This window comes from Thermicanus aegyptius DSM 12793 (genome assembly GCF_000510645.1).
Lineage (GTDB): Bacteria > Bacillota > Bacilli > Thermicanales > Thermicanaceae > Thermicanus > Thermicanus aegyptius.
Window position 1 is genome coordinate 609790 of record NZ_KI783301.1, and the last position, 57671, is coordinate 667460.

Consider the following 57671-nt stretch of genomic DNA (forward strand, 5'->3'; position numbering starts at 1 on the left):
TGGTCAGTCTCATCACCTTGTTTACCATTATTTTAGCCGGAGGGATCGTGGCGAGTGAATTTACCTGGGGAACGATTAAGCTGCTTCTCATTCGTCCGGTAAGCCGGGCCAAGATTCTCCTCTCCAAATACCTCTCAACCCTTCTTTTTTCCCTTTTCCTTCTTTTCCTCCTCTTTCTTTCCTCTTTTTTGGTGGGAATCCTCTTTTTTGGGACGGGAGGCTTATCGGTTCCCTACCTGGCTTATTGGAATGGTAAAGTGGTGGAGGTAAACATGGCCCTTCATGTCTTGAGCCTATACGGATTGAGCAGTGTGGACCTTCTCATGATGAGCACCTTTGCGTTCATGATCTCCACCATCTTCCGGAACAATTCGTTAGCCATCGGCCTATCCATCTTCCTCATGTTTACCGGTTCAACCATCGTCGCCGCATTAAGCCGATACGGCTGGGTGAAATATATACTCTTTGCCAATACCGATCTACGCCAATATTTTGACGGGACTCCCCTTGTCGAGGGGATGACGCTCTCTTTTTCCATCACGGTCCTCCTCGCCTATTTCCTGATCTTTCATCTCCTTTCCTGGATTCTCTTTATGAAGAGGGATGTGGCCGCATAGTTTGTGGTGGATTTCATGAATCAATACCATCAAAAGACTGCCATGAGGATGGTGGTCTTTTTTCAATTTGATAAGAGATTTATAAAACTTTACCTGTTGAGAAGGTCTTTTTCCGTAAACGTTGAATACTCTTTTTAGAAAGCCTTTTTTGGAGGTTGTGAATGGAACCGGATTTTAGCGTTTATTCCCTGGATGAGGCCATGCAGGAGATGGATGATTTAAGCTGGGATTTTCCACGGTGTCTCAGGATCGAAGAGATTGGCCACTCTGTAAAGGGTTATCCCATCTTTTGCATCATTTTGGGCAGGGGAAGGGATCATATCCAGATCAGCGGAACCCATCATGCGAGGGAGTGGATCACCACCTGGCTTATCCTCCGCATGATTCGGGAGTATGCATCGGCCTTGGAGGAGAAGAAGGCATTGATGGGATATGATCTCTCCTCCCTCCTAACCGCATTCTCCTTCCACTTTATCCCGGTGGTCAATCCCGATGGCTACCTCCTTGCGACCGAGGGGTGGGAAAAAGCGGGGTTATCGTACGAAGCTTACCGACGCATGGCGGATGTGAGTGGAATTGATGACCGATATTGGCTATGGAAAGCCAATCTACGCGGGGTAGACCTTAACCGGCAATACGATATGAACTGGGAGAGGATTCGCAATAGTCCAAATTACCCGGCGGCAATGAATTACAAAGGGCGTGAACCATACTCGGAGCCGGAAGTGGAGGCGATGTTGCGGCGAACCACGGAGGTGCTGCCGCTGGCGGTGTTGGCCTACCATACCGCAGGGGAGGAGATTTACTGGTACCATGGCCAAAGCGGGAAGGCGAAGGAGAGGGATGGAATCTTGGCCAAAGAATTGGCAAAGAAATTAGGCTACCGCCTCGTCGGCGAGGAAAAAGAGGTGGCGGGAGGATATGCCGATTGGTTTGTTGACCTCTATAAACGTCCGGGATTTACCATTGAAGTGGGACGTGAGCCTCATCCCGTCGATCTTACCCAGGGGGAGAGGATCTGGGAGGAGAATAAAGAAGGCCCTCTCTATCTCCTCTCCCAATGGGTGAATCTATCCTCTTAAAAGACGAAGTCCATTTAAGATCACAAGAATGGTGCTCCCTTCGTGTCCGATCACTCCCAGTGGGAGGGGAAGGGAAGCTCCGAAATTGGCCGAGATGAGAAGAAGAATGACCGAGATGGAAAAAAAGATGTTTTCTTTTAGGATACGTCCTGCCCTCTGCCCTAATTTCATCGCGTAAGGGAGGCGGGAGAGTTGATCATTCATCAGCACGATGTCTGCCGTCTCCAGGGCAACGTCGCTTCCCACCGCCCCCATGGCGATGCCGACATTGGCCGTGGCAAGAGCGGGGGCATCGTTTACCCCATCCCCGACCATGGTCACATGGCCGTATCTCTTTTTTAAGTCCTTAATGATTTCCGCTTTATTCTGAGGGAGGAGTTCCGCATAGACGAGGTCGACGCCCGCCTCTTTGGCGATGCTTTCTGCGGTGGTGCGATGATCCCCGGTCAGCATGGCCACTTTGACCCCCAATTTCTTCAGGCGCTCAATGCTCTCTCCGGCTTCGGGCCGGAGGGTATCTCTTAAGGCGACAACTCCCATCACCTTTCCCGAGATCTCCAGCAGGATGACGGTCTTCCCTTCAAGCTCCAAACGCTCCAAGGCGGGCAACCAAACATTTCCCTCCTCCGGTTCAATAAATTTTCGATTCCCCACCCGCCAAACTTCATCTCCAAAAATCGCCTCCACTCCGCGGCCGGTAACGGCCTTTAATTCTTTGGGACGCTCCAGCGGCAGGTGAAGTTTTTGGGCTTTTGCCACCACCGCCTTCGCGATGGGGTGTTCGGAAAGGGTTTCTACGGAAGCGGTGAGGCGAAGAAGTTCCATCTCCGTGATGCCATCCGCAGGAATCAGGTCGGTAATTTCCGGTTTTCCATGGGTGATGGTTCCGGTCTTATCAAAGGCGATCACTTTTGTGGCGGAGAGGTTTTCCAGATGGGCGCCTCCTTTAAACAGGATCCCTTTTCTCGCTCCGTTAGAGATGGCGGAGAGCATGGCGGGTGTTACAGAGGCGACCAATGCGCACGGGGAAGCCACCACCATGAAAACCATCGCTTTATACAGGGACTCGTTCCATGACCACCCGAAGAAATAAGGAGGGAGGAAGAGGAGAAACAGGGTGATTCCCAAAACGGAATAGACGTAAAAGGATTCAAACCGCTCAATAAATCGTTGGGAAGGAGGCATTTCATTTTCCGCCGCTTTAACCAGCTGGATAATGCGGGAGAAGAGGGTGCTCTCACTTCGCGCCGTCACTTCCAAAAGAATCGCCCCCTCTCCGTTTAAAGTCCCTCCAAAGACCTCGTCCCCCACGCTCCGCTCTACGGGGATGGACTCTCCGGTAATGGATGACTGGTCGATGCTCGTATTTCCCTTCACAATTTTCCCATCGATGGGCACTCTCTCTCCAGGGCGGACGAGGATGGTGTCTCCAAGCTTTAATTCTTCAATTCTTACGGTACGTTCCTCACCATTCATATAAAGAGTGGCCACTTCCGGTGCGAGACTCATCAAGGAGGTTAGGTCCTTACGGCTTTTTGCCAACGTATAAGTTTCCAAGGCACCGCTTACGGCGAAAATGAAGATCAGAACGGCCCCTTCCATCCAATACCCAATGACGGCGGCTCCGATGGCAGCCAGAATCATGAGCAGGTTCACATCCAGTTTTTTCTCTTGGACAAGGCTTAGGATTCCCTCTCTTCCCTTCATAAATCCTCCGCATAGGAAAGCGATCAAGTAGATGAAATGATCCAGGGGGGATATCCCTGCTCTTTCTAAAAAATAAGCGATCAGAATCAGTGCTCCGCTCAGGAGAGCGGCGACCATTTCCCCGTGGTAGAGGAGCTTTGGCAAAGGTTTCTCCCGCAGTAAGCGCCCTTTTTTCTCAGGACAATGGGGACCGTTTTTCTCTGCAATGCTTACATCAGGGTTTGAGTCCATCATGATCTCTCCTTTCTGGATTTTTTATTGAGAATGAGTCTCATCATTTCTCCCCTTTACAAGCGAATGGCTGCCTGCAATTCCAGGCAGCGCAAGGTTTTCAACTAATATGATAATGAATATCATTTAGTTTACCTCTTCTAATCAATTTTTATTGTACCAACTTATTTAAAATTATATTAAATAAGTATCGGTTTGTAAAGCCCGTATTTCTTGTATCGATTGGAAGGATGAGAGTCTCTTTTTTTGAGGATGAAATGAACAACGGTCACTAGTGCCATTATGGAGGGAAGCAAAAAAAAACAGGCCGTTGCCGACCTGTCCATGATCTATGATCTATGCGTATAAAGGGGGTGATGAAAAGCGTAATCGATAAGGATGGATGAACGGGAGATTTATCGGATCGTTTTTTCCGTTTCGGCATCAAAGAAATGAATCTTCTCAGGATCCAGGTAAAGGGTTACTTTATCTCCCAGATTGGGTGAGAAGTGGGGTTCGACCCGGGCGATCACTTCCGTCTTTTCATCGCCGGACATGTAGAGGTACTTCTCCGATCCCATGTTTTCAACCACCTGTACGGTGGCGGTAAAGGCGGTGTCGGGAGCCCCTTCGCTTAAAATATCCTGGGGACGGATTCCCAAAACAACGTTTTTGCCGATATAGTTCTGATTTCGGAGGACGGATACTTTTTTCTCCGGTACTGCGATTTTGATAAATTCATCCTTAAAAAAGAGCTTTTCCCCTTCTTCAACCACCACGCCGCGGATGAAGTTCATGGAAGGAGATCCGATAAATCCGGCGACGAACATATTATCCGGATGATGATAGATCTCATCAGGGGAACCATTTTGCTGGATTACACCGTCCTTCATGACGACGATCCGGTCCCCCATGGTCATGGCTTCCGTTTGATCATGGGTAACGTAGATGGTGGTGGCGTGAAGACGCTCGTGAAGTTTGCTGATCTCTGCCCTCATCTGCACCCGAAGCTTGGCGTCCAAGTTGGAGAGGGGTTCGTCCATGAGGAAGACTTGAGGCTCTCGGACGATGGCTCGTCCTAAGGCGACCCGCTGGCGCTGACCACCGGAGAGTGCCTTGGGTTTCCTATCGAGGAGGTGCTCGATATCCAGGATTTTGGCCGCTTCGTGAACCCGTTTCTTAATATCTTCTTTCTTAAATTTGCGCAGTTTTAAACCGAAAGCCATGTTATCGTAAACCGTCATATGGGGATAAAGGGCATAGTTCTGGAAAACCATAGCGATGTCCCGGTCTTTCGGGGCTACATTATTTACCAACCGATCCCCGATATATAATTCACCTTCGCTAATCTCTTCCAAGCCTGCGATCATTCGCAACGTGGTCGATTTTCCGCAACCGGAGGGACCGACCAAAACCACAAACTCCCGGTTTTTAATCTCCAGGTTTATATTCTTGACCGCTTCAAACCCGTTCGGATAGCGCTTAGTAACATTTTTTAGGGTGACGCCTGCCATTTTCCTTCCTCCTTTTTTCAAGAAAGCGATCCATTTATCTTCAGTATATAAGAGGAAGGTCGGTTCATCTATAGCCATCTTGTACAAATCTTATCCTTTTCATTTGGGCAGTTTGCTACTCCTCAGCTTTGGGGTGAAGGAGGAGGTAAAGCTTTAACAGGAATGCTTCCTCAAAGTTCCGGGGATCGAGTCCCGTCTCCGATCGGATCCGCTCCAAACGGTAATTTAACGTGTTTCGGTGTACATATAGTTCTTTGGCGGCCTGGGAGAGGTTAAGATGTGAGCGGAAGAAGACTCGAAGGACCTCTTCCCATTCATGTTCCTGCAACAGTTGAAAGTTCCCTTTCATCGAAAAAAGTTTTTCTAATTGATCTTTTTGCTGTGGGGTGAGGGAATAGGCAAGGAATTCGGCGATCAGGTCCCATGGAGCGAGGGGCTCCTGTCTGCCTTTGAGAAGAGGGAAAAGTTGGATGGCATGGAATAAATCCCTTGTCTCCTTATGCAATTTCTCGGGCGTATAGAAAAGATCATGGTAGATGAGCTGGATCGGGCTGCCTAATTCATTCTGGAATAGATCGTAAAGCCCCATCATCCAGTCTTTCCGGTCCCCTTTTTCTGTGAGAAAAGAATCAACCGGGATGAGAGCGAGAATTTTCCCGGCATCTAGGGAGATGACCAAACTTTCCCGGGAGGCGTAGGAGAAGAAGAGTTCCTTTATTTCTTTCATCTCTTTTTTTTCGTTTTTCGCTTCCGGAAGAAGGAGAAGAATGGGGAAATGTCCCAGATTCCAATCGAGCAACGATGAGACGGAAAGCGGGAGAGGGTCCGGTGTTGCATGGGATAAGGAAGAAATCAACCACTCTTTGAGCAAATCTTCTACGTTTTTTTTCCGTTGAGGCATCTCATCACGGCTCCATGCTTCCGACAGGAGGTGAAGGAGTCCACGCTCCCTGTCGCTGAGGGGTCCGCTACAATAAGCGATGACCGGTTTTCCTTCGCTGATTCCCAGGATGAGCTTCTCTCCTCCTGAAATCTCTTCCCCTGAAGAGGATCGAGCCTCTCGATCATCCACAATCTTCCATTCACAGGAGTGGTCAAACCATGTTTGTAATTTTTCCAGCCTTTCTTTGATGTGTTTTTCCATAAAAACCCCCAACCGATCTGGATTGAATCTATTTTACCATAATTGTCCTAATCGGGTATGTTTGCATAAGTTGCACGGGCAACGAAGTACGGGTATATCCTCACCTCCGGAAAAAGATGATAAAATAAGCAAAGAAGTGAACGATTGGGATGGATCATAGATGACCGAAGGCAGAGCGCTCTTCCTTGTTTTTCTTATGACAGCAGCAGGTTTTGCAGTTTCAACCTTTTTTCATGTCCCCCTCTATGTCGGGTTTTTCGTTGGGTTGATTACTTTAACGGTGGTTCTCAGAACAATGGGGATGGGTAAAGAATCCCTTTTTCGCGCGGCCTTGTCGGGGGTAAAGAGAACACAAGAGGTTCTCATCATCATGCTTTTGATCGGTGCCTTAATTCCCGCTTGGATGCTTAGCGGAACAATCCCGATTCTTCTCATCGGTGCTTTTCAACTGATTTCACCCCATTTTTTTTTGGTAAGCTCTTTTCTGATCGCCGGTGTCGTTTCTATGATATTGGGCACCGCCCTTGGGACCTTATCTACAGTGGGAATTCCTTTAATGGGCATGGCTCACGGACTAGGAGTTTCGGAGGGAATGGTGGCGGGAGCCCTTCTTTCCGGCGCGTTGATCGGTGATCGAACTTCTCCTTTTTCCAGTGCCTTCCATCTTTTGGCCAATGCAACGGAACTTAATCCATGGGAGCAATGGAGAACCCTTCTTCCTACGCTTCTAAGCGCAGGGTTCGTAAGCTTTTTTCTTTTTTTTCTCCTCGATCTTTGGTACGGAGGTCAATTTTCTCCCACCGGGGTGAGTTGGATGGCAGCACTGCAACCTCTGGTACGGCATCCTTTCTTTTCTCTTCTACCGGTTTTCCTCTTTGTTCCGGCTATTTTACTCCGCTTACCCATCAAGTGGGCTTTTCTCCTCACCATTTTTAGCAGTTTCCCGATTTCTCTTGTGAATCGACCTCTTGAGATGGAAGAATGGTTCTCTCGGTTATGGGAAGGGGCAAGTCTGATCCCGGCGATCCCTGGAGGGGGGATGAAGGGGATGATCAACCTGCTGATCTTCATCGCTTTGACCGGAGTTTTCAGCGGGATGCTCGAGGCGAGTCAACTTTTACACAAACCGTTGGAGAAAGCCTTTACAGAAGCGGATTCATTGATCCGTTATACGGGAAAGACCTTATTTTTTTCGATTTTCCTTACCCTCTTTGCTGGGAACCAAGCCCTTCCGGTTTTATTGCTCGGTAGACATTTAACCCCCGTCTGGAGGCGCAGTTTCTCAGTGCGACAGCTTGCGAGAGTCATTGCGGATAGCGCCATCCCGCTCTCCGCCCTCGTTCCGTGGAATATCTTTGCCATCCTTTCTGCCGGCATCTTAGGGGTAAAAACGGTGCAGTACCTTCCCTTTGCCTTTTTTCTCTGGGTGATTCCCCTCATGACCCTCTTTTATTCTCGATTAGAGAGCGATCGGGCAGGCAAGGAACGAAAGGTGATCTTTCGATGAAACGAATCGGACGATTTTTGCTGTGGGTGGGGACGATGCTTTTTTTCTTCACGGGTTGTACTCCCTTTTATGAACTAAGGATGGAGAAAAATGAGCCGTTAACAGTAGGGCTTCTTTTGGAAGGAAATCGATTTGATCAAGGGTGGGATAGTCAAGGGTATGAAGGGCTCGTCCAGATCGAGCGGCAGCTTCACGCGAAGGTGACCTATTATGAGTTTAATAATCATGCAACCGATGAGGAGATTGTGGCACGAGCGGAGGGGATGATCCGCCAGGGATATCGGCTTCTTTTTGGGCACGGGAAGGTCTTCGAAAATGGTTTTAACCGCTTGGGGAGAAAGTATCCCGATGTCCAGTTTATCTTGATCAATGGGCAATCCTTCGCCCCCAATGTTTATTCCGTTTGCTTTTCGGGTAAATCAATGGGCTACTTTGCAGGAATTGTAGCCGGTCTGATGACCAAAACGAACCAGGTCGGCATCGTCGCGGCTTATAGGGAGATGCCGGAAGTGGAAGGGTATATGGCCGGGGTTTCAAGGGTAAACCCAAAAGCCCATGTCCTTATAGGCGAGGTAGGCAGTTGGGGAGATCGGGCCAAGGGGAGGGAGGAGGCGGTGAAGCTCTTGCAACAGGGCGCAGATGTTCTCTTTCCGGCCGGTGATGCGTTTGCCATCGAGGTGATTAATGCAGCGAGGGAAAAGCAGGCGTATGCCGTTGGATTTATTATTGATCAATCCTTTATTGCTCGACAGACGGTTTTGGTCAGCGTCACTCAAAATGTGAAAGAGATTTACCTGGAGTTGGCAAAAGCGGCTTTACGGGGAGAGTTGAACCAGTATCAGGGAAAGGTATACGATTTCTATAATGGAGGCCACCATTTAACGGAATTTGGGTCGATGGTCCCCGCTTCAGTGGTAGAGCGGGTAGAAGAGTATTTAAAGGAATACCGGAAAGAATCCGGATTTAACTGAGAATAAGGCCTCGGTTTGATCGAGTTTTACGAATTGCTAAAATGAGAGAGGAGGGAGAAAAGGGAATCCAATTTAGAAGGAAATGATCCCAGGCGAAGGAAGGGTATTGAATAAGGATGAAGTGGCAGGCGTTTTTTAAGCATTGGCAAAATCTATCCATTGCGAAGAAGATCATCCTAACGGTAAGCGGCCTAGTGGGAGCGACCGTAATCAGCACGGCCATTTCCGGTTATCTTTTTTTCTCTTTATCAAAAACCTATTATCAGGTGCTGCAAGGACAAGAGACCTGGTTTGCCCAAAATGAGATTAAAAACAGTATCTATCTGCGCATAAATGCTGTCCTTCAGTATGTATCCACGGGAAATCCCGATTTTCTGCATCTCTTTGAACAGAGCAACGAGAAAGTTCACCGATTGGAGGAGTACCTCCTCACCCGGACTCAGGGAGAGGAACTGGAGGTGCTTAAGGATTTTATTGAGGAGAGCCAAGATTGGGAATTTCTCCTTTATAACAAAGTGATCCCCGTGTATCAGATGGGGAACCAGAAAGATGCTTGGTTTACGTTAACTCATGATGGAGAAAGCCGTGCTCTTGCGCTGATCCAGTCCGTCGATCGATTTACGACGAAAAAGCAGGAGGAGATGAAAAAACTGGCGCTTGATACGGTTGAACAAGGGAAGAGGTATCTGTGGACCGGGATCATCCTTTCGTTGACGGCGGTTTTTGTATCCATTCTCCTCGGCTTTATTCTGATTCGTTCTCTCACCAAGCCAATTTTAGCGCTTCAAACGGCCGCCCGCCTTATGGGGAAAGATGGAGACTTTCGCCATACGGTGCCCGTCATGGGAGAGGATGAATTGGGGCAGCTCGCCCTCGCCTTTAATCGCATGGGAGAGCGCCTGAATCAGCTGATCGATCAATTAAGCACGACCAATCTTCATTTGCGGGAGGAGAGCAGAAAGGCTCAGGAAGCAAACCGCCTGAAATCGGAATTTCTGGCCAATATTTCTCATGAATTGAGGACCCCATTGAACGGAATTATCGGGTTTTCGGAAGTGCTTCATGAAGAGATGTTTGGGCCCCTTACGGAGAAGCAAAAGGAGTATGTGGGGCACATCCAAAAAAACGGCGAGCATCTTCTTCATCTGATCAATGATCTCTTGGATCTTTCCAAGATCGAAGCAGGCAAGATGGAATTATCCCTGAAAGAAGTGGAGATTGATTCCTTTTTCCGAAACTCCCTCGTCGTCATTCAGGAAAGGGCGAAGAAGAACGGGATCACATTGGAAATGGTGAATAAGAGCAACTCATCCACCTTTTTCTTTGATCCTGTCCGGGTCACTCAGATTATGAATAACCTCCTTTCCAATGCCGTGAAATTTACGCCGGCAGGGGGAAAAATTACCGTTCGGATCGAAGAATCCCCTGATTTTTTGCAGGTTTCCGTGGAAGATACCGGAATTGGAATCCGCGAGGATCGTCTGGAGAAGATTTTTCTCCCCTTTTATCAGGATGAAGGGCAACTGGATCGCCGATATGAGGGAACAGGGCTTGGACTTTCATTGACGAGGAGGCTGGTGGAACTTCACGGGGGGAGCATCGTTGTAAAAAGCCGATTAGGAAGGGGGAGCCTCTTTACCTTTACGCTAAAGCGCCCCGTCACTTCACCGGTTCGTGAATCTCCTTCTTCCCCAGGAGGGAGTAAAATATGGGTCATTGGGCCCATAACGGATCCGGATGCTATAAAAGAAATCGCGGGAGAAAGGGAAATGGTCCTCCTTCCGTATCATCTGGAGGAGAAGGAAAGGGAACGGATGGATCCTCCGGCGATGATCTTCATTACCGATAATCCCGAACTGCCCATCTCGGAATTGGTGCGCCTCCCTTGGTTTTCGTGGAGCAGAGAGAACGGATACCCGCTCTATTTTATCCGGAGAAGGAAACTTACCATGAAAGAAAAAGGTGAATTGTTTCGATTTGTAAAGAAGATTCTCCCGCAAAAAGGGGAATCATAGCTTGATAGAAGTTTAGACCGATGGGGGGATGGCCATGTCAAAAGCAAAGATCCTGCTGGTGGAGGATAATGAGACGAATCTCCTTTTCTTTAGCGACCTGCTGCGAACGAAGGGATATGAGGTGGTAACGGCCAAGAGTGGTTATGAGGCTTTTGAATGGTTGGAACAGTTTCGGCCTGACCTTATCCTTTTAGATATGCATCTGCCTGAGATGGATGGGTTAAGCATCGTCAGAGCCATTCGCTCCTCCGATGAGATGGCAGGCGTAAAGGTGGTTGCCTTATCCGCCCTTTCGATGGAGTCCGATATAGAAGCGGCTTATCAGGCAGGTTGTGATGGGTACATCACCAAACCGGTTGGGATGAAGGAGTTCCTGCAAAAAATGGAAAGCTATCTGAGATAACTTTTGCCTCTGCGCTAAAACCATCGGAGACCCTTGGGATAGTGGTTTTTTATGAGATGAGAGGTTCCTTTTCCCCAACCAAGGGGGAAGCCATCCACCTGGATACTTACCCATCCTTCCTTTATTTCCTGTTCGAAGGGAAGGGTTTCCCCACGAAGATACCGGAAGATTTCCTCCCTTGACGCCGGATAGGAGAGGCGATTTTTATAAGCGTCCCCAGGGAGAGCAAGACTCAGTGCATGGGACGGAACAAATCGATTCTTCCTAAGCTCTCCCAGATGAAGCCCGGCTCTCAGCGTACGGACCCCCTTCAGGGATAACGCAGGTGTAGGGAGAAGGTAAAGGTGCTCGCCAAATAGAAAAAGCCGGTCTTCAGGGAAATGGCTCCATGTAGGTTCGATCGATTCATGTAAAAATTGACGAAAGAGCAGAAGAGCTTCGTTGGGGAGTCTTCCTCTTCTCCTATTTTCCATGTTTGAAAAGGAGACTTCTTCCTCCATCGGCTTCTGCAAAAACGCGATAAAATGCCCCTCTCCAGGAAGGAGATGCGGCCAGAGGCGGGTTATCCCATGAAATGCATGGGACTTTTCCACCCCGTGGGACGGGGAAGACTCTCTTTTTTCTGCGCCTTGTTCTCCTTGGAGGGGAAACCGGGGACGAAACCCATCCATCCTGGGGATGGGGAGGAGTTCCCAGGATGGATGGTGGGAGAGAAAGCGGTCGATCACCCTCTCATTCTCCTCCAGATTAAAGGTGCAGGTAGAATAGATCAGTTTTCCGCCCGGTTTTACCAGCAAGGCGGCCTCCGCCAAGATTTCCTCCTGCCGTAAGGCGCAGATTTTCACCCGCTCATCGGACCATTCCTTTCGGCTCTCTTCTTCCTTCCGGAACATGCCCTCTCCGGAACAGGGAGCATCCAGAATCACCTTGTCAAATCGCCCCGGCCATTTCTCCCTTAACTCCCTTGGAGAGTGGTTTACAACCATGGCATTGGTGATTCCCAAACGCTCGATATTTTCGGATAATGCTTTAGCCCGAACGGGATGGATCTCGTTCGCGACGAGCAATCCTTCATTCTTCATCCGGACGGCGGCCTGTGTCGCTTTCCCTCCCGGGGCTGCCGAAAGATCCAAAATCCAGTCTCCCGGTTTGGGATCGAGAATGGAGACGACCGCCATTGCGCTTGGCTCTTGAAGGTAGTATAATCCTGCAGCATGGTAGGGATGTTTTCCCGGACGTGCCTCTCCGGTATAGTAAAATCCTTCCGGTGCCCAGGGAATGGGCGAGAGGGAGAAGGGGCAGATCCTTTGAAATTCCTTGGGTTCGATTTTTAACGAATTTACGCGCAGCCCCCTCAAAGGAGGTTCCTTATAGCTATTGAGAAAATCCTCATATTCGTTTCCTAACAGCACTTTCATTCGTTCAAGAAATCGAGGGGGGAGAGACTCATGCATGTCGATCGCTCCTTAAAAATAATGGAGGGATATCAATGGAAATCAGGAATATGGTGGATGTGCGGAAGTTTCTTGGACGGTACGGGTATTTTATTTATACCGGAGATCCGTTAGGGGATCTGGAGATGATCAAGGATGAAGTAAAGGAAATGTTCCAAGCCCATATCCTTGACAAAGAGGATTATATACGGCTCATGAAGGTGATCGCAAGGGAAGAAGAAGCATTAAAGAAAAATCGGTGAAAGGAAGAAAGGAACGATTGACAAAAAGCCATGGAGACGGTAAGATGATTGAAGTTAAAAAGAGCGGAAGCTCAAGTAGGGTGGGGGAAAACATCGTGTTACAAGTGGACATCCGGATTAAATTAAAAGAATGTTTGGGTGGCCGAATTGAAGTTACCACGAAAGACAAAGGCCGCATTACAGGTGTCCTGGAATGGCTTAGTCCTGATCAACAAATGGCTGAAATCCGATTGAACAACGGAGAGATTCGAACGGTTTGCGATACGGAGATCGTGGGTATACGCCCCATTTAAAGGGGATAGCCTTTCCAAACCGGGTCAGATTGAAATAAAGGCCTCTTTCCACAGGTTGGAATGAGGCCTTTTATTTATGCATTCCCTGGGAGAGGGCGGGAATATTACTGAACGACGGCGAGGATCTTTTGGAGGATCACCTGCTCCGGCACCGCTCCTTCCTGTTCTTCGGCCCCGTCGTTGATCACGGTTTTTGGAACCCCGTAGACACTATACCGATTGGAGAGTTCGGGAAACTCGGTTGCTTCCACCATATCCGCTTTAATCTTGGGATGGACCATCGCCATGAAATGTGCCACCCGTACCGCCCGGGGACAATAGGGACAGGTGGGTGTAACAAATACCTGCAGATGGACATCCTTATCTAATCCTTGGAGAGCTTCGACGGTTTTGGCGGAAAGTCCGGTGGTTCCATTGGAGATGTCGATGATGTCTTCGATCAGGGTGGTAAATTCATACCCGGAAGGGATGCCGTAAAACCGTACTCCTGTATCGGTTCCGTCTTCCTTTACGAAAAGGATTGCCGGCGCTTTATCCACTCCATACTTTTTGGCTTCCTCCTGATGTTCTTCCCGATCCCATGCGGTTACCTTCAACCGGTCCGTCAGTTCCGCTAATTCCTCCAATATCTGCTTCGTCACATTTCCGTATTCGGCATTTTCCAGTTGACTATGGAAGAAGAGAATGTGAGTTGTTCCATTCATCTTCTCAAACATCTCGCGGATGGTGCCTTTGTCTTTTTCAGCGATTATTCCCATCAATACTCACTCCTATCTAAAACGTATACCCCTAAAGGTATCTCACGATTATCATACCATAAGAGGGTGTGAAATAGCAAATTTTTTTGTAGAAGTTTCGAAACACGTCATGATTTTGTGATACTCACTTCATCATGGATCGGGAGGATTATGAGGCGGCAAAAAACATTTACCCCTTGCAGTAAAACGGATAGATCGGAACGCGTTGGAACAAATTCATCAAGACGTCTAGACATCTGCAAAAAAAAAGGGCCCTTCCGAATGCAAACATCAGAGGAGGGCTCCCTCTTTTGATGAGGGTCGATTCGGTTGGGATTAAAATGGGTTTAGGGCATAGGCGTCGGTGTGGGTTTTGCGTAATTTCCATTGCCATAGGTGGTATCGACCCAGTTTCGAATCTCCTTGACGGTAAGGCCTTCCTTTTTCTTCGTGATGGATTGGACGGCGATTTCAAGACAGGTGTTGCAACGTGTGGCATGATCATCCCAAGTAACGGAGCCGTCCGCTGCAATCTCCTTATAAAAGCACTGGGCGTTATTCAGGTGACCGGCGCTTTCGGCACACCCACAATAACAAGGGATCCACCGAAGTAAATCCTGGTTTTGCGCCGCTGCCAGGTAAATCGTTTTCATCGGTTCATCCTGCTTGCTCATAAAAAGAGGAAGTTCATCTTTTGAAGCCGTTCTCTCCTGCCGATCCCCATTGGGTAGCACCTGAGCCTCTCCGATCCCCAACGTTCTTTGCGGCGGATCGTTTTGACCACAAGCCGCCAGTAAAAGAAGAGCCAATAGGCTGAACAGTGCAATGATTTTCCTCATTCCTTTTCTCCTTTCCATCCGGCAAAAAGTAGTATAACATATTCTTCTCATTCCTTCATAGCGGAGGCCCCTCAAAATTCTTTAAAAAGAATTGATCTTTCCTAACGAAATGGTGTATTGTTTTCCATAGAAAAGAAAGAAGCGATTTTTCCATTTGTTTTACCTCCTGTCGATGGGAGGTTTCCTCCGTTTGTTCCCCTTTGTCCTGCGGGAATGAGAGGAAATCGATTCATGACAAAAAAGATGATCTTATGGGCGAGGAGATGGGAAGATTGTCGATCTTAAAAAATGATTGGGCTCAATATTTGCAAGAGGAATTCCACCAATCGTATTATCTCGCATTACGGCAATTCCTCATCCACGAATATACGCATTATACCATTTATCCCGATATGTATGAAATATATGAAGCACTGCACAGGACTCCATACCATAAGACGAAGGTGGTCATCTTAGGGCAGGACCCGTACCATCAACCGGGTCAAGCCCATGGCCTCAGCTTTTCCGTAAAGCCGGGGGTTACTCCTCCTCCTTCTCTTTTAAATATCTATAAGGAACTAAGAGATGATCTTGGCGTCATTCCGCCGGAGCATGGATACTTAGGAAGTTGGGCGGAACAAGGCGTGTTGCTCTTAAATTCCGTCCTCACCGTTCGTAGAGGGATGCCTAATTCTCATCGGGGAAAGGGATGGGAGAAGTTTACCGATCGGATTATCCAAATCCTTGGTGAACGGGAGGAGCCCACCGTCTTTATCCTGTGGGGAAAATATGCCCAAGAAAAAGGATCCCTCATTACCGGAAAGGGGCACTTAATCATTTCATCCCCACATCCCAGTCCCTATTCTGCCCATCGAGGTTTTTTTGGCAGCCGCCCTTTTTCGCGGGCGAATCAATTTTTAAAGAGCCATGGGCGTGGGGAGATTGATTGGTCCCTTCCCATTCTGCCCACGTACGAACGAACGGGAAGAAAATCTTGATGTTTCCCTCCAGGCAATCAAAAGGGGGAATCCTTTTCCTCGAGAAGATGGTGGAGTTTGACGCCTACAGATGGCCATTGAGGGGAACCTAGAACTAGATGATCCAATCGGTGCACGAAACGAGTTACGAAAGGAGAAGAATCAAATGACCGAAGCGATGAATGGTCAAGAATACATCCTTTTTGCCACGAAACTGGCCAGGGAAGCGGGAAAAATCGCGTTAGAAGGAAGGAAAGAGAAGATCGTATCGTATCAGTTTAAGAGCTCCCATAAGGACTTGGTTACTGAAATAGACCGCCAAGTGGAACGGTTTATTGTGGCAAAGATCAAGGAAACCTATCCTTCCCACGGCATTCTGGGGGAGGAAGGGACGAATATCGATGGCGGGGGGAATTCCTCATATCGTTGGGTGATCGATCCCATCGACGGAACCACCAATTTTATACATCAAGGGATTAACTTCTGTGTATCCATCGCCCTTTATCAGGGGGGAGAAGGCGTGGCAGGCGTCGTCTATGATCCTTCCCGGGATGAGCTTTTTTCCGGGGAAAGGGGAAAAGGAGCCTTTTTAAACGGAAGTCCCATCGGCTTTACAGGAGAAAAGAAAATGGACGAATCCCTCATCGGGACGAATCTCATTTGGGTAGGGAGGACGCGTCGACTGAAATTAGAGGAGTCGATCTACAGGTTGGCCAATGTAAGCCGGGGCGTCCGTTCTTTAGGAGCCGCCGCTTTGGAACTGGCCTATGTGGCGGCAGGCCGCCTTGATGCATATCTCGGGCTATATCTCTCCCCTTGGGATTATGGAGCCGGGAAATTGATCGTGGAAGAAGCGGGAGGGAAGGTGAGCAATTTTGATGGGGATTCCCTTTCTCTTATTTCCGAGAAGCAGGGACTCCTCGCTTCCCATCCGTCGATTCACGGGGATCTCCTTCAGTTTTTAAAAAGAGAGTAGGCTTTTTCCCAATCCGTATGTATTGGAAACCGGCTTTCTTCATTTTCTCCTCATCAAGGCAGTTCCGGCCATCGATGAAGAGGGGATGTGAAACCAGCCTGCGCAGGCGGATCCAGTCCGCTTCTTTAAATTCCGGCCATTCGGTCAGCAGTAAAATCGCTTCCGTTCCTTCGATCGCTTCCTGTATCGTCGAAGTAAGGGCGACGGAATGAAGGGCGGGATGAGGGGTTCCTTCTTTCACCAGGGGGTCATATGCTCTTAGGGTATATGGATATTTGGCCAAGTGGGAGATCACTTTTAGTGAAGGGGAATCCCGCAAATCGTCGGTCCCCGGTTTAAACGTAAGACCAAGGAGGGTAATCCGGCGGGCCTTTATGGGGAGAAGCGAGAGGAGCCGATGTACGATCCGATCCGGAATCCGGTCATTGGTTTCCATCATGGCCTCTACCATGGGGACCGGGACTCCGGCTTCACGGGCCATGTGCATGAGGGCGAAGGCATCTTTCGGGAAACAGGAACCTCCGAAACCGATCCCTGCTTTTAAGAAATGGGGCCCGATTCTCCGGTCACTCCCCATCCCTAAAGAGACCATCTCCACATCGGCCGACAAAGATTCGCAAAGTTCCGCCATCATGTTGATGAACGAGATCTTGGTCGCGAGGAATACATTTGCGGCGTATTTTACCATTTCCGCACTCCGGCGATCCATCCACAGGATGGGAGCCGGAATCCCTTTATAAATCTCTTGCAGTAGGGGAGCAAGCCCCCCGTCATCCAGGCCGATTACGATTCGGTCGGGTAGAAGGAAGTCATGGAGGGCGCTTCCCTGGCGCAAGAATTCAGGATTTGAAACGACATGGAATGGGAACGAAGGGGAAATCTCCCTCATCATCTTTTCTACTTTATCCCCTGTTCCCACAGGAACGGTGCTTTTAATGATCAGCATCTTCTCCTCTTCCGCTAAGAGGGCGATCTGATGGGCGACGGCGAAGACGGCGCTTAGGTCCGCTTCTCCGGTGCTTTTGGCAGGTGTGCCTACCGTAAGGAAGAGGACCGGTGCAAAGAACACGGCTTCTTCCAACCGGTCGGTGAAGAAAAGCCTTTTTCCTTCGATTCCTCTCTTGATGCATTCCTCTAACCCTGGTTCGTAGATCGGGGAGAGCCCTTTTTTTAATGTAGCAATTCTGCGCTGATGAATGTCATAGGCGATCACCTCATGTCCGAGTTGAGCCAGTCCCGCTGCCTGAACCAATCCCACATAACCTGCGCCAATCACCGCGATTTTCATGGTTTTCTCCTCCTTTAAGCGTGAATGGAAATTTGTTCCCTTTTTTGGAGAACCTCTTGGTAGGATCGAATCAGATTGGAGAAGACGTTCTCCCAGGACTGCCTTTTCGCATAAAAGAGGGCCTGACGGGAAAGGCGTTCTCGAAGAGGGGCATCTTCCACCAAGGTGACGATTCCTTGGCGAAATGCGTCTACATCACGAGGGCGTACCAACCAACCTGTTTCCCCATGACGAACGTTTTCTTTGACCCCACCCTGATTTACCGCTAAGACAGGGAGGCCGGAGGCGAATGCTTCTAGGATTACATTTCCATACGTCTCGGTGCTGGAGGGAAAGGTGAATAGATCCGCAAAGCGATAGAAGCGCGCTAACTCTTCCCCTTGTTGAAATCCGGTAAAGAGAACCGAATCGTCCGCTTTCTCCCGCAGTTCTTTCGCCATGGGTCCATCTCCCACCAACACAAGTCGAACCCTTCTTTTTATATGGGGAGGAAGGCTCTCGTAGGCTTCCATGAGGATGGAGAGATCCTTTTCCGGGGCGAGGCGTCCCACATAGAGGAGGGTTAGTTTGCCGTGGGCAGGGGGAAGGGGCGAAGCCTCGCCCTTTTCTTTGGGACGAAAGAAAGAAACATCGATACCCCTGGGCCAGATCTCAATCGAATTGAGGCCATGTTCCCGGAGGAGCTTCTCGGTCTCCCGGCTTGGGGCATAAATTTTTTCCGCTTGCGAATAAAACCATTTTACATAAGCCCACAGCCCGTTTTTTAGAATGCTTAAATTGTAATAAGGAAGATAACGGTCAAAATGGGTATGGTAAGAAGCGACGACGGGCGTCCGATTTTTTTTGCAAAAATGGAGTCCGGTTAAGCCTAAATTGAAAGGCGTCGCAATGTGGCAAAGGTCCGGGGCGAACTCCCGCAATTCTTTTTGCAGCGTAAATGGATTCGGGATCGCAACCCTTACTTCCGGATAAGGGAAGAAGGGGAGACTGTAGCTACGGAAAACATGGGGTTCATCCCGGCCGATCATGGAAGGCAGGGGCGCAACCACTTTAACGGAGAAGGATTTCTCCTTCAAATAATCGGCCAACCTTCCCAGGGTCATGGCCACTCCATTTACCTCCGGTCTGTACGTATCTGTAAAGAGCACAACCTTCACCCTGTTCACTCCTTCAAGTGCCTCTTACCCTTCTATTGTACGATGGAAATGTCACCTCACGATGAACTTTTAATTAATTTTCTGTAAAGTTATAACCGATGTAAAGAAAAAAGCTTTCGTATCCTTTGAGGATAATTGGTGATAATCCCTGCCGGCTCCAGTTTCATCACATCAATCAGATCAACCCAGTTGTCTACGGTATAGGGAATGACTTCGAAACCTCTGGAGAGACTTTCGTAATAGATGTCGAGGGTAAGGAAGGGGTAATAGGGATGCAAGGAGGATGCCCCCACGTCTCGGGCGATTGCCCAAGGCTCTGTTTGGTAAATGTAGATGAGAGCGGTTTTTACCCGGTCATCAAGACGGCGAAGGGTGAGGAGAGAGTTTACATCATAGGAAGAGATTACGGTGCGGTCGATGAGGCCATATTCATGAACCAACCGCAATGCTTTTTTCTCCAGGATCTCCTTATGATCGGGGGAGGGCTTTAATTCCAAATTTATGAATAAAGGCCTTTTTTGGACCCATGACAGAAAGTGTTTGAGGCTCGGCACCTTCTCTCCTGAAAAGCTTGGATGAAACCATGAACCGGCATCCAACTTTTGCAGGTCCTTGAACGTAATTTTGGCTAACGGTCCGGTACCGTTTGTGGTTCGATCAAGATGGGAGTCATGGAAGATGACGGGGATGAGATCCTTTGTAAGGCGGACATCGCATTCAATTCCGTCTGCCCCCTCTTGGTACGCCGACCGGAAGGCGGCCATGGTATTTTCGGGAGTGCTGGCAGAGGCGCCCCGATGGGCATAGATCAGGAAAGGAGCCATTTCTAACACCTCCAACATATCTTATGCAGAAAGGGGCAGGAAAAACAGGATCTCCGATCAAAGGATGGGAGATCCGTTGAAATCGCTTTTTCTGATGAAGATGATCAATCGACAGGGGAGAAATCATTCCTCTTCTTTTTTTAGGAGTTGGAAAAAATTGATGTTGCATTTTCCATCGGATCATGATACATTTATTTCTGCTGATCGCTTAAAAAGGATGGGGCATTAGCTCAGCTGGGAGAGCGCATGAATGGCATTCATGAGGTCAGGGGTTCGATCCCCCTATGCTCCACCATTCCACCTATAATTTAGGTATACGTGGATACGAAGGTTAGCCGGAATATCCTGTGTCTGAGAATGAGGCGGCCCTAATAGAAGGGCCTTTTTCATTCAAGAGGAAGAAAAAAGAGGCTTGAAACGAATGGGGAAGCTATGTTAAGATAACTTCTGTCGGTTCATTCCCTTGATCTTCTGGGATAAAACAGATAAAATAAAATGTATGACGGTAAATTTGGAGTGATACCCAAGAGGCCGAAGGGGACGGTTTGCTAAACCGTTAGTGGGTTTATACCCAGCGAGGGTTCGAATCCCTCTCACTCCGCCATGGCGGTGTAGCTCAGCTGGTTAGAGCGTACGGTTCATACCCGTGAGGTCGTGGGTTCGATTCCCTCCACCGCTACCAGCGTTTTCATAGGGGCGTAGTTTAACGGTAGAACAGCGGTCTCCAAAACCGTTAGTGTGGGTTCGATTCCTGCCGCCCCTGCCATTCAAAAAAGTGAGACGTATAAGCGGATCGTAGATGAAACCAGGATTGAAGTGCAGGGGAACGAATTCTACGCCAGAAATAGGCGGGAATTCGTTAAAAGCATGTGGTTTAGTAGGTAACATTTGCAATGTTCGGGGATGATGATGGCGGTCGTGGCGAAGTGGCGAACGCACCGGATTGTGGCTCCGGCATTCGAGGGTTCGATTCCCTTCGACCGCCCCATATATGGGAGCATAGCCAAGTGGTAAGGCACAGGTCTGCAAAACCTTTATTCCCCGGTTCGAATCCGGGTGCTCCCTCCATGTTCCAGTAGCTCAGCTGGATAGAGCAACAGCCTTCTAAGCTGTGGGCCGGGGGTTCGAATCCCTCCTGGAACGCCATCATTTCACGGGCCCTTAGCTCAGTTGGTTAGAGCGGTCGGCTCATAACCGATTGGTCGCAGGTTCGAGTCCTGCAGGGCCCACCAGATTTAGAAGTGAGAAGTAGGATAAAAAGAGAAAAATAGGGTAAAATGGAGGAGTACCGAAGTGGTCACAACGGGGCGGTCTTGAAAACCGTTTGGGTGTAAACCCACGGGGGTTCGAATCCCTCCTCCTCCGCCATTTGCTCACTTATGCGTGGTGCTGTGGTGTAGGGGTTAACATGTCGGTCTGTCACACCGGAGATCGCGGGTTCAAATCCCGTCAGCACCGCCATCTAACGAAGAAGAAGAAGAGCGAAAATCATGATGAGTTGTAAGGAATCTGTGTAGTCGCTGCAGTTCTTCACTGCAGAGGAAAGTCCAGACTCGCCCAAGCTGCGATGCTTGGAGTGTTTGCGCCTGGTGCAAACCAGGGCGGTGTCCTGTGGGATGCCGACGGCGGCGAACGGGACTTAGACCTAAGCCCCCATTAGCCATAAAGTGCCACAGAGACGAGCCTTTCGGTGACGAAAGGGTGGAACGAGGTAAACCCCGCAAGCGAGAAACCCAAATTATGGTAGGGGAGCTCCCTGGAGGGAATCGGAACCAAAGGGGAGATCGGGAATTTCCCGATAGATAGATGACTACACCTTTTGTGCGAGGTTGGCAACCGAAAAGAGCACAAAGGAACAGAAACTGGCTTACAGGGTTCCTTACGCCAACTCATCAAAGCCACCCTTGAGGTGGTTTTTATTTTAGGACTACATAAATAAGCGTTTTTGTGCGATCCTGGTGAAGTAAAAAAAAGGTATTGATTTCCTGAGGATTTCCACTCATACTATAAAGTAAGATGAGATCTATAAAGTAAGATGAGATCTGTGAGCGAATCCAATAAGGGGTGACCATATTGCGGCTTCAGCGTGTTTTAATCCTGTCTGCCAGTTTTGGGGAAGGGCATCGCCAAGCCTCCTATGCATTAAAAGAAATGCTGGTTCGTCATCATCCCGGAATAGAAGTAGAGATTATCGACTACATTCATAAGCTAAACCCTGCTTTCAACCGATTTGCCCAATTTATGTATATTCAAGGAATTAAACACGTACCCAATGTTTATGGTTTTTTCTACAAACACATTAATCGGATCCCTACCAACTCCGCCATCGGGAAACAGATCACCTATATTGGGAGCATTATCGGCAGGAAGAAGCTTTTGGAATTTATTCAGGAGTTTAAACCGCAGGTTATCATCCATACCTTTCCTTCCTCTGCGGGAGCGCTATCGGAGATGAAGAGGGAAGGATTGGTTGCGATTCCTTCAGTTACCGTGATTACCGATTATGCGATCCATCGTCAATGGATCCATGAGAACACGGATCTCTACCTCGTAGGTTCTACAGAGGTCAGGGATCAACTTCTGGACGAAGGGGTACCCTTGGAAAAAATTCGAATAACGGGCATTCCTGTCCGGCAGGAGTTTTACCGAACCTTTGATAAAGAGGAGTTATTAAAGAAGTATGGATTAAGTCCGGATAGGAAAACCGTTTTGGTCATGGGAGGAGCCTTTGGGGTCTCCGAAAACATAACGCGACTCTGCCAATTTCTCTTTTATATCGAAGAAGAGATTCAAATCATCGTCGTGGCGGGACGAAATCGCCGACTCTACGCCCACCTTCAGGAATTGGCCACTGGGGCTAGAAATCCCATTCTCCTTTTTGGATTTATGGACAAAATTGCCGAATTGATGGCCATCTCCGATCTTATGCTGACGAAGTCGGGGGGGCTAACCACCTCGGAAGGCATTGCCATGAAGCTGCCCATGATCTTCTTTAAACCGATTCCCGGACAGGAGATGGCGAATGCCGATTATCTAAAACGGACCGGGGTGGCGGAGATTACCCGAAATATGGACGAGATGAAAACTCTGTTTCTCCGCCTGATCCTGCATCCCACAAGACTTCAGGAGATGAAGAAAAATTTTGATCCTCTCTTGAAAAATATCCGCATCCATTCCATTCCGGAAGAGCTGGAGAAATTGGTGGAGACCGTACGTCCCAAGAAGTAAGATGATCTGATCGATCGTGTGAGAAAACGATCATGAAATGGTCATAGGATGAAGATAGAAATGGAAAACCTCTTCCCCTCATCGGGAAGAGGTTTTCCATTGGAAATAACGGATCAGGAGGCGAACCGCCACTTGGATGGCCTCTTCGTTGGGATTAAGACGGGAATGGTGAAGCCCGTAGGGAGAATCAACGCCTAACCAAAACATGAAGCCGGGAATCTTCTCCAGAAAATAGCCGAAATCCTCTCCTGTCATCGCCACATTCGCTTCGACCACATCTACATCTCCCAATTCACCGGCCCATGCCATGAAAGTCTCCGTCAGGGGAGAGTGGTTAAAGACCTGGGTATAGCTGGACCCGAAATCAATCTCTCCTTTACACTCAAAGGCGACTTCTATTCCCTTCACGAGCTGGATAATCCTGTTACGAACCTTCTCCATGCTGGTCTGGGAGAGGGTTCGGATTGTTCCTTCCAGGCGTGCCTTCTCAGCGATAATATTTTGCCTCGTACCGGCTTCCAGCTTTCCGATGGTAACTACCGCTGAGTCGAGGGGATTCATGCTTCGGGAAACAATGGTCTGGAGAGCGGTCACCAGTTGGGATGCGGCCACGATCATATCCTTCGTGTGATGCGGATAGGCGGCATGCCCCCCAAGTCCGTTTAGGGTGATGAAGAGCTCCGAAGTATTGGCGAACAGGATCCCTGGGCGGGTGGCGATCGTTCCCACCGGGTATTCCGGTGCGATGTGGAGGGCTACGATCTCATCGGGCCACCATTTTTTCATCTCCTCGCTCTCACGCATGGGATACGCGCCGCCGGGTCCCTCCTCCGCAGGCTGGAATAGGAACAAGAGATCGTCGGTTAGAGGATGATGGACAAAATAAGTGAGGAGTCCAAGGGCGATGGTCATGTGGAGATCGTGCCCACAAGCATGCATGCGGTTTGGGTGAGTGGAGCGGAAGGGAAATCCCGTCTCCTCCTCGATGGGAAGGCCGTCGATGTCGGTCCTATAAGCATACCGTTTCCGGGGATGGGTTCCCTTCACCAGGACAAAAAGCCCTGTTTCCCATTTTTTCACTTCGATTCTTTCCTGGGGAAGCCGGGAAAGATAGTGAAGAAGATACGCCTGGGTTTGCCATTCCTGAAAACCCAATTCCGGAATCTTATGCAAGTCTCGTCGTACTTGGATCAACGCCTCTTTTAATTGGTTTAAAGTGGTTTCACGGAGATCACTCATTTAATCCCGCCTCTTTCCTTTTCCCTCCACTTTTTTCCGGGGGCATCCGTTCTACGGTCGCCAGAGTTATAATGTTCGGAGGGCTTGTATGATTTCCGTCTTCGCTTTCGTCTTTTCATCGATCTTCTTGATCACCCGCGCCGGAACGCCTGCTACCACCACATGTTCGGGAACATCTTCCACTACAATCGCGCCGGCGGCTACTACGGATCCTTTCCCGACCCGAACCCCTTCCAGGATAACCGCATTGGCGCCGACGAGAACATCATCCTCGATCACCACAGGGTTGGCCGAAGGCGGTTCGATCACTCCGGCAATAACAGCTCCGGCGCCGATGTGACAATTGCGACCAATGGTTCCTCTCCCTCCCACCACCGCATTCATGTCGATCATGGTCCCTTCTCCGATGACGGCTCCGATGTTAATCACCGCCCCCATCATGATGACGGCATTTTTTCCGATGGTCACATGTTCACGGATGACGGCCCCAGGTTCGATGCGTGCTTCGATCTCCGTCAGATCGAGGAGGGGGATCGCCGAATGGCGGCGATCGTTTTCCACCACATAATCCTCGATCTTTTCCTTATGGGTTTCTAGGATGGGTTTTACATCTTTCCAATCGCCGAAGAGGACTCCGGTCTTTCCCTGGATGAAGGTTTGGATCCCCTCTCCAAACGGGATATCTTCCAATTCCCCTTTTATGTATACCTTTACAGGGGTTTTCTTCTTACTATTTTTGATGTATTCAATAATTTGGTAAGCATCAGCCTCTTGCAGCATCGATCCTGCTCCTTTCATGAGATGAAGTGGCCTTTTGTATAGTATATCGTTTCTCTGCAATTTTTTTAAGGGGGTTTGGCTTTTTCTTTCTGCTTTTTTTGCTATACTGTGAATGAAGGATGAAGATGGGAGGTAACCGCGTGTTCTGGATTCTATTAATCTTCGCTTATCTTCTCGGTTCTGTTCCGTTTTCCGTCATCTTTGCCAATATGAAAGGAATTAATCTCTTGGAATGCGGAAGCAGAAATCCTGGTTCTACCAATGCATTCCGTTGTGCAGGTCCGTTCGTGGGAACGGCGGCTCTCATCTGCGATATTCTAAAGGGTTTCCTCGCCGTCTGGATCGCCGACTTGCTGCTCGAGCCGATCTGGCAAGTCTACTTGGTGGGTGTGTTTGCCATCCTCGGGCATACCAAGTCTCTCTTTTTGGGTTTTAAAGGAGGAAAGGCGATTGCTACGTCTTCCGGCGTTTTTCTTTACATCGCCACATGGCCTATCCTGATGGCGGCCGTTATTTTTGCCATAACGCTTTTGCTGTGGAGAATGGTCTCCCTCGCATCCATCATGGGGGGCATTGCGTTTCCTCTTTTTGTTTTACTGACCGATTTCAAGAATCCCCTTCTTATTCTTATCTCCTTCGCCGTTGCGGCGTATGCCATCTGGCGGCATCGGGGGAATATAGAGAGGATTCGCAGGGGAACGGAACAAAAGATCTTTGAAAAAGGGAAAAAGAGGGTAAAATAGAATAAATTTTAAAAATAAAAAGGAGGAGAACGAAGATAGAGAGAGAATAACAAAGATAGATGCAATAGAGGAAGGGAGGAGAGGATGATCGTTGAGGCTTAGTGAGGAGAGTGAACGCCGTTTGACCCGTTCTCTGGTGGAAACCCTTTCGGAGACGCTCAGGCAACTGAACGAAGCCTTTCGTGAAGGGGAGAAGGAAAGGATCAGGAAATTGGGACATGCCTTGAAGGGAAATTCAGGAGCCCATTATTTTGGACTCACCAAAGTGAAAGAGATCGGGATCGCATTAGACAAGAACCCGGATCTTACCGAGAATGAGTGGCGACGAATGGTGGAGGAATTAGAAGGAGTGATCCAGGTTCTTCAAACAAGATCTCCAGGCAGGGATTGAAGAGGTGAAGCAGAATGAACCTTAAACTACCGGATGAAGCGTGAAATTAACGGTTTAATGGAATCGATGGCGATGGCAAAACCGATGCTTTGGGAGTTTCGGACGATCGCCGCGTTCATCCCGATCACTTCCCCATAGAGATTAAAAAGAGGACCGCCGCTGTTTCCCGGATTGATGGCCGCATCGGTTTGTATCACATCCTCATACGTGTGGTTGGCTGTTCGCAAGGAGCGGTTTTTCGCGGAGATCACTCCAACCGTGACGGTATTTTCAAGACCTAAGGGATTCCCAATCGCAATCACCCATTCTCCGACTCTTGCCTGATTTGAACTCCCTAGGACGACGGCCTTTAAGGGGCGGAATGTGTTCATTTTTAAGACCGCCAGATCTCTAACGGGATCCGACCAAACGAGTCGGGCGGAACGAACCTCATTATTGGCCAGACGGACACGGATATTGACCGCATGAGCGACGATGTGCTGATTGGTTAAAACATATCCGCGAGGACTAATGACAAATCCTGTACCGAAACTCTTAGACTTCCCCAGGTCTTCATCTTCATATTCGGGAAAGAGAAACTGGTAAAGGAAGGAATTCGGGAACCGTTGAGGAGTAGGGTCCTTATCCTCTGTCTCGATGGATAAGATCGTTTCTTTTACGCGGTCTATGATTTCGACGAAATAATTGGCAGGATGGATGGGATGAGCAGGGGAAAGGGATGATTTGACCGTTTGGTAGCGGGATTTCTTCACAGGAGGCACCCCTTTCATCATTTCATGAAACCATCTAACCCATCGTATGATGAGAGAAAAGTTTTTGTCCGCCTAAACTTAAGAAGTAGTGCAAACTCTATTTGCGATATGTTATAATGGGTGTATTCATAGATTCTTGAAGAGAAATGGGGAAAGGAAACGAAGGTATGAGGGTGAAAAGAATGAAAAGTAAGATATTGTTGATTGATGATGAACGCGAGATGGAGGTTTTCCTGCAAGAGGCCTTGCAGGGAGAGGATTATGAGTTGGTTCAATTTACGACGGGAAAAGAGGCCTTGGAGTATCTAACGAAAAATAAGGCACACCTCATTCTCCTCGATGTTCAGCTGCCGGATATGAACGGGCTGGAGATCTTAGAAAAGATTCGGACTAAGGATCCTGTCACCCGGGTGGTGATGATTACCGCCTTTGCTACGGTTGAGATGGCTGTCCAGGCCATGAAGATCGGAGCCGATGATTTCCTTTGCAAGCCGATCACCCTGGAGAATGTCCGCGAAGTCGTCTTAAATCAATTAAAGGAAGTCGTTCCTGAGACGAAACGGGGGATCGGCGTTCCGCTGGAGGAAGTGGAACGGAAACACATCGATTATGTCTTAAAGCTTAACAACAGCAATCGGCGAAAAACGGCAGAGGCGTTGGGCATTAGTCTTAGGACCTTGTATTATAAGATTAAACAGTATGATCTGGACTAAAGGGAGTTTCATGGGAAAAGCACCATAAGAGGTGCTTTTTTTTCTCTTTCCGGATGATACGCGAATTTTACAATCAATTTACACTCGTGTGATACAATATCTTTATGATTTGATTGGAAATTACCACAGCCTGGATGGGAGGAGATCATCTCTTGAAGTATCGCATGATCGCCTTAGATGTTGACGGAACGTTGATCGACGACCGATTTCAGATCCAACCGAAAACGAAAGGGATCTTAAAAGAATTGTATGATGACGGAGTAGAGATTGCCCTTTGTACAGGGAGAAATCCAAGTGGGGCTATCCCCCTGATGGAAGAGATCGGTGTAGAAGGTCCGGTGATTGTCCATAATGGGGCCCTTTCCCTCCACTCGACAAGTAAAGAGATCTATGGAACCCTGGGTTTTCACATGTCGGAACTGCAGGATGTGGTGGAGTTTTGCCGAGCACAGGGAATCCATTTCGATGTGAATACTCCCTTTCATCTTTATGTGGAGAGGATGGATCCCCGTTTAGAGCGGCTCTATCAATCCTATTTTGCACAACCCATTCTCTTAAGAGATGTGATGGAACTGGACGAAGATGTGGTAAAGCTTTCCCTTCTCGGGGAGGAGGAGCTGATCGACCGTTTGGTCGGTGAGATCGAAGAGCGCTTTCCATATTTCCGTTCCATCCGCAGCGGAGAAAATTATATCGATATCATGCATCCCGATGCCAGCAAAGGGTATGGGCTTCGCATCGTAGCGGAGAAGTTAAATATACCGTTAGATGAAATTGTCGCGTTCGGGAATTATTACAACGATATCGAGATGTTAGCGGAGGTAGGGTTCGGCATTGCCATGGAGAACAGTCCCATCGAGGTAAAGAACATTGCGAAGGCGGTCACCCGCTCGAATAATGAAGAGGGAATTTATTACGGGCTCAGGGAGCATTTCTATAAAGATTCATCCGCTCATGGATTGATTCGTCATGGGATTCCAAAAACTTCCTTCCAATGGAATCGCTGAATTTGTTGCCACAAAGCTTTGATCGATGGGAAAAAGTGGGGGCTCCTTGTGATGAATTCATTTTTACCACGAATTTGCTATAATAGGGGGAAGAAAGGATGGGACGTTTATGACCATGATCAACCCCCAGAATCCCCTCATCATTCAAAGTGACCGTACCCTTCTTTTGGAGGTGGCGAATCCCCTCTTCGCCGAAGTGAGGGATGCCATCTCTCCCTTTGCCGATCTCCTTAAGAGTCCGGAATATATTCATACATACCGCATCACTCCTCTATCTCTCTGGAACGCGGCTTCGACCGGCATGGGCGAAGGAGAGATTCTCGGCATTTTGGAGAAGTATGCGAAGTATGGCGTGCCGGAGATGATCCGAAAGGAGATCGAGGATACGGTTCGCCGTTTCGGCTTGCTCCAATTGATCTCGGATGAGGGTAGGCTTTATCTCGTCACCGAAGACCCCCTCCTGTTGAAAGAGATTTGGGGTTATCGGTCTGTCCGCAAACTCTTTCCGAATCCTCCGGATGAGAGCTTTCGGAAGGTTGAGATTCCTCTGGGGATGCGGGGCGCCGTGAAACTGGAACTGATCAAATTGGGATTTCCGGTGCAAGACTTGGCCGGTTACACGGAAGGGGCTCCCCTTGAGATCCGCTTGCGGAAGACAACCCGGGGAGGTCGCCCTTTTTCCCTGCGGGATTATCAGTCGGAGGCCGTCGAAGCGTTTCATGCACAGGGTAGTGCCTATGGAGGAAGCGGGGTTTTGGTCCTGCCGTGCGGAGCCGGGAAGACCATCGTCGGGCTTGGGGTGATGGAGAAGGTAAAGATGGAGACCCTTATTCTCACCACGAACGGCACCTCCGTGAAGCAATGGGTGAGGGAGTTATTGGACAAGACGTCTCTCACGGAAGAGAAGATTGGAGAGTATACCGGAGAGAAGAAAGAGATCCGGCCGGTTACCGTGGCCACCTACCAAATTTTAACCTATCGGCCGGACAAAGAGAAAGAGGAGTATCCCCATCTGGAGCTCTTTAATCAGCGGAATTGGGGGCTTATCATCTACGATGAAGTTCATCTTCTTCCCGCCCCTGTGTTCCGCATCACGGCGGACATTCAGGCGAAACGGAGGCTTGGCTTAACCGCCACATTGGTACGGGAGGATGGAAGGGAGGAGGATGTCTTTTCTCTCATCGGTTCCAAAAAGGCGGACGTCCCTTGGAAAGATCTCGAGGATGAAGGGTGGATCGCAGAAGCCTCGTGTATAGAAATTCGGGTCCCCATGCCGACGGATGTAAGGGAAAATTATGTGGTGGCCGGGGCCAGGGAAAAGTATCGTATCGCAGCGGAGAACCCTGAAAAGCTCGCGGTTTTGGACCATCTCCTTAAGAGGCACCGGGAGGATCAGGTGCTCGTCATCGGGCAATATATCCGTCAATTGGAGGAGATCGCCACCCGTTATAACGCCCCCCTCATCACAGGAAAAACCACCCAGTGGGAACGGGAAAAGCTTTATGAGGATTTTCGCACGGGGAAGATACGCCTGATCGTCGTCTCCAAGGTGGCGAACTTTGCCATCGATCTCCCGGATGCCAATGTGGCCATCCAGGTTTCGGGTACCTATGGTTCCAGGCAAGAGGAGGCCCAGCGTCTGGGGCGAATTCTTCGACCGAAGGAACGGGAGAATAAGGCTTATTTTTATACGTTGGTCACCCGCGACAGCCGGGATCAGGAGTTCGCCATGAATCGCCAGCTTTTTCTGGTAGAGCAAGGGTACAGCTACGAGATCTGGGAAGCACAGGAGATGGATAGGCTTCTTTATGGGGAAGGGGTTTTGGAGAGGAAAAAGGCAAGCGGCCGTTAGAGAAAAGAATGGGGGGACAATTTTGCGCTTTACCTTGGACAAAGATGCCATCTTGCATCATGAACGGACTTATTTTCTCACCGATCTTGTTCCGATCGAAGAGAACTTAGACCTGCTGGAACAGTTTATCAATAAAAATTTTGCCGATCAGGGGGAGAAGGTGGTTCAGCACGGTAGAGTGGTCGCCCTTCGTTCCACCGACAAAAATCGTCTCTCTTCCGCTTTTAAAGCGGGGATCTACCTCGGCAATTACCATGATCTGGACAACCGTGAGCGATTTCTGACCAAAATGGTGAAAGCAGGACATAGTTATGAACCGATCCGCGGAGAGACGATCCTCTTCCTCTTTATCGGGGTAGGAAAGCCGGTCTATGATCACTTGGTCACCTATAGCGTGGGACGATATACAAGGATTGCCGGAGGGCAGCGCGCCAACCTCCCGTGGGGATATGAAGTTCCCGTGGAAGCGAAAAACAGGGAGCTTTATCTGGAGATGAACTTGCCCCGGATCCGTCAGGTGATTGAATTTCTGAATAAATCGGAGGAAAACCCGGTTCCCGAACAGATTCAGGCAATGCGCTCCTCCCTGCCGGTGGGCTATATCATGCCCCCCTTCTTGATGGAGTTTGGGGAGGAGGCTTTGATTAAGAACGTCTTCCGCCAGCGTCTCTTTGAAAAGGGTGCGCAAGGGGCCACCGTCGATGTGGTCAACGATATGTGGCAATGCGTACTTCAATTGGATCGGGAGAAATGGGAGACCCTCTATGATTATCATGGGCCGCATATCGTGGGTTGGAAGAAGGCGATGCGGACCCTGCGGGATAAAGGGATGACGCTGGAAGATCTCCTTGAAAAGGCAGGTTATCCTGTGAAGAGGGAAGGAGAGGTCTCCATCATCCCCCGGGAAATCAACCTCTATCAACTCCTGATGGAAACCGTGGGCAAGCCTCCCCGTTCCATCTGGGATAAGGAGAAATGAACCATCCCTTATACGCGCATCTTGCAGGGCATGGTGAAAGGAGGATAGGAGATGCCATGGATACATAAGATGAAGACGGGCCTTCCCCTCATCTTAGGGAAAGCGGGGTTAAGCCTTCTCCTCTTCGCGGTCGCCCTATCTTACGAGGAGGCATCCCCGGAACGCCTTACGTTTCTTCTTCTCCTGTTTGCGCTCTTCATGGGGTGGGGTTTTGCCCGCCCTTTTTTTCTGCCCCACTTTCTTCTTTTTCTCGTCGACGGAGTAATTCTCTACCTGATGGAATATGAATCAAAGTATGTGATCAACTACTTTCTCCACTCCCTCTACATCATGGTCTTATTGGAAGCGGGGTTTCTCCTGTCCCGCAAGATGTTTGATCTCACGTTTCTCCTCTTAGCCCCCCTCTCCATGGCCAAATTCGTTTATCTTCTTCTCCATGAGTGGAATGGGCGGACCATCTCGGAATTTCTCTTTAACCTCTTTGCCCTCCTCTTCATGGCGGCCCTCATCCACGCAAAGGAGATCCACCGGGAGGCAATGGCCACCACCCAGGAACTGTATCGGGAACTACTGGACACATACAAGAAGTTAAAAGAGGAGAGAAAGCGTGCCGAGGAGGCCGTTCTCCTCAGGGAAAGGACGCGCATCGCCAGGGAGATTCATGACCGGGTAGGACATCACCTTACCGGTCTCATCCTTCAGTTGGAGATGTTAAGCCTGGAAGGGGAGCGGAACGAGAAATTGGAACGGATCAAGGAGATGGCCCGCCTAAGCCTCGCGGAGACCCGCAAAGCGGTGCATGCCCTTTCCGGTGAGGAGAAGCGGGGGATGAAAGGGATTCTGGAATTCATCGAACGTTTCCGGAGACTTCACCCGGTGAGCATTAAACTGAACCTCTCCGATGCGATCGACCAGGTTCTCCTCACGCCCGAACAGAGCCTCGTCCTTTTTCGCCTCCTCCAGGAATCCCTCACCAATGCCACAAAACACTCCAAAGGAGAAGAGGTGACGATCACCCTGCTTCATGGGGAGGGGAACCGCCTCCATTTTCATATCAAAAATGCGCTCCTTAACGAGGGGGAGATTCGGGAGGGGTTTGGGCTATCTGCCATGCGGGAGCGGGTCGAAGAAGCGGGAGGGAGGTTCTCCTATTTTGCCGATGGAGGATACTTCCATGTAGAAGGGTTTCTCCCCCTTCGGCAGCTTTCGGAAGAAGAATGAGAAGATGAGAGGATACGGGAGAAGATTGAACCGGCGGAGAAAAGATGCGGGAATAGATATAAATAAAAAATATAAAAAAAATTGAACGAGACGGAGATTGTCTGGAGGATGCTTTTGGAGGGAGATGAAGGATGATTCGTATCATCATTGCCGAGGATCAAGCGATCGTGCGCCAAGGACTGGCCGCGCTACTTTCCCGCATGGAAGGGATCCGGGTGGTGGGGGAAGCGGCGAATGGGCGGGAGGCGGTGGAGGCTTGCCGTCTCCACCGGCCTGATCTCGTTTTAATGGATGTGCAGATGCCGGTCTTAAACGGAGTGGAGGCCACTCTTCAGATCAAGAAGGAATTTCCTGCGATCCAGGTTCTGATCCTCACCACCTTTGACGAGGATGAGTACCTCTTTGACGCATTGCAAAATGGGGCCTCCGGCTATCTCCTCAAAGATGCGACGCCGGAAAAAATCGCAGAAGCCATCCGGGAAGTGATGAAGGGTGGGGCCTTCATCGCCCCCCCTGTGGCCAAGAAGGTGGTGGCCCGGCTTAAAGGGGGAATGAAGAGCAGTAAGGGAAAATGGAAGCAGCTTTCCTCATTGACGGATCGGGAACTGGAGATCATCCGCCTCATCGGGGAAGGGAAGAGCAATAGAGAGATTGCGGAAACCCTCTTCCTAACCCAAGGAACGGTGAAAAATTATATTAGCGGAATTCTGCAAAAATTAGAATTACGGGATCGGACCCAGATTGCGATTTTCGCCCTGCGCAACGATCTGGTTTAGAAGAAAATATGACCAAAGTCACGGATCACCGCTTCAGATCCTGACGAAAGGCACCTTACACCTCCGCCGCCGTATGGTACGCTATATGCGTAGAACGCATCGAAAGAAGAATGAAGGATGGAAAGATGAAAATGAGGGCAAAAAGAAGATCGATGCTTTTATCGGTCCTGCTCTTCGCCTTGCTTCTCCTTTCCGCCTGCGGGACGGATCCCAACCAGGCGATGTTTCAGGCCGAAAAAAAGACATTCTCCGTCGGCACTGGGAAAATGGATCTTCTGCTCAAAATGAAGGGGAAGATCAAAGTGTCGGAGGCGAACGGGGAAAAAGAGGTGGATTGGCCGATACCGGAGGTGGAAGCGAAGGTTCAATATGATGCGGGAAAGGGCTTATCTCTGACCCAATACCGCCTCATGTTCAATGAGATCGGGATGGAAGGGAAGATATACCAAAATAGGGGACTCCTCTATCTCGTATCTCCCCTCTTCCCCAAAATACTGGTCCTAAACGGTGCGGAATCGATCCGGGCATCATCTGTATCTCCGCCTGCTCCGCCGATATCCGAAGAGTCGATTGAGAAATTGAAGGAACGGTGGCTATCCCTCCTGCAGGAGGAAGAAGCGGCGCGCCTCGGAGACCTCCTCCTTGATACCCCGGATGGGAAAGTAAAGGCGAAGAAGTATCAGATCTACTTAACTTCCGGGAATCTGCACTCCTTATTGACGGACAGCCTTGCCATCGTTCGCCGGGACGAGACCTTTCGCAAACAGATGGAGGAATATGTAAAAGAATATCGTGCGGAGGGAGCGCCTTTAAGCGCGGATCAAGCCTTTGATAAGATGAATGAGCTCCTTCAAAATCTCGAGATCGGTCCCCTTAGCTATTACGCCTATATTGACCGGGACGGCTATGTGATCAAGGAAAATCTGGAAGTGGCCATCGATCAAATGACCCTATCCTTTGACCTTTCCCGATGGGATTTGGGAAAGTCCGTCGAAATCAACATGCCGGAAGTAACGGAAGAGAACGCGCAATCACTCGAAGCGTTTTTGCGCGGGATTGGAGCTTCCGAAGTGCCGATACCAAAGATCGGGAAGTAAGGTCGGATCAGAGGATAGATTCTCATGGTGACGGATGGTTCCATTTGTAAAAAGGACGAGAGAAGCAGAAAGGGAGGATCCATGATGGAGGTATTGGAAGGAAGAGATTTGGTGAAGCGGTACCCGAACACGGTAGCCGTCGACGGGGTTCACTTTCGGCTGCGAAAGGGGGAGATCCTGGGTCTCCTCGGACCGAACGGTGCCGGGAAGTCCACCATGATCGGCATGCTTTCTACCCTTATTCCCCCCAGCGAAGGAGAGATCCTTCTGGACGGGGCAGATGTGCTGAAGAATCCGAAGATACTGCGGAACAGATTAGGGGTGGTCCCCCAGGAGATTGCCCTTTACCCCGATCTTACCGGAGAAGAGAATCTGCTCTTCTTTGGCCGGGTGTATGGGTTAAAGGGAAAGGCATTACGCCGCAGGGTGGAGGAAGTTTTGGAGATCATCAACCTTACGGACAGGGCAAAGGAGAGGGTCGGCCGCTATTCGGGGGGAATGAAGCGGCGGATCAACATCGGCTCCGCCCTCCTCCACCGGCCGGAAATCCTCTTCATGGATGAACCGACGGTGGGGATTGATCCCCAGTCCCGCCGCTTAATTCTGGATACCATTAAAGACTTAAACCGGGAAGGGCTCACCATCCTCTACACCAGTCACTACATGGAGGAGGTCGATTTCCTGTGCGACCGCATCTACATCATGGATCACGGGAAGATCATCGCCGATGGGACGAAAGAGGAATTGATCGCGAGAATCTCTAACGAAGAGACGATCGAACTCTCCTTTGAACGGAATGGAAAAGAGCTCCTCCATGCCCTCGAAGGACTTCCGGGCGTTCACGTGGTTCACCGGAGAGGAGAGAAAATTGAGATCATCGTGGGGAAAGGGATGGAACCATTGGGAAAGATCGTTCACCTCGCCGAAAATTCCAATACCTCTCTCCTCTCCGTCGAAGTGAAAAAACCCACCTTGGAAGATCTCTTCCTGCATCTCACCGGACGCGGGCTGAGGGAGTAAGGGGGGAAAAGATGATTTGGCAGATGACGATAAAAGATGTAAAACGGATGATCCGGGACAAAAAGGCGCTCCTCATCACCCTCCTCATGCCGATCGTGCTCATCGCCATCCTCGGCTTTTCGGTCGGTTCCTTCATGCAGGGGGAGAGCACGTTAAGCCCGGCACAAGTGGCGGTGGTCAATGAAGATGACATCAACCGGGATCTGGAAAAGTTGAAGAGCGTTCTCACCGCCTCCCCCTTCGCTCGGGGGATCGGTGAAAGGGAGATGGGAGAGATTCTCGAGAAACTGAGTTCCTTTCATCCGGCCGAGGTGCTGACGGAGAGAGTCTTAAAAGACGAGAAAATCGCATCCTGGATATCGGTTGAAACGATGGGAAAAGAGGAGGCGTTCCGCCGGCTGAAAGAAGGAAAGGTGACGGCGGTGATCCTGATCCCGGAAGGTTTTGCTTACCGCTATTGGCTGAGTTCCCTGCTCCCTGTGATAAGCCCCTCCACCGTCGAAGTGTGGCAGGATCCCGACCAGGAGATCCGGGCCGGAATCGTTGAAGGCATCGTGAGAGCCTATACGGACACCCTCTCGGCGGGGATTCTGGCGAAAAATGTATTTCAGGAAGCGGCTGTGGAGATGAACCGAGGGGATAAGGCCTATTCCCAGATAGAAACCTTGCTCACCTCCGTGGGGAAGGGGGAGGGGAAAGAGTTTGAAGTTCATTTTCGCTCCATCGCCGTGGAAGGAAAGAAGAGCATCTCGGGGTTTCAGTATTATGCCGCCGCCATGAGCGCCATGTTTATCCTCTTTACCGCCTCCTATGGCGCCGAATATTTCATTCAGGAAAGCCGGTTTCATACCTATGAGCGGATCCTCTTATCCGGCAGGGGGAGAGGAGTTCTCTACGCAGGCAGATTTCTCTCCACCTCCCTTTTTTCTCTATTGCAGATGATCCTTCTTCTCCTCTTCTCCCGTTTTCTCTTCGGGGTAAACTGGGGAGACCCTGTTGCACTTTTCCCTCTCCTGCTCTTCGTCTCCCTGGGCGTCGGCGGATTAAGCCTTCTTTTATCCGCGATCAACCATGTGGCGGGAAACGAGAAAGGCTCGGAGATCTTCAGCGGTTTTATCACCCAGATCATGGCCCTGGCCGGGGGGAGCTTCATTCCTGTCGCGTACTTGCCGGATGGTTTGCGGCTTCTGGGGGATTTCACCATCAACGGTGCCGCCCTACAAGGATTTGTAAAAGTGATGCAGGGATATTCTCTTTCGGAGATCTTGCCGGTCTTTGCCAATCTCTTTATCATGACGCTTCTGTTTATGGCCGCGGCGCTCGCCATCAGCCGCCTAAAGGAGGTGTAAGGATGGGAACCATATTATGGCAGAGAGGAGTTGGGCTTCTCCGCAACAGCAGGATGTTTCTCCTCATGCTTCTTCTCCCCCTTCTATTTACCTTTGCCTTCAGCAACATGGGGACGGCAAGCAAAATCTCCATCCCCCTCTATGATGAAGAGGGCAGCCTGTTGTCGCAAAAGGCGGTTTCTTATCTCAACCGTTCTAGCTCTTATCAATTCGTGCCCGTTTCCCTCGAGAAGTTAAAGTTGGAGGTGGCCGAGGGGAGGGCGGAAGCGGGCATCATCATTCCAAAGGGCTTTTCGGAGGAAATGGCATCGGGCAATGTGGAGATCCAAATGGTGAAGAGCAAGGATTCCACCATTATTCCATCCCTGCAAGGGGTGATCCAAGCAAGCCTCATTAAGATGCATACCGAACAGGCCGGGGTGAGGGCGATCCTTCGTTCCTTAACTCAACTTGGGCTCGATGCGAATCGGCCCCAGGTGACCACCCGGGTGGAGGAACTTCTGGCCGAACGCCGGAAGGAGACTTTACCCGTCTCCACCGCAGGAAAGACGGCAGAAGGGAGCAAAGCCTTCCGCTATGATCCGAAGCTTCAATCCTCATTGGGCTTTATGCTCTTCTTCGTCATCTACTCCATCATCTTTTCCCTCTCGGAGATGCTGAATGACAGGCGACAGGGGATCTGGGATCGCCTCCTCATCTCACCCCTTCGAAAAAGAGAGATCTACCTGGGCAATTTCCTTTACAGTTTTATGGTGGGATATGGGCAGCTTCTCATCCTCCTGGGCGCGAGTCGGCTTCTCTTCGGAGTCAACTGGGGCGAGGGATGGGGGCCGATTCTCTTTCTCCTCGCGATCTATACCGTAACCATCGCAGCCTTTGGAATGCTCCTCTCCGGTTTCGTGAAGAACACGCAGCAGCTTAATGCCGTCGTCCCCATCTTTGCCGTCAGTTTTGCCATGTTGGGAGGCGCCTTTTGGCCGCTGGAGGTGGTTACCTCCCCGTGGCTAATCACCGTCGCGAAAGGCATTCCCCTTTACTACCCCATGAGCGCCATCAAGGAGATCCTTCTCAATCAGCAGGGATGGAATGTGGTTTGGCTGCCGACCGCCGTCCTCCTTCTCATGGCCGTTCTCTTTATGGGGATTGGGGTCCACCTTTTTGAAAGGAAAGGGGTAGAGTAAAGAGATTAATCATGTGAGGTTTGGGCGATCTCCTCTACTTTGGGTTGTTTTGGCATGGATGATATTCCCATGCCGATTAACCCGCACAGGAATAACAACAACCCCCCCATGGCGTAGAGCGCTCTGGCTCCGAAAGAATCGGCAAGGAATCCGATCCCACCGTAGGTAAAGGGGATGGCCATATTAAAGAGAATCGAACTAAAGCTATTTACTCTCCCTCTCATGTGGGATGGAGTGAGGGTTTGTAATAATGTTCCCATGGGGAGGCTCGCCACCATCACACCGATTCCGAGGAGAAAATTGCCCGCATAGGCGATCAAAGGCCAGGGGGCGATGGAGACGAGGATCATCCCCATTCCCTCCATCCCTAATCCCACGACGAACCATAAACCAATCCTTTTTATGGATAGCGTTCCGGTGAGGAATCCTCCGAGGATTAGGCCTAAAGCGATGGCAGAGTCAAACATGCCTAACACGTCGGCATTCGCATGCAATTCCTTTTGGATGAACATGGGCGGGAGAACGTTTGTGGGCCCAAGGGCGATATTGCTGATCGTTCCGATCAGAATGAGGGCGAATAAAAACCTTTGATTTACAATCCACATGATCCCTTCTTTCACATCTCCCCAAAGGCTATTCCCTTGATTTGTTACCGAATCTTGTGTATAGGGGATGTATTTCGCAAATTGTACAAATAGCGCTGAGAGTAAAAAAGTAAGACTGTTAAATAAAACTGAAACGGCCGGTCCGACCCAAGCCACCACCACACCTCCGGTAATCATTCCGACAAATCTGCTCATCTGCATGGATGTGGCCAAGATAGAGTTGGCAGTAAGCAATTGATTCTCTTCCACAAGGACAGGGATCCATGCCCCTTTCGCCGCTGAGAATAAGACTTGATTGATCGACATGAGGACGGTGATGACATAAATTTGCCAGATATCGAAAGAACCGGTCCAAATCAAGACTGCGAAGATTCCGGTGATGAGGGCTCTCACGAAATCGGTGATTTGCATCATCCTTTTCCGATTGAAACGATCTGCAAATGCTCCCAGGAACAAACCGAATAAAACTTCAGGTAAAAACCCTGCGATCAAGACTAAACCCGATTGCAGCGCCGACTTCGTTTGGTCGAAAACCAACCAAGCCATTGCAAGATCGTAAAACAGATCCCCAAAATAAGAAATGGTTTGTCCGAGCCATACATTCCGAAAGTCCCTATTCTGTTTGAGGAGGAGAATCGGCATTTCGTTGTTCCTCACTTTGCTTACTTTGTTTGACGTTTTTCATCCAATCTGCGATCTGAAGAGAATGATCATCATAGGTCTGTCTTAGCGAGGAGATAACGTTTTATTACCTTTCAATGAAACGGTTTTGATTCAATTTCCATTTCTCTTCGATTTTCTTCATTTCGGTTTAGTGGATAACCGGCTTTTCTCTTTTATGCGATCGATTTAAGTTCCACTTTCAAAGAGAATCCGCTTGCCTTACGCAGTAGGCTGTTGAGAAAAAGGAACAGTGCTATTTTTTACCGGCTTTTCTGATTTATTTTCAATTGTAGGATAATAGCAAAACGGTGTAATGTCAATAGAATTCTAAAAAATATCTATGATTCTGACAGATATTTTCTAACAATTATTCAACCAATTTTCTAACATCATTCTTACTCGATCAGTCTTTGACCGGTTTGACCAATTCCAGATGCGTGAAATTGTTCAAGCCCCTTTCTTCTATTTATCAACATGGTGTGTTTTCTTTCCTCCTGTTCATGGAGGGTTGGCAACCACGGCAAAAAAATTTTTTCCCCTATTGTCAAAGGGGAAATTTTCAGTTAGAATGAAAATGTTCCTAAATCCGAAACATTGCAGAAAGGAGGTGCCGCAGGTGCCATATCTTGTTCGGAACATCTAATTTCGGGCTGGGCAAAGAACGATACCAGCCCAATCGAAAAACCTGGGTTGGAATATCTTTGCCTCGTTCGAAAGGAGATTTCGGACAGCATATGAGCGTACACCCGCGGCATCTCTTCATATTCGCTTTCTCACAGAGAGGAGGAACCGTTTCTCGTCTTCTTTTGTGAATGCGATTGGAAGAATTTGTCCATAATGGTCGAACCAGGATACCATGGGGTGTATGTCTCCATGGTTTTTTTATTCCCTGTTACTTTTTATTCCCTGTTACTTTTTATTCCCTGTTACTTTTTATTCCCTGTTACTTTTTATTCCCTGTTGCAACATTTGGACCCTATGGCCGTCAAGAAATAGGAGTCTCAACCAGGGAAAAACAAGGGAATTTCAAGGGAATTTAATATATAGGCGAGAGAGCAGAGAGATGAGAGAGAAGTTGAGGAAAAATAGGGGAGGATCGTCTTGAAAATCTTTTTCGACCTGATGTGGTTTTTCAAACAGGAGAAGTGGAAGTATCTTACCGGAGTTATTCTTCTCATGGTGGTCGCCCTTTTAAACCTGGTCCCACCTTACATCGTGGGACAGGTGGTGGACGGAATCAAAGAGAGAACCTTGGATCTATCTTTTCTTTTGACTCGTTTAGGGATCATCCTGGCGGTGGCGGTGGTTGTCTACATTCTCCGCTACTATTGGCGGATCATGATTTTCGGATCTGCCTTCAAATTGGGAATGATCCTCCGGAACCGTCTGTACCGGCATTTCACCCGGCTGTCCCCTTCTTTTTACCACAAGCGGCGCATCGGCGATTTGATGGCCCATTCCACGAACGACATTGAAGCTGTGGAAGGGGCGGCGGGGGACGGAGTTCTCACGTTGGTCGATTCTTTAAGCATGGGGAGCATGGTGGTGGTTACGATGGCATTGATCAATTGGAAGTTAACGCTCCTTGCTCTCATTCCCATGCCTTTTATGGCCTGGGCGACGAGCAAATACGGGATGCTCCTTCATCATCGTTTCGATAGAGCCCAAGCGGCCTTTTCCGATTTAAACGATAAGGTGCAAGAGAACATCTCCGGGGTGCGGGTGGTGAAAGCTTTCGGACAAGAAGAGGCTGAGATCGCTTCCTTTCGGGAATTATCTGACGATGTGGTCCGGAAGAATATCTCCGTCGCTCAAATTGATTCCCTTTTCGGCCCCACCATCACCTTTATTGTAGGACTTTCCTTCATGATTGCCGTGGGGGTGGGATCTTATTACGTCCTAAAGGAGGAGTTGACGATTGGCGGACTTACCTCCTTTACCCTCTATTTAGGCCATCTCATCTGGCCCATGCTCGCTTTCGGGTTTCTCTTCAACATCATGGAGAGGGGGAGCGCCTCCTATGACCGGATCACCCGTCTTCTAGAAGAGCGCCCCGACGTCTTTGACAGGGAGGGGGCGGTGGAAGAGGTGCCGGGCGGTGATGTGGAGGTGGCCATACGCCGGTTTACCTATCCGGAGAAGGATAGCCCCGCCCTGCAGGATATCTTCTTTACTTTAAAACAAGGGGAAACTCTAGGGATTGTAGGAAAAACTGGGAGCGGAAAGACCACTCTCCTTAAACTGTTCATGAGGGAGTTTGATATTACCGATGGGGAGATCCGCATTGGAGGGCGTTCCATTTACGATTTTACCTTGCATGGGCTAAGAAGAGCCTTTGGTTACGTCCCCCAGGATCATTTCCTCTTCTCGGCGACGGTGGCGGAGAATATCGCCTTCGGGAAGCCGGATGCCACCCGGGAGGAGATCGAGGCGGCTGCGAAAATCGCGGCCATCCATGAGGACATCCTCCGCTTTGAGAACGGGTATGATACGCTGGTTGGAGAACGGGGCGTCACCCTATCGGGGGGGCAGAAGCAGCGAATCTCCATCGCAAGAGCCATTCTTATGAATCCGGAGGTCCTCATTTTGGATGACTCTCTTTCCGCTGTCGACGCGAAGACGGAGGAGGAGATCCTAGGGAAACTCTCCCGGAATCGGGCGAATAAGACGACGATGATCTCCGCTCACCGCTTAAGCGCCATTCAACATGCCGATCTCATCCTCGTATTGGAAGATGGGAAGATTGTGGAACGAGGCAAACATGAAGAACTGATGGCAGAAGAGGGTTGGTACCGGGAGATGTACCTAAGGCAGCAATTGGAGGCTGAAGTAGAGGAAGGGGGAAAGGCGAATGGATGAACAGTTTGAAGTCTTGGAAAGGGTGACCCGTCAAAGGGTGGTGAGGAGGCTCTTTCGATACCTTCTTCCCTTTTGGAAGCATCTTGCCCTTGCCTTTCTTCTCCTTACCCTGGCGACAGGGGCGGACGTGGCGGGCCCCATTCTGGTGAAGAACTTTATTGACGGTTATTTAACCCCCCGAAATCTTGTGGTAAGCGCCATTCTCCTTTTGGCCGCCGGGTATTTCGTTCTTTTGGTGGCGGCAACGGTTTTTCACTACTTTCAATATCTCTATTTTAATAAAATTGCTTTATGGGTAATCCAGCGGATCCGCGTCGATCTCTTTGCGAAGGTGCAGCGTCTGGGCCTTTCCTTCTTCGACCGAACTCCGGGGGGAAGCCTCGTATCCCGCATCACCAATGATACGGAGGCGATAAAGGAGCTTTATGTCAACGTATTGTCCACGTTCGTGCAGAACATCTTCTTTATCCTGGGCGTCTTCGTCGCCATGTTTACCTTGGATGCCCGTTTGGCGGCTCTTCTCCTCCTGGTTATTCCGGTCATTCTGGCCTTGATGAAGACGTATCGCCATTTCAGTTCGAAGATCTTCCATATTGCTCGCTCTAAACTTAGCCAGTTGAACGCCAGGCTCAACGAATCCCTCCAGGGGATGACCATCATTCAGGCGATGCGGCAGGAGAAGAGGATGCAGCAGGAATATGAGGCGATCAGCCGGGGCTATTTCTTCGCTTTTTTAAAGCAGATTAAGATTAACGGCCTTCTGGTTCGCCCTGCGGTGGATTTCATTTACCTCATCACGCTCATCTTCATCCTCGGATTCTTTGGGATTAAATCCTTTTCCAATCCGATTGAGATCGGCGTTCTTTATGCCTTTGTCAATTACCTGGACCGAATGTTCGAGCCCATCAATGAGATGATGTTCCGGCTCACCTCCTTTCAGAAAGCGGTGGTGGCGGCAGAGAGAGTGTTTGGGCTCATGGATGAAACCCGCCTTGCTCCATCTCAGGAAGGAGAGAAAAATCCGCAAATCGAAGAAGGTTTGGTGGAGTTTAAAAATGTCAGTTTCTCTTACGATGGGAAGACGGAGGTATTGAAGAACATTTCCTTCGTGGCAAAACCGGGACAGACGGTCGCCTTAGTCGGACATACAGGTAGTGGAAAAAGCTCCATCATTAACCTATTGATGCGCTTTTATCCGGTGGAAAAGGGAGAAATTCTAATCGACGGGGTCCCCTTACCGGCTTATTCCGATGCGGAACTGAGGAAAAAGGTGGGCCTCGTCCTTCAAGACCCTTTCCTCTTTGTGGGGGATGTGAAGTATAACATCCGGCTTCATAACAAGGAAATCAGCGATGAAGAAATTGTAGAGGCGTCCCGTTTCGTGCAGGCGGACGCATTTATCGAACGATTGCCCGGGAAATATGATGAACCGGTGGTGGAGAGAGGAGCCACCTTCTCCAGCGGACAGCGGCAACTCATCGCGTTTGCCCGGACCATGGCACTGAAACCGAAGATCCTGGTTCTCGATGAGGCAACGGCCAGTGTCGATACGGAAACAGAGGAGGCGATCCAGGTCGCCTTGGGACGGATGCGTCAGGGACGGACCACCATCGCCATCGCCCATCGTCTTTCCACCATACAGGACGCGGATCTCATCTTGGTTCTTCATCATGGGGAGATCGTGGAACGGGGAACCCATCAGGAACTTTTGGCTAAGAGGGGGCTTTACTATACCATGTTCCTTCTCCAACAGGGAGGGCTCCTTTCGGGAGAGAGGCGGGAACGCATCGAGATGAACGGATAAAGGGGCTTCGGCCCATCTGCGTACAGCGAAGCAAGAAATTTGGTAAATAAAGGAAAAAAGAAAAAGTGAAAGGGAGATTATATAGAGGATTGTCCGGCCCCCTGGGTTGAAACATTTGGATAGAGAGCGATGGAGCAAAAGCAATCCGAAACAAGCCGGGCGATCCGGGGGAATGAGAGATACACCGTACAAAATGGGATAGGGAGAGAGAAAAATAGAGATAGCTGAGGAAGTAGAGAGAGTGGAAGAAGAGAAAAAGAAGGGGAAAAAATGCGTTTTCGGGATTTCCATCCGAATGTGAAGATTCGAATTTACGTCAGTTTCATCACCAGTTTTGCCCAATCATTAACCTTTCCGTTTATGGCGATCTATTTTGCCCACTATTTCGGAGAGGCGTTTACCGGGCTTCTTTTCTTAGCCAGCATCCTTTTAAGCATAGCGACCGGTTTTTATGGCGGCTACTTCGCCGACCGGGTGGGGAGGAAGAAATTGATGGTCTTAGCGGAGGCCGTATTTTTTGGGGGATATTTTCTGACGATGATGGCCAACTCGCCCTGGCTCATCTCGCCGGAGATTACCGCTTTCACGTTTCTCCTCATCAGTTCCTTCTGGGGAATCTACGGGCCTGCCGGGGATGCGATGCTCCTTGATGTAACCACGTCGGAGAATAGGACCTTGATGTATTCCATCATGTACTGGAGCCACAACCTCACCTTGGCGGTAGGGGCGTCGATCGGAGCCTTTTTCTTTGAAAAACATCGCTTTATTCTTTTCGCTGTCATGACGGGGGCGGTCCTTCTCTCCCTCCTCACCACCATTTTTTTGGTTCAGGAGACCTATGATGCGAAGAAAGAGCGGGAAGAGAGAGAGAGAATTCGGGGGCGGAAAGATGGCCTCATCCGAAATTACCTTCAAGTGATAACGGATGCCCCCTTCATGCTGTTCGGTTTGGCTTCTTTACTGATCGTCACCTTGGAATTTCAGCTTCAGAACTATATCGGGATACGCCTGGCAAAGGAGGTTCCGGAGCAGAGCCTTTTTGGAATTTCTTTCAATGGGGTAAACCTTCTCGGATTCTTGCAGACGGAGAATACGGTGCTGGTCGTTCTACTGGCCGCCTTCGCAGCCGTTATCACCCGAAGGTTCCCGGAGGAGAAGATGCTTTACGTGGGCTCTTTTCTGTACATCATCGGATATAGTGTCATTACCGCCGTGAACCTCCCCGTCCTTTTGCTTTTGGCGATGCTTCTGGCCACCATCGGAGAGGTCATAAAGGTACCGGTGCAGCAGTCCCTCTTCGCGGAGATGATACCCGGCCACTCGCGCAGCGCCTACATCGCCGTGAACGGCTTTGTCTGGCAGGGAGCCCGGGTACTCTCCTCCCTGGGTGTTCTTTTGGGAACCGTTTTAAGCGGATGGGAGATGGGATTGGTCGCCTTTTTCATGGGGGTGGGAGGGATGTTCCTCTATCGCACGGTCATGCCGGAGATTCAAGCCCGGCGGGAGAAATGGAAGAAGGAGGAGTTCTCATCTTCCACCGATGACGAAAAGAGGGAAGTGCTGATCGGTTCTTAGGCATGGGATGGTCAAGTCACAGAGGGGGGAGAAATCCAATTCTATCTCCCCTTCTGTGACTTTTTATCGTTCACCTCTTATTTTACATTTTGTAGAATTTGTTCAAAAAGGAAGAATAATTTTAGTTTCAACAGGTGGTCAAAATTTTTGAAATCCACTTGGAGGATTTCGCTGATTTTTTCTAACCGATATGCGGCGGTATTCCGATGAATATATAATTGGTTGGCGGTCTCTTTAATTTGCCCGTTGGTCTGGATGAAGATCTCCAGCGTTTTTAGCATATCGTGCGATGATTCCTGTGATTTTTCCGAAAGGGGGGAAATGATTTTTTGACAAAATCTCTCCATTTTCTCCCGTGGGACAGACTGGAAAATGTAGGCCAACTCTACGTTATCATATTCAACGACGAGGTTGTTCAGGTTTAACTGTTTGGCCGTATCTTTGGCGTTAACACACTCCCGATATGCGTCGGCAAGATCTTCTGCTCTCATTTTAGGTTGACTTAGGGAAAAAGAGAGAGAGCCTCCGTAATCTAAAGAAAGCTCTGAAAATATTCGTGCGATGGTATCGGAGAGTTTACGTTCTCCTTTGGGAAGTTTGGCAGGAATAATGGAAAAGATTTCATCCCCAATGAAAAAGTGAAGGTTGGACATCTCCTTAAGCAGAGGGTGGTAGAGCATTTCTTGATAGACTCTTTTGAGCAGTTTTTCTTTTGAAAGATGGTCGGCGTCCTGGACGGTGGCCAGGAGGCATTGGTAGGGTTCATTACAAAAGGGAATCCCCATGCGCGCAGTATAATTCATCAATGTATGGATAGAAACTTTTTGTTTCAGATAGTCACGTACCAAAGCGGTGATTTCTTTTTGAATTGATCCTTCCAGATGTTCCTTCTCCATTGCCTCCAAGTGAACCGCGATGATTTCGGCGGTTTGCAATAATAACCCCTTTTCTTCTCTTAAGGATTGGGATTCCTGTGAGTGGAATACAACAAATCCGACTCCGTTCGACGGATCTCCATGGGTTTGAAGGGGGATCAGAGTCAATTTTCCGATATCGGTACGAATCGACTGAATGATCGGTTTCCAGGGCCATCCTTTCAGTATTTGCTCCTTTGGGAGAGAAAGATTGTTAAACAAAATATGTCCGTGGGAACCAACGACAGCCATCGGAAATTCGATAATCGACGATAAATTCATGAAGAAATCGCCGGTCTTTCCGTTTAATGCAAAGCGAATCAGTTCTTTCTGTTTATTCAAAATGCGCTTCAATTGTTGGGTTCTCTTCTGCATTTCTGCATTGAATAGGCCTTTGATTTGATCGGAAAAGGTAAATTGATAAGGGAGTTCAATCAAGGGAAAGGATAGGAGATCCGCCTCTCTGACGAGGGATTCGGGAATATCCGTCCAAAACCTTCCTAATTTAATGCCCAGTCCGGCAGAGCCCTTTTGCACGAGTTTCCGAAGCAGATGAATGGCATCCTCCGGATTGTCTTTCAATAGATAGGCTGTCGTAAATAGAATCTCTCCTTCATGAATCCAATCGGAGATGTCCGGGGCATCCATGATGTTGACGGACTTAACGATTCGGTTCAATCCTGTTTTTCCGGCGATCAGTTTACCCTCGGACAAAGGGTAGATGGATAGTGCATCCTCTACGGTGAACTGCATCTCGGCACCATCCTTTCAGTCGTGCTTTTTAGCAGTTAAGATCGTCTTTATAAAAATTATAATCTACGTAAGTAAAATTACAATATTGAAGTTATAATACATGACATATTTACAGGGGAGAATCGATCCTTTCAGAGATCATCATGCAAGCATAAAGCAGCAAGAACGAGGCGAAGAATTAAAATTAACATGATACGTGGAAGAATTTAAAATTAACATAATACGTGATTTTATATAACGGATTTGATTCCGTGTAGTAAATCTAACGAATATAAAGGGCTTACATTGTGATAAGGTACAAATCGAATGAAACCTACTTGTGAAGGGCGAAAATGATGTGGTATAAAAGGAGGCAATAGAAGATAAATTTACTCTATGTGTTATTTAAATTTACATCAAACTATTGCCGGAGGAGGTGAAGAGAAGATTATTCAATTTGGAAATGTTACGCTGAAGAGAAACCTGCCTTGTGTGTTGCGGGATGGAGTTACCTTATACGCCGATGTCTATAGCCCATCGGATGAGGGGGAGGTTATGAAAAAAGGTGGTTTTCGCATTAATCGCTCTGGTTCTGCTCCTCTTTTCCGTCTAGGCTTACGGGGCACAGGACGAGCCAAGGCCGATTGCAGTTCAGGGCGCTCTTGACGTGGAAGTAAAGTATTTTCTCGAGCAAATGCAGGACTATCGAACGGAGACGTTCGGCTCATATACGTATTACACCGAAAAAACCGGCTCTATTCCCGTTGTCGTTTCAAGAACCGACTGGTACGCCTCGACCATGCTGCTGATCGAGAAATACAACCCCAAGGACATCATCAATCAGGGTACCGCCGGCGGCCACGATCCGGATTTGCAACGCTATGTCAATTACGGAAAATTTCAATACGAAACACAGAGATCAAGGGACCGGTATGGCTCCCGATATGTGGACTGTTGCGCCCACCACCATACGTGAAAACGGAGAAATCAAATCTTATCCGAGGTTCGAATCGGATCCCGTCCTGTTCAATGTTGCCATGGATCTCGCCAAAGAATATCAGCGCGGAAAAGCGATGTCCGGAGTGATCGGAAGCGCGGACGAATGGAACAGATAGCTCGATAGCATCGAATGGCTGCATGAAAATGTGGGGACATGCTTCGAAGACATGGAAACGGCATCAGCAACCCAGGTGGCCAAATCGTTCAACGTGCCGTTTCTCGGTATCCGCATTTTGTCGAACTCGGAGTGGCAAGAAGGGGAAAATTTTGACCCGAATGCGGCCATTTACTGCGCCGAATTTGTGACGGAAGTCATCAAAGCCATTGCCAGCAAAGTCGAGTTCCCTGTGCAATCCACGGTGCATGTAAACCAAGAAAAATGACGGATAAATACTCCAAGATGAAAAACGGAACGCTCATGGTTCCGTTGCGAAGCGTAATGGAAAGACTGGGAGCCGATGTGATATGGAACGGCGAGAAATATCGGGTCATCGTCCATTACATGGGAAAAGATGTTGTCATACCGCCTGGCAAACGCAGCGTCACCATTGGACAGTCCGTCTATCCGCTCACCGAAGCGACTGTTCTTGTCGACGGAACCGTATGGACAGAACTCCAGCTGCTGGAAACCGCTTTTCAGTTGAAGATCTTCTCGCGTCCAGTGTTTACAATGACCAGTAAAACCTGGATGCGTCCCGCTATCGGTCCTTTAACGGATCCGGCCTTTCAGCCGGATTACCGCGTGATTCCATCTAGGGGGAACAGCTTTTATCCACCGCCACAGGGATGTCGCCGAATGCCGCTTGAGCGGCTTTGCGCCTCTCCCTAAACCCGGTGGCCAGCGTCAGTTGATCACAAAGGAAGGGTGGACGTTGTGTTCGATTTGTTATTTAAGGAAGTGCACTGTTTGTTCCGGGAAGAAACGCTCGATGTCGGCGTGAAAAACGGCAAAATAGAATATGTGGGAATCTCCGGTTCCGCCCCTCCGGCCGCAGAAACCGTTGAGGCCGGAGGCCGGATGCTGCTGCCGGGGCTGGTCGAATCGCATATCCACCTCGACAAGGCGTATTTGCTCGAACAAATGGGCCGGGAAGCCACCACGCTTGAGGAAGCTATTCAGATCACCGCCGCTCTGAAACGCGGCTACACCCGGGAAGACATCTTGCGGAGGTCCGAGAAAGTGCTGGCCAAAGCGGTGGCCGCTGGGGTGACCCATATGCGATGCCATGCCGAAGTCGATCCGATCATCGGGCTGTCCAGTATGGAAACAATGCTGGAATTGAAGAGGAAATGGGAACATGTGCTCACTTTGCAGATCGTTGCGTTTCCGCAGGAAGGCATCTTCAAGGAGCCGGGGACGGCTGGACTTATGCGCGAAGCGCTGTCTGCAGGGGCCGATGCGGTCGGCGGTATTCCTTACAACGACTTGGATGCGGATAAACATCTCGATTTTGTGTTCGGGTTGGCAGTTGAGTTCGGAAAACCGGCCGATTTGCATGTGGATTTTTCGGATGACCCGAACCAGCGGGATATTCTGAAAATCGTCCGACGCACGTTGGATTGCGGGATGCAGGGCAAAGTGGCGGTTGCCCATCTGACCTCTCTCGGTTCCGTTTCGGAGCCGGAAGCGCGGGAAATCGCGCGGATGATTGCCGAAGCGGGAATCGCCGTTATCACGCTGCCGATGACCGATCTGTATCTGAACGGCAGAGCGGATAAAGAAAAAATCCGCAGAGGTTTGACCCCGGTTCGTCTGCTGCGCGAAGAGGGGGTCCGAGTTATCGTGGGTTCCAACAACATCCGGAACGCGTTTACCCCTTTCGGCCGGGGCGATCCGCTCGATTCCGCCCGATTGTTGGCCCAGACGGCTCACCTGGGGTTAAAGGCGGACGTCGGCCTACTGTTGGACATGGTCACAGAGGAAGCCGCAAACGCGTTGGAAATCGACGGGTACGGAATCCGGCCCGGAGGAGACGCCGATCTTGTTCTTTTCGACGCTTTTCACCCGGGGGAAGTGCTCTTCGAAGTTCCGGGGCGAATCGGCGTTTGGAAAAAAGGACGGAAAGTGGCATCCTCCCTCGTGCATACGGAGCTGAGCGTCTTTAAGTAAATGATAGGTGGTGAAACCATGCGATTTGCAGGCAAAAAAGTGCTGATTACCGGAGGGGGGTCAGGAATCGGCGCGGCTGCGACGGAAGCTTTTTTGAACGAAGGAGCGGAAGTCGCCGTATTCGACGTCATAGGTCCGGAACCGTTAATGGAGCGCTGGAAAGGGAAAAAATGTACCGTCTTTCAAGTCGACGTCAGCTGTGCGGAAGCGGTGGACGAGGCAGTCCGCCAGCTGGAAAAGCAATGGGGCGTTTTGGATGTGCTGGTGAACAATGCAGGTATCGAGTTTGTCGGCGCCATCGAGGAAATGAGCGAGGATGACTGGGACCGCGTCCTTGATATCAATCTCAAAGGGATTTTTTTGGTGACGAAGTCAAGTTTGCCGATGTTGAAATCCGTTAGTGGGGTCATTGTCAACACGGCGTCCCAGCTCGCTATCGTAGGCGCTCCCCATTTTACGGCCTATACTGCATCGAAATCCGCGGTGCTCAATTTCACCCGCAGCCTAGCGCTCGAAGTGGCAAAATACGGAATACGGGTGAATGCGGTCTGTCCGGGTGCTGTGGACACGCCGCTGTTGCGGAGGCAATTCGCGGATGGCAAGCAGGGCCCGCAAGGAACGCTGGAGGACCTGATCCGTATGCACCCACTGATGAGATTGGGCCGGCCCGAGGAAATCGCGGCAGCGATCTTATTTTTGAGTTCGGCGGATGCATCGTTTATCACCGGATCCGCACTAGTGGCCGACGGGGGCTACACTTCCTGGTAACACAAAGACGCTTTAAGGAGGATAGAGAACGATGGGGAAACGATACTTTTTCCGGCTGTCTGTTTTGTCGTTCATTTTGGTCGTTCTTTTGGCGGCCTGTTCGTCTCCGGTGGGGAATCAGGCGGCGAACACGGCGAATGCACCGGAAGCAAAAAATTTGGAAACCGTCAAATTGGGGTACGCCAAATGCGCGCACTGTGTCTCGATGTCGATTGTGCCGGAACTTACTAACGAAGTGAAAGTGGACGCGATTAATTTCAACTCTGGCAACGATGTGATGACCGCTCTCGTATCCAAAAGCATCGATATCGCCCAAATCACCTATCTGCATTACGTGACGGCACTGGACAAAGGCTTTGACGTTGTTGCCGTTTCCGGCCAGGTCAACGGCGGTTCTGATATTATAGTCGGGAACGCCGTCGATCTGAAACCTGATGACTGGGAGGGCTTCAAAAAGCTTGTCCAGGAACGGCTGGAATCTGGTAACAAGCTGAAAATTGCCGCTTCCCGCGGCAACGCCCAGGATATCCACCTGCGCGGCGAACTTTTGCTCAACGGCATCGATCCCGTCAACGACGTGGAGATCATTAACATTCCCAACCCTTCGGACCATGCGGCCGCCTTGCAAAGGGGAGAAGTGGACGCAGTGAGCACGGTTGAACCGTTCGCGTCGCAAATCGTTTTGAGCGGTGTTGGCAAACATTTCGCCTATCCGTACAAACAGGCGGCCGGTAATTTGACGAATCTCATCGTAACGCGGTCCGACGTCATCAAAAACAAGCCGGATCAAGTGCAGGCTGTCGTGAATGCCGTCGTCAAGCTGGTTGGCGATTTGAAGAAAGATCAGACGGAATGGGTGAAGTCGATCAACAAAATAACCGGCCTGGACGCCAACATCGCCAAAGCGTCGCTGAAAAACGCTTATCCTGACTACAACATGTACTACAAACAGACGCTGGCCATTGCCTCGATGATGAAAGATCTGCAATATATTTCCGCAGACGTTTCCGATAAAGTCGGCAAAAACATGGATTACAGCTTTTTGGAGAAAGCGACGGGCAAAAGCAAAAACGAGTTGGGTTATCAATAATGGAAATCCCAGGGAGGGTTGCGGATGGCTTTTCTTAAAAATGTCTGGGACAAAAACAAATACCGGTGGATTGTTCCCTTCGCCATCGTGGCGGTTTGGGAGGGAATATCCCGCTCTGGGATGTTGTCTCCTTCCCTTCTTCCCGCGCCGTCCAAAGTGCTGCAAATTTGGATGGACTGGATCTTCGGCACGACCGGAAATTCGGAGACGAACAGTGGGCAGTGGATCCGTGATGCGTTTAGCAGCGCCTTTAGGGTGAGTGCTGGATATGTCATCGCAGCCATTTCCGGGATCGTTCTCGGACTGATGATCGCCTGGTGGCGGTTTGTGGAGAAGCTGATCGAGCCGACGATCCAGTTGATTCGCCCTCCCGCCCGTATCGTGGATTCCGATCGCCATCATCTGGTTCGGGATCGCCGACAAACCGGCCATCTTTCTCGTTTTTCTCGGAGCGTTTTTCCCGATCTTGATGAATACGATTCACGGGGTGAAAACGACGGACAAAAACTTGATCCGGGCCGCATCCATGATGGGCTCGAACCAATGGCAGCTCATTCGGTACGTCATTTTGCCAGCTGCGCTTCCGAACATTTTTGCCGGCCTGCGCATTGCCATCGGCTCGGCGTGGATGCTGACGGTGACAGCGGAGATGATCGCGGTCAAAAGCGGTTTGGGTTACGTGCTGTGGGATTCGTACTATTTTCTGAGATACGATCTGGTACTCGCCAGCATGATTAGCATCGGTTTGCTAGGTTTTCTAAGCGACCTCTTGTTGAAAAAAATGATGAACCGCGTGCTTCACTGGCAGCGCAACATGTCCGTGCAAGGATTGTAGACGGTTTGGACAAGAAGGGAGGTGCAAGGATGCCGTTCATAGAGGTGAAAGATATCGTCAAAATGTATCACGATCCGAAAAGGGGAAAAAACCTGCTCGCGTTGGACCACGTCGATCTGACCGTGGAAAAAAATGAATTTTTGTGCCTGCTAGGTCCGAGCGGCTGCGGCAAATCGACGCTGCTCAACATGATCGCCGGATTCGAAAAGCAAACGTCCGGAACGATTCTCATGAACGACAAAGAGGTAACCGGACCTGGCGCGGACCGGGGCATGGTCTTTCAGCAGCCGACGCTCATGCCGTGGCTGCCCGTATGGGAGAACGTCTCGTTCCACTTAAAGCTCAAGGGGGTCGGGAAAAAGGAACGCCGCGAAAAGGCCCAGGAATTTATCGATATGGTCGGCCTGAAAGGTTTCGAAAATCATTATCCGTATGAGCTGTCCGGCGGGATGAACCAACGGGTCGGAATCGCGCGGGCGCTCTTGCTCAATCCTTCCGTCATTCTAATGGATGAACCTTTTGCAGCCTTGGACGCGCAGACGAAAATGGATATGCAGGAGGAGCTGGTGCGCATCTGGCAGTTTCATAAAGTTACCGTCATCTTCGTCACGCACAGCGTGGAAGAAGCGTTGATCCTGGGAACGAAAGTGGCCGTGATGACCCACCGGCCGGGAAAAATCAGGGAACTGCTTTCCATTCACCTTCCCCGCCCGAGAGATGTCACCTCGCATCTATTCAACGAGTACAAGAGAGATATTCTCGGGTATATCCGAGAAGAGTCGAAATTAGCCAAAGCGACCTGAAATGCGGCGCTCGGATAAAAGAACGAAAGGAGCGTTCTGACTTGTTTATCGCGAAAAACATCAAAAAAATCGGCATGCTGACCCCCTCGTCCAATACGGTTCTGGAGCCGGTATGCCAACAGATGCTTTCCTGTCTAGATGATGTTTCGGTCCACTTTTCCCGGTTTACCGTCACGGAAATTTCCATGCGGCCGAACGCTTTAGGACAGTTTGAACAGGAATCGATGCTGCGGGCGGCCAGATTGCTTGCGGATGCCGAAGTCGACGTGATCGCGTGGAACGGGACATCGGCGGGATGGCTAGGATTTGAGGCGGATGTCCGGCTTTGCGAACGGATTTTTCAAGAAACCGGAATTCCCGCTACCACTTCGGTGCTGGCGCTTAACGAAGCATTTGAGCTGTACGGAATCAAATCTTTCGGTCTGGTCACGCCTTATACGCCGGACATAAACGAAAAAATTATCGCCAATTATTCCACCATCGGATTAGAATGCGCCGCCGAGCAGTGTCTAGGAATGTATGTCAACAAAGAGTTCAGCCGCGTTTCGCCAAAAGCGATCGAACAGATGGTGGCCCAAGTGGCCGTTCCGGGTGTGGAGGCGATCACGACGTTTTGCACCAATCTGCGAGCAGCCCCGCTGGTACAATCGCTGGAACAGAAATACGGTATCCCTATTTTCGATACGATTTCCGTCGTCGTGTGGAAATCCTTGAACATGATCGGTATATCCCCGGATTGTGTGCAAGGTTGGGGCGGTCTGTTTAAGTCGGAAGAGGCGAATGAAGCGGTGCAGTCATGAACCCAGGCACTGCGTCAGGCTGCTGATAATGGGCGGATGACCATGTGCATAATGGGAATGCTGTGCAAAAAATCCGGAAATAAGCTGAATCAAGCCGTCATGGCGAAGACGGTGGATACGTTTCCTGCCCAGATGACATTCAGGATGATGCGGGCCGAGCGGGGCAAGAGGAGTTGTCGTCTTCTCGATGTAGTGGCAGCGATGCGTAAACGCATGCACGAACGAGGAAGGTTTGGCGGAAATGAGCTCGAATCTCGGAATAATTTCCCGGATGGAGAACGGAAAGGGAGGAACAAAAGGGGAAGCCGAAGATATCCGGGGATTCGCAAATTTATTGGCGTTAGATCGGTGCACGACCGTCAGGGAAGCGGTCCTGGCGATGACGGATTATTTGGCCCTTCACCCCAGTTCGGTGACCGGAGTTAACTTTCTTCTCAGCAGGACCGGAAATATTGGGGTCATCGAGCATGACGGTAGCGAAATCGCTTTTCGCATGATGACCGTAAGCCCGGAGCGGGAGGACCTCGAGAGTGGGGCACTGTATTCGATCCCGAAGAGGTCATTGCTAAAATTCAAACAGGACGCCTACAAGTTGTAGCCATGGTTCATGGAGAGACATCGATGGGATGTATGCAGCCTCTGTGTGATATTGGGAGAGCGTGCCGTGAATACGACGTTCTGTTCATCGTGGACGTCGTTGCCACCATCGGGGGAACGGACGTTAGAGTTGACGATTGGATGATTGACGCAACCGTTGGTGGAACGCAGAAATGCTTGTCTGTCCCTTCCGGAATGACGCCGATCACATTCAACGAACGGACCGAAAAAAAGATTAATTCCAGAAAAAGGGTGGGGAGTTGTATCCGCAATCCAGACGTCGACGTCGAGGGGCCAGGAAAGCCAAGTGCAATTATTTTGATTTAAGTCAGTTGATCGATTATTGGGGAACTCGTCGGTTGAACCATCATACGGAAGCAACCTCGATGCTGTATGTTCTTAAGGATGGTTTGTGCATCGTTTTGGAAGAAGGACTGGAAGAGGGATTCGAGCGTCACAAACTTCACGAGAAAGCGATGGTGTCCGTCCTGCAAGCTCCCTGTCGCTACCTGTGTGAACATACCTGAGGGGGGGCTCTGGTAGGACTCGCATCATCGCGGAAAGAGGATGCGACTTATCTTTATTCTAAAATGCAAACATCTTAGTCCCCCTGCTGGCGCGACACCATCAGATGATGAAAATGGGGTGGGTTCGATATAATTTTGTTACACCTGGTGAAGGTAGGTCGTGTCTCAATGGTGTTCGGCCGATAGCCGGTTTAGACGAAGAGGATATAGCGGTTTTAAAGGGAAAAGCTTTTTGACAGGTAAATCGATCCGCATAATTCATACAGATGGAGGACAGAGTATGTCGGCTGATTGGAACGCTTTTGTTCAGGAGGACGTGATCATTGAACCTTACAAGGATGGCAGATTACGAGGCTTAACCTTTGCAGTCAAAGACGTATTTGCAATCAAAGGATATACGAATGGGGCCGGGAATCCCGATTGGCTAAGGACGCATAAACCTGCCGAAAAGAATGCGGTTGTTGTCGATCTCCTGTTGGCCCAAGGAGCGCGGTTAAAAGGAATTACCCATACCGATGAACTGATGTTTAGCCTTAACGGGGAGAATTATCATTATGGAACCCCCATCAATCCTAAAGCTCCCGGATGCATTCCGGGAGGTTCTTCAAGCGGTTCGGCCGTCGCCGTCTCCTCCGGATCGGTCGATTTCGCCCTAGGAACCGATACCGGTGGCTCCGTTCGCATCCCTTCCGCTTACTGTGGAATCTACGGATTTCGTCCAACCCATGGTTCTGTTCCCTTGGATGGGGTTATTCCGCTCGCCCAAAGCTTCGATACGGTCGGGTGGATGGCTCGGGATGCTAAAACATTATTACGTGTAGGTGAAGCGTTATTCGATGGGATGGAGGACACCGAAGGGGAGTTTCAGCAGATCCTTTTCGGTCGCGACGCGTGGGAGATGGTAGAAGAGGATTGCAGAAAGAGTTTTTTTAAATCGATCCCCTTATTTGAGAGGATGACGGAGAAAAATGAATGGATTACTGTCGCCCCGCAGGGACTGCCTGAGTTGTTTAAAACATTCCGCACCATACAAGGTTATGAAATATGGTCAAATCACGGCAAGTGGATTCGCGATGAAAACCCCCGTTTTGGTCCGGATATCGCAGAACGTTTTGCCTGGACGAGTACTCTGAGCGATTCCGAATACGAAAAGGCACGTCCCCTTCAAGAGCAATTTCGATCCTATATGCATGAATTACTAGGGTCGAATCGCTTATTGGTCATTCCCACTTCGTCCTGTACACCACCGAAGCGCGGGCTGACCGGCGATCAAGTGGAAGACAGGCGTACTCGTACCTTGCAATTAACGTGCATCGCCGGCTTATCAGAACTGCCGCAAGTTAACCTACCGATGGAAGATGAGGAAGGATTGCCTTTCGGAATTTCCATCATTGCAGGGTATCGTCAAGATCTAAAACTCTTATCATGGGTTCATGAAAAATGGTCCGCTCCGCTTACGGAAAAAGGAGAAAAAATAAAAAAATAATTATCGAAGGAGCAGAGTTTACGTTTAGGAGATATGAAGGAACTGCATGGGAAGAAAGGTTTTTTACCCCGTTTGACAAGCCGGCAGGTGAAGGAACTTCCAAAGGAAAATGCCTTGGTGATACTGCCGATCGGAGCGATCGAGCAGCACGGGCCCCATTTGCCTGTTATGACCGATTCACTCATCGGTGAAGCAATTTTAACCAAGGCATTGGAAAAAACAAAGAAAAATTTACCGATC

The 57671-nt window shown here is 49.6% G+C and carries 52 protein-coding genes, 10 tRNA genes, 1 other RNA gene and 1 pseudogene (2 of these 64 only partly in view); 50 read left to right on the forward strand and 14 right to left on the reverse strand.

The genetic code is table 11. The features are described 5' to 3' along the window. Both THEAE_RS0103180 and THEAE_RS0103190 read left to right on the forward strand, forming a co-directional pair. Window positions 1-617: the 3' portion of an ABC transporter permease gene (locus tag THEAE_RS0103180; RefSeq protein ID WP_028986503.1), read on the forward strand. It extends 328 nt beyond the left edge of the window; only the last 617 of its 945 coding nucleotides appear in the window; the start codon falls outside the window, past its left edge; the stop codon is at window positions 615-617. A 161-nt stretch (window positions 618-778) separates the two neighbouring features. Further along, a complete protein-coding gene (locus tag THEAE_RS0103190) occupies window positions 779-1699 on the forward strand; it encodes a M14 family zinc carboxypeptidase (RefSeq protein ID WP_028986504.1) in 921 nt (306 codons plus the stop codon). Here the strand turns inward: THEAE_RS0103190 and THEAE_RS0103195 are convergent. From THEAE_RS0103195 to THEAE_RS0103210, 3 genes are all read right to left on the reverse strand, one after another. Beyond that, entirely contained in the window at window positions 1688-3637 is a 1950-nt protein-coding gene (locus THEAE_RS0103195) for a heavy metal translocating P-type ATPase (RefSeq protein WP_156920533.1), read from the reverse strand. The two genes, THEAE_RS0103190 and THEAE_RS0103195, sit on opposite strands and share 12 nt — an antisense overlap. A gap of 395 nt (window positions 3638-4032) precedes the next feature. Next, on the reverse strand, window positions 4033-5130 hold the full coding sequence (locus THEAE_RS0103205; protein ID WP_028986506.1) for an ABC transporter ATP-binding protein: 1098 nt from the start codon (window positions 5128-5130) through the stop codon (window positions 4033-4035). 115 nt (window positions 5131-5245) lie between these two features. Further along, window positions 5246-6274 carry a PucR family transcriptional regulator gene (locus tag THEAE_RS0103210; protein WP_028986507.1) on the reverse strand — a complete coding sequence of 343 codons (1029 nt, stop codon included), beginning with the start codon at window positions 6272-6274 and terminating at the stop codon, window positions 5246-5248. 160 nt (window positions 6275-6434) lie between these two features. Here THEAE_RS0103210 and THEAE_RS0103215 point away from each other — a divergent pair, with 160 nt between their 5' ends. The 4 genes from THEAE_RS0103215 (at window position 6435) to THEAE_RS0103230 (ending at window position 11170) form a co-directional block, all read left to right on the forward strand. Next, complete coding sequence (locus tag THEAE_RS0103215; protein ID WP_005586300.1) at window positions 6435-7781, forward strand: Na+/H+ antiporter NhaC family protein; 1347 nt, start codon at window positions 6435-6437, stop codon at window positions 7779-7781. Beyond that, a complete protein-coding gene (locus THEAE_RS19810) occupies window positions 7778-8752 on the forward strand; it encodes a BMP family ABC transporter substrate-binding protein (RefSeq protein WP_052329724.1) in 975 nt (324 codons plus the stop codon). Before THEAE_RS0103215 ends, THEAE_RS19810 begins: the two co-directional genes overlap by 4 nt. A gap of 116 nt (window positions 8753-8868) precedes the next feature. Beyond that, on the forward strand, window positions 8869-10767 hold the full coding sequence (locus tag THEAE_RS21860; protein ID WP_052329726.1) for a sensor histidine kinase: 1899 nt from the start codon (window positions 8869-8871) through the stop codon (window positions 10765-10767). A gap of 34 nt (window positions 10768-10801) precedes the next feature. Then, complete coding sequence (locus THEAE_RS0103230; protein ID WP_028986508.1) at window positions 10802-11170, forward strand: response regulator; 369 nt, start codon at window positions 10802-10804, stop codon at window positions 11168-11170. 14 nt (window positions 11171-11184) lie between these two features. Here THEAE_RS0103230 and THEAE_RS0103235 read toward each other — a convergent pair whose 3' ends face one another. Next, complete coding sequence (locus tag THEAE_RS0103235; protein ID WP_028986509.1) at window positions 11185-12624, reverse strand: RsmB/NOP family class I SAM-dependent RNA methyltransferase; 1440 nt, start codon at window positions 12622-12624, stop codon at window positions 11185-11187. A 35-nt stretch (window positions 12625-12659) separates the two neighbouring features. On the opposite strand from THEAE_RS0103235, the gene THEAE_RS0103240 reads away from it, so the two are divergent. Together THEAE_RS0103240 and THEAE_RS0103245 are read left to right on the forward strand one after the other, a co-directional pair. Further along, on the forward strand, window positions 12660-12866 hold the full coding sequence (locus tag THEAE_RS0103240) for a YqgQ family protein (RefSeq protein ID WP_005586306.1): 207 nt from the start codon (window positions 12660-12662) through the stop codon (window positions 12864-12866). A gap of 44 nt (window positions 12867-12910) precedes the next feature. After that, on the forward strand, window positions 12911-13159 hold the full coding sequence (locus THEAE_RS0103245; protein WP_028986510.1) for a hypothetical protein: 249 nt from the start codon (window positions 12911-12913) through the stop codon (window positions 13157-13159). A 104-nt stretch (window positions 13160-13263) separates the two neighbouring features. Here THEAE_RS0103245 and pdo read toward each other — a convergent pair whose 3' ends face one another. Further along, a complete protein-coding gene (pdo, locus tag THEAE_RS0103250; protein ID WP_005586310.1) occupies window positions 13264-13917 on the reverse strand; it encodes a protein disulfide oxidoreductase in 654 nt (217 codons plus the stop codon). 326 nt (window positions 13918-14243) lie between these two features. Continuing rightward, complete coding sequence (locus THEAE_RS0103255) at window positions 14244-14735, reverse strand: PCYCGC motif-containing (lipo)protein (RefSeq protein ID WP_028986511.1); 492 nt, start codon at window positions 14733-14735, stop codon at window positions 14244-14246. A gap of 272 nt (window positions 14736-15007) precedes the next feature. Here THEAE_RS0103255 and THEAE_RS0103265 point away from each other — a divergent pair, with 272 nt between their 5' ends. Both THEAE_RS0103265 and THEAE_RS0103275 read left to right on the forward strand, forming a co-directional pair. Then, complete coding sequence (locus tag THEAE_RS0103265; protein WP_425426378.1) at window positions 15008-15712, forward strand: uracil-DNA glycosylase; 705 nt, start codon at window positions 15008-15010, stop codon at window positions 15710-15712. 145 nt (window positions 15713-15857) lie between these two features. Beyond that, window positions 15858-16667 (forward strand): inositol monophosphatase family protein, encoded by an 810-nt coding sequence (locus tag THEAE_RS0103275; protein WP_028986513.1) that lies wholly within the window; start codon window positions 15858-15860, stop codon window positions 16665-16667. Here the strand turns inward: THEAE_RS0103275 and THEAE_RS19820 are convergent. The 3 genes from THEAE_RS19820 to THEAE_RS0103290 form a co-directional block, all read right to left on the reverse strand. Further along, window positions 16588-17955 (reverse strand): UDP-glucose dehydrogenase family protein, encoded by a 1368-nt coding sequence (locus tag THEAE_RS19820; protein ID WP_052329728.1) that lies wholly within the window; start codon window positions 17953-17955, stop codon window positions 16588-16590. The two genes, THEAE_RS0103275 and THEAE_RS19820, sit on opposite strands and share 80 nt — an antisense overlap. Window positions 17956-17969: 14 nt before the next feature. After that, complete coding sequence (locus tag THEAE_RS0103285; protein ID WP_028986514.1) at window positions 17970-19112, reverse strand: glycosyltransferase family 4 protein; 1143 nt, start codon at window positions 19110-19112, stop codon at window positions 17970-17972. Window positions 19113-19201: 89 nt separating this feature from the next. Next, window positions 19202-19936 (reverse strand): glycerophosphodiester phosphodiesterase, encoded by a 735-nt coding sequence (locus THEAE_RS0103290; protein ID WP_005586317.1) that lies wholly within the window; start codon window positions 19934-19936, stop codon window positions 19202-19204. Between the two features lie 219 nt (window positions 19937-20155). Between THEAE_RS0103290 and THEAE_RS0103300 the strand changes: the two genes are divergently transcribed. The 12 genes from THEAE_RS0103300 to THEAE_RS19825 all read left to right on the forward strand — a co-directional run bounded on the left by THEAE_RS0103300 (window position 20156) and on the right by THEAE_RS19825 (window position 23164). Then, a tRNA-Ala gene (locus THEAE_RS0103300) sits at window positions 20156-20231 on the forward strand. A 218-nt stretch (window positions 20232-20449) separates the two neighbouring features. Continuing rightward, window positions 20450-20540, forward strand: a tRNA-Ser gene (locus tag THEAE_RS0103305). A 1-nt stretch (window position 20541) separates the two neighbouring features. Continuing rightward, a tRNA-Met gene (locus THEAE_RS0103310) sits at window positions 20542-20618 on the forward strand. Window positions 20619-20628: 10 nt separating this feature from the next. Further along, window positions 20629-20702 (forward strand) — tRNA-Trp (locus THEAE_RS0103315). A gap of 146 nt (window positions 20703-20848) precedes the next feature. Then, a tRNA-His gene (locus THEAE_RS0103320) sits at window positions 20849-20924 on the forward strand. A gap of 5 nt (window positions 20925-20929) precedes the next feature. After that, window positions 20930-21004 (forward strand) — tRNA-Cys (locus THEAE_RS0103325). 1 nt (window position 21005) lies between these two features. Continuing rightward, a tRNA-Arg gene (locus THEAE_RS0103330) sits at window positions 21006-21082 on the forward strand. A 9-nt stretch (window positions 21083-21091) separates the two neighbouring features. Next, a tRNA-Ile gene (locus THEAE_RS0103335) sits at window positions 21092-21168 on the forward strand. 47 nt (window positions 21169-21215) lie between these two features. Continuing rightward, window positions 21216-21304: transfer RNA gene (locus THEAE_RS0103340), tRNA-Ser, on the forward strand. A 17-nt stretch (window positions 21305-21321) separates the two neighbouring features. Then, window positions 21322-21397: transfer RNA gene (locus THEAE_RS0103345), tRNA-Asp, on the forward strand. Between the two features lie 44 nt (window positions 21398-21441). Then, window positions 21442-21811, forward strand: an RNA gene (gene rnpB / locus THEAE_RS22390) — RNase P RNA component class B. Between the two features lie 198 nt (window positions 21812-22009). After that, complete coding sequence (locus THEAE_RS19825) at window positions 22010-23164, forward strand: MGDG synthase family glycosyltransferase (protein ID WP_005586322.1); 1155 nt, start codon at window positions 22010-22012, stop codon at window positions 23162-23164. A gap of 78 nt (window positions 23165-23242) precedes the next feature. On the opposite strand, the gene THEAE_RS0103355 is transcribed toward THEAE_RS19825, so the two are convergent. Both THEAE_RS0103355 and dapD read right to left on the reverse strand, forming a co-directional pair. Further along, a complete protein-coding gene (locus THEAE_RS0103355) occupies window positions 23243-24403 on the reverse strand; it encodes an N-acetyldiaminopimelate deacetylase (protein ID WP_039944237.1) in 1161 nt (386 codons plus the stop codon). A 66-nt stretch (window positions 24404-24469) separates the two neighbouring features. Beyond that, on the reverse strand, window positions 24470-25183 hold the full coding sequence (gene dapD / locus THEAE_RS0103360) for a 2,3,4,5-tetrahydropyridine-2,6-dicarboxylate N-acetyltransferase (RefSeq protein WP_005586324.1): 714 nt from the start codon (window positions 25181-25183) through the stop codon (window positions 24470-24472). A gap of 140 nt (window positions 25184-25323) precedes the next feature. Here dapD and plsY point away from each other — a divergent pair, with 140 nt between their 5' ends. Together plsY and THEAE_RS0103370 are read left to right on the forward strand one after the other, a co-directional pair. Continuing rightward, window positions 25324-25926 (forward strand): glycerol-3-phosphate 1-O-acyltransferase PlsY, encoded by a 603-nt coding sequence (gene plsY / locus THEAE_RS0103365; protein ID WP_052329730.1) that lies wholly within the window; start codon window positions 25324-25326, stop codon window positions 25924-25926. A 91-nt stretch (window positions 25927-26017) separates the two neighbouring features. After that, entirely contained in the window at window positions 26018-26317 is a 300-nt protein-coding gene (locus THEAE_RS0103370) for an Hpt domain-containing protein (protein ID WP_005587269.1), read from the forward strand. Between the two features lie 26 nt (window positions 26318-26343). On the opposite strand, the gene THEAE_RS0103375 is transcribed toward THEAE_RS0103370, so the two are convergent. Next, window positions 26344-27069 (reverse strand): S1C family serine protease, encoded by a 726-nt coding sequence (locus THEAE_RS0103375; RefSeq protein WP_245605519.1) that lies wholly within the window; start codon window positions 27067-27069, stop codon window positions 26344-26346. Between the two features lie 182 nt (window positions 27070-27251). Between THEAE_RS0103375 and THEAE_RS21865 the strand changes: the two genes are divergently transcribed. The 10 genes from THEAE_RS21865 (at window position 27252) to THEAE_RS0103425 (ending at window position 38264) form a co-directional block, all read left to right on the forward strand. Continuing rightward, window positions 27252-27782 (forward strand): response regulator, encoded by a 531-nt coding sequence (locus THEAE_RS21865; protein ID WP_005587272.1) that lies wholly within the window; start codon window positions 27252-27254, stop codon window positions 27780-27782. A gap of 152 nt (window positions 27783-27934) precedes the next feature. Further along, window positions 27935-28789, forward strand: coding sequence for a Cof-type HAD-IIB family hydrolase (locus THEAE_RS19835; RefSeq protein ID WP_051430784.1), 855 nt, complete (start codon window positions 27935-27937; stop codon window positions 28787-28789). A 109-nt stretch (window positions 28790-28898) separates the two neighbouring features. Beyond that, window positions 28899-30641, forward strand: coding sequence for a DNA repair helicase XPB (locus tag THEAE_RS0103390; RefSeq protein ID WP_005587274.1), 1743 nt, complete (start codon window positions 28899-28901; stop codon window positions 30639-30641). Window positions 30642-30663: 22 nt separating this feature from the next. Next, window positions 30664-31620: a hypothetical protein gene (locus THEAE_RS0103395; RefSeq protein ID WP_039944740.1), complete on the forward strand. Its 957-nt coding sequence runs from the start codon at window positions 30664-30666 to the stop codon at window positions 31618-31620. A gap of 51 nt (window positions 31621-31671) precedes the next feature. Further along, the gene (locus THEAE_RS0103400; protein ID WP_028986519.1) at window positions 31672-32841 is read left to right on the forward strand and encodes a sensor histidine kinase; all 1170 of its coding nucleotides are present in this window, start codon (window positions 31672-31674) and stop codon (window positions 32839-32841) included. Window positions 32842-32972: 131 nt separating this feature from the next. Next, the gene (locus THEAE_RS0103405) at window positions 32973-33617 is read left to right on the forward strand and encodes a response regulator transcription factor (RefSeq protein WP_028986520.1); all 645 of its coding nucleotides are present in this window, start codon (window positions 32973-32975) and stop codon (window positions 33615-33617) included. A 125-nt stretch (window positions 33618-33742) separates the two neighbouring features. Continuing rightward, entirely contained in the window at window positions 33743-34714 is a 972-nt protein-coding gene (locus THEAE_RS0103410; RefSeq protein ID WP_156920534.1) for a hypothetical protein, read from the forward strand. An 84-nt stretch (window positions 34715-34798) separates the two neighbouring features. After that, window positions 34799-35734 carry an ABC transporter ATP-binding protein gene (locus tag THEAE_RS0103415; protein ID WP_425426379.1) on the forward strand — a complete coding sequence of 312 codons (936 nt, stop codon included), beginning with the start codon at window positions 34799-34801 and terminating at the stop codon, window positions 35732-35734. An 11-nt stretch (window positions 35735-35745) separates the two neighbouring features. After that, window positions 35746-37083 carry an ABC transporter permease gene (locus tag THEAE_RS0103420; RefSeq protein ID WP_028986523.1) on the forward strand — a complete coding sequence of 446 codons (1338 nt, stop codon included), beginning with the start codon at window positions 35746-35748 and terminating at the stop codon, window positions 37081-37083. Window positions 37084-37085: 2 nt separating this feature from the next. Then, complete coding sequence (locus THEAE_RS0103425; RefSeq protein WP_028986524.1) at window positions 37086-38264, forward strand: ABC transporter permease; 1179 nt, start codon at window positions 37086-37088, stop codon at window positions 38262-38264. Between the two features lie 5 nt (window positions 38265-38269). Here THEAE_RS0103425 and THEAE_RS0103430 read toward each other — a convergent pair whose 3' ends face one another. Further along, window positions 38270-39511 carry an MFS transporter gene (locus THEAE_RS0103430; RefSeq protein WP_028986525.1) on the reverse strand — a complete coding sequence of 414 codons (1242 nt, stop codon included), beginning with the start codon at window positions 39509-39511 and terminating at the stop codon, window positions 38270-38272. Between the two features lie 1122 nt (window positions 39512-40633). On the opposite strand from THEAE_RS0103430, the gene THEAE_RS0103435 reads away from it, so the two are divergent. The 3 genes from THEAE_RS0103435 (at window position 40634) to THEAE_RS19840 (ending at window position 45770) form a co-directional block, all read left to right on the forward strand. Then, on the forward strand, window positions 40634-42391 hold the full coding sequence (locus THEAE_RS0103435) for an ABC transporter transmembrane domain-containing protein (protein ID WP_028986526.1): 1758 nt from the start codon (window positions 40634-40636) through the stop codon (window positions 42389-42391). Beyond that, on the forward strand, window positions 42384-44195 hold the full coding sequence (locus THEAE_RS0103440; protein WP_005587289.1) for an ABC transporter ATP-binding protein: 1812 nt from the start codon (window positions 42384-42386) through the stop codon (window positions 44193-44195). The genes THEAE_RS0103435 and THEAE_RS0103440 overlap by 8 nt, the downstream gene beginning before the upstream one ends. A 270-nt stretch (window positions 44196-44465) precedes the next feature. Continuing rightward, window positions 44466-45770 (forward strand): MFS transporter, encoded by a 1305-nt coding sequence (locus tag THEAE_RS19840; protein WP_052329731.1) that lies wholly within the window; start codon window positions 44466-44468, stop codon window positions 45768-45770. A 77-nt stretch (window positions 45771-45847) separates the two neighbouring features. On the opposite strand, the gene THEAE_RS0103450 is transcribed toward THEAE_RS19840, so the two are convergent. Further along, a complete protein-coding gene (locus tag THEAE_RS0103450) occupies window positions 45848-47437 on the reverse strand; it encodes a PucR family transcriptional regulator (RefSeq protein ID WP_028986527.1) in 1590 nt (529 codons plus the stop codon). A gap of 622 nt (window positions 47438-48059) precedes the next feature. On the opposite strand from THEAE_RS0103450, the gene THEAE_RS22830 reads away from it, so the two are divergent. The 13 genes and pseudogenes from THEAE_RS22830 to THEAE_RS19860 form a co-directional block, all read left to right on the forward strand. Beyond that, window positions 48060-48392, forward strand: coding sequence for a nucleoside phosphorylase-I family protein (locus THEAE_RS22830; protein WP_342665768.1), 333 nt, complete (start codon window positions 48060-48062; stop codon window positions 48390-48392). Window positions 48393-48561: 169 nt separating this feature from the next. After that, window positions 48562-48798, forward strand: coding sequence for a phosphorylase family protein (locus THEAE_RS21875; RefSeq protein ID WP_281169542.1), 237 nt, complete (start codon window positions 48562-48564; stop codon window positions 48796-48798). Then, on the forward strand, window positions 48795-49244 hold the full coding sequence (locus THEAE_RS0103470) for a copper amine oxidase N-terminal domain-containing protein (protein WP_028986531.1): 450 nt from the start codon (window positions 48795-48797) through the stop codon (window positions 49242-49244). Before THEAE_RS21875 ends, THEAE_RS0103470 begins: the two co-directional genes overlap by 4 nt. Before the next feature lie 45 nt (window positions 49245-49289). Further along, window positions 49290-50525 carry an amidohydrolase family protein gene (locus tag THEAE_RS0103475; RefSeq protein ID WP_039944239.1) on the forward strand — a complete coding sequence of 412 codons (1236 nt, stop codon included), beginning with the start codon at window positions 49290-49292 and terminating at the stop codon, window positions 50523-50525. Window positions 50526-50543: 18 nt separating this feature from the next. Continuing rightward, window positions 50544-51293: an SDR family NAD(P)-dependent oxidoreductase gene (locus tag THEAE_RS0103480; RefSeq protein ID WP_028986533.1), complete on the forward strand. Its 750-nt coding sequence runs from the start codon at window positions 50544-50546 to the stop codon at window positions 51291-51293. Window positions 51294-51324: 31 nt separating this feature from the next. Beyond that, window positions 51325-52383 carry an ABC transporter substrate-binding protein gene (locus THEAE_RS0103485; protein ID WP_039944240.1) on the forward strand — a complete coding sequence of 353 codons (1059 nt, stop codon included), beginning with the start codon at window positions 51325-51327 and terminating at the stop codon, window positions 52381-52383. A gap of 412 nt (window positions 52384-52795) precedes the next feature. Then, entirely contained in the window at window positions 52796-53218 is a 423-nt protein-coding gene (locus THEAE_RS23810) for an ABC transporter permease (RefSeq protein ID WP_425426417.1), read from the forward strand. A gap of 29 nt (window positions 53219-53247) precedes the next feature. Further along, window positions 53248-54021, forward strand: a complete 774-nt coding sequence (locus THEAE_RS0103495) for an ABC transporter ATP-binding protein (protein ID WP_028986535.1) — start codon at window positions 53248-53250, stop codon at window positions 54019-54021. Between the two features lie 74 nt (window positions 54022-54095). After that, entirely contained in the window at window positions 54096-54821 is a 726-nt protein-coding gene (locus THEAE_RS0103500; protein WP_281169602.1) for a maleate cis-trans isomerase family protein, read from the forward strand. A 241-nt stretch (window positions 54822-55062) separates the two neighbouring features. Next, entirely contained in the window at window positions 55063-55419 is a 357-nt protein-coding gene (locus THEAE_RS0103505) for a hypothetical protein (RefSeq protein ID WP_028986537.1), read from the forward strand. Further along, window positions 55350-55949 (forward strand): annotated as a pseudogene (locus THEAE_RS22395) (aminotransferase class V-fold PLP-dependent enzyme); the annotation flags it as partial. The gene THEAE_RS0103505 and the pseudogene THEAE_RS22395, both read left to right, overlap by 70 nt. A gap of 276 nt (window positions 55950-56225) precedes the next feature. Continuing rightward, window positions 56226-57431 (forward strand): amidase, encoded by a 1206-nt coding sequence (locus THEAE_RS0103520; protein ID WP_028986539.1) that lies wholly within the window; start codon window positions 56226-56228, stop codon window positions 57429-57431. Window positions 57432-57464: 33 nt separating this feature from the next. After that, window positions 57465-57671, forward strand: the 5' end (the start) of a protein-coding gene (locus tag THEAE_RS19860; RefSeq protein ID WP_052329733.1) for a creatininase family protein. The gene runs 267 nt beyond the window's last position; the window shows 207 of its 474 coding nt (coding positions 1-207); its start codon is at window positions 57465-57467; the stop codon falls past the right edge of the window.

Coding starts and splice junctions, on each gene's coding strand:
- pdo (WP_005586310.1), bottom strand. CDS start 13,917: ATGGGAATAATCGCTGAAAAAGACAAAGGCACCATCCGCGAGATGTTT.
- THEAE_RS0103240 (WP_005586306.1), top strand. CDS start 12,660: ATGGAAATCAGGAATATGGTGGATGTGCGGAAGTTTCTTGGACGGTAC.
- THEAE_RS0103470 (WP_028986531.1), top strand. CDS start 48,795: ATGACGGATAAATACTCCAAGATGAAAAACGGAACGCTCATGGTTCCG.
- THEAE_RS21860 (WP_052329726.1), top strand. CDS start 8,869: ATGAAGTGGCAGGCGTTTTTTAAGCATTGGCAAAATCTATCCATTGCG.
- THEAE_RS0103400 (WP_028986519.1), top strand. CDS start 31,672: ATGCCATGGATACATAAGATGAAGACGGGCCTTCCCCTCATCTTAGGG.
- THEAE_RS0103255 (WP_028986511.1), bottom strand. CDS start 14,735: ATGAGGAAAATCATTGCACTGTTCAGCCTATTGGCTCTTCTTTTACTG.
- THEAE_RS0103425 (WP_028986524.1), top strand. CDS start 37,086: ATGGGAACCATATTATGGCAGAGAGGAGTTGGGCTTCTCCGCAACAGC.
- THEAE_RS0103430 (WP_028986525.1), bottom strand. CDS start 39,511: ATGCCGATTCTCCTCCTCAAACAGAATAGGGACTTTCGGAATGTATGG.
- THEAE_RS0103205 (WP_028986506.1), bottom strand. CDS start 5,130: ATGGCAGGCGTCACCCTAAAAAATGTTACTAAGCGCTATCCGAACGGG.
- THEAE_RS19840 (WP_052329731.1), top strand. CDS start 44,466: ATGCGTTTTCGGGATTTCCATCCGAATGTGAAGATTCGAATTTACGTC.
- THEAE_RS0103520 (WP_028986539.1), top strand. CDS start 56,226: ATGTCGGCTGATTGGAACGCTTTTGTTCAGGAGGACGTGATCATTGAA.
- THEAE_RS0103405 (WP_028986520.1), top strand. CDS start 32,973: ATGATTCGTATCATCATTGCCGAGGATCAAGCGATCGTGCGCCAAGGA.
- THEAE_RS0103275 (WP_028986513.1), top strand. CDS start 15,858: ATGACCGAAGCGATGAATGGTCAAGAATACATCCTTTTTGCCACGAAA.
- THEAE_RS19820 (WP_052329728.1), bottom strand. CDS start 17,955: ATGAAAATCGCGGTGATTGGCGCAGGTTATGTGGGATTGGTTCAGGCA.
- THEAE_RS0103450 (WP_028986527.1), bottom strand. CDS start 47,437: ATGCAGTTCACCGTAGAGGATGCACTATCCATCTACCCTTTGTCCGAG.
- THEAE_RS0103420 (WP_028986523.1), top strand. CDS start 35,746: ATGATTTGGCAGATGACGATAAAAGATGTAAAACGGATGATCCGGGAC.
- THEAE_RS19810 (WP_052329724.1), top strand. CDS start 7,778: ATGAAACGAATCGGACGATTTTTGCTGTGGGTGGGGACGATGCTTTTT.
- THEAE_RS0103480 (WP_028986533.1), top strand. CDS start 50,544: ATGCGATTTGCAGGCAAAAAAGTGCTGATTACCGGAGGGGGGTCAGGA.
- THEAE_RS0103245 (WP_028986510.1), top strand. CDS start 12,911: ATGATTGAAGTTAAAAAGAGCGGAAGCTCAAGTAGGGTGGGGGAAAAC.
- THEAE_RS0103410 (WP_156920534.1), top strand. CDS start 33,743: ATGAAAATGAGGGCAAAAAGAAGATCGATGCTTTTATCGGTCCTGCTC.
- THEAE_RS21865 (WP_005587272.1), top strand. CDS start 27,252: ATGAAAAGTAAGATATTGTTGATTGATGATGAACGCGAGATGGAGGTT.
- THEAE_RS0103210 (WP_028986507.1), bottom strand. CDS start 6,274: ATGGAAAAACACATCAAAGAAAGGCTGGAAAAATTACAAACATGGTTT.
- THEAE_RS0103415 (WP_425426379.1), top strand. CDS start 34,799: ATGGAGGTATTGGAAGGAAGAGATTTGGTGAAGCGGTACCCGAACACG.
- THEAE_RS0103390 (WP_005587274.1), top strand. CDS start 28,899: ATGACCATGATCAACCCCCAGAATCCCCTCATCATTCAAAGTGACCGT.
- THEAE_RS0103500 (WP_281169602.1), top strand. CDS start 54,096: ATGCTGACCCCCTCGTCCAATACGGTTCTGGAGCCGGTATGCCAACAG.
- THEAE_RS0103505 (WP_028986537.1), top strand. CDS start 55,063: ATGAGCTCGAATCTCGGAATAATTTCCCGGATGGAGAACGGAAAGGGA.
- THEAE_RS0103355 (WP_039944237.1), bottom strand. CDS start 24,403: ATGAGTGATCTCCGTGAAACCACTTTAAACCAATTAAAAGAGGCGTTG.
- dapD (WP_005586324.1), bottom strand. CDS start 25,183: ATGCTGCAAGAGGCTGATGCTTACCAAATTATTGAATACATCAAAAAT.
- THEAE_RS0103290 (WP_005586317.1), bottom strand. CDS start 19,936: ATGGCTCCTTTCCTGATCTATGCCCATCGGGGCGCCTCTGCCAGCACT.
- THEAE_RS0103235 (WP_028986509.1), bottom strand. CDS start 12,624: ATGCATGAGTCTCTCCCCCCTCGATTTCTTGAACGAATGAAAGTGCTG.
- THEAE_RS0103230 (WP_028986508.1), top strand. CDS start 10,802: ATGTCAAAAGCAAAGATCCTGCTGGTGGAGGATAATGAGACGAATCTC.
- THEAE_RS0103440 (WP_005587289.1), top strand. CDS start 42,384: ATGGATGAACAGTTTGAAGTCTTGGAAAGGGTGACCCGTCAAAGGGTG.
- THEAE_RS0103495 (WP_028986535.1), top strand. CDS start 53,248: ATGCCGTTCATAGAGGTGAAAGATATCGTCAAAATGTATCACGATCCG.
- THEAE_RS0103215 (WP_005586300.1), top strand. CDS start 6,435: ATGACCGAAGGCAGAGCGCTCTTCCTTGTTTTTCTTATGACAGCAGCA.
- THEAE_RS0103195 (WP_156920533.1), bottom strand. CDS start 3,637: ATGGACTCAAACCCTGATGTAAGCATTGCAGAGAAAAACGGTCCCCAT.
- THEAE_RS0103190 (WP_028986504.1), top strand. CDS start 779: ATGGAACCGGATTTTAGCGTTTATTCCCTGGATGAGGCCATGCAGGAG.
- THEAE_RS0103485 (WP_039944240.1), top strand. CDS start 51,325: ATGGGGAAACGATACTTTTTCCGGCTGTCTGTTTTGTCGTTCATTTTG.